The 57,671-nt window shown below is 41.1% G+C and carries 51 protein-coding genes; 31 read left to right on the forward strand and 20 right to left on the reverse strand.

The annotated features are described in order from the left end of the window. Positions 1-17 precede the first annotated feature (17 nt). The 7 genes from A8C56_RS21170 to A8C56_RS25375 all read left to right on the forward strand — a co-directional run bounded on the left by A8C56_RS21170 (position 18) and on the right by A8C56_RS25375 (position 3,064). Positions 18-377: a helix-turn-helix domain-containing protein gene (locus A8C56_RS21170; protein WP_067760467.1), complete on the forward strand. Its 360-nt coding sequence runs from the start codon at positions 18-20 to the stop codon at positions 375-377. Positions 378-436: 59 nt separating this feature from the next. Further along, the gene (locus A8C56_RS21175) at positions 437-1,369 is read left to right on the forward strand and encodes a toprim domain-containing protein (protein ID WP_067760469.1); all 933 of its coding nucleotides are present in this window, start codon (positions 437-439) and stop codon (positions 1,367-1,369) included. Positions 1,370-1,497: 128 nt separating this feature from the next. Then, on the forward strand, positions 1,498-1,872 hold the full coding sequence (locus tag A8C56_RS21180) for a plasmid mobilization protein (protein WP_067760471.1): 375 nt from the start codon (positions 1,498-1,500) through the stop codon (positions 1,870-1,872). After that, positions 1,869-2,480 (forward strand): relaxase/mobilization nuclease domain-containing protein, encoded by a 612-nt coding sequence (locus tag A8C56_RS21185; RefSeq protein WP_067760473.1) that lies wholly within the window; start codon positions 1,869-1,871, stop codon positions 2,478-2,480. Before A8C56_RS21180 ends, A8C56_RS21185 begins: the two co-directional genes overlap by 4 nt. Further along, entirely contained in the window at positions 2,456-2,677 is a 222-nt protein-coding gene (locus tag A8C56_RS21190; protein WP_067760475.1) for a hypothetical protein, read from the forward strand. The genes A8C56_RS21185 and A8C56_RS21190 overlap by 25 nt, the downstream gene beginning before the upstream one ends. Continuing rightward, entirely contained in the window at positions 2,674-2,907 is a 234-nt protein-coding gene (locus tag A8C56_RS21195) for a hypothetical protein (RefSeq protein ID WP_067760477.1), read from the forward strand. Before A8C56_RS21190 ends, A8C56_RS21195 begins: the two co-directional genes overlap by 4 nt. Before the next feature lie 28 nt (positions 2,908-2,935). Further along, a complete protein-coding gene (locus A8C56_RS25375; protein ID WP_262492442.1) occupies positions 2,936-3,064 on the forward strand; it encodes a hypothetical protein in 129 nt (42 codons plus the stop codon). Between the two features lie 17 nt (positions 3,065-3,081). On the opposite strand, the gene A8C56_RS21200 is transcribed toward A8C56_RS25375, so the two are convergent. The 7 genes from A8C56_RS21200 to A8C56_RS21230 form a co-directional block, all read right to left on the reverse strand. Further along, the gene (locus A8C56_RS21200) at positions 3,082-4,062 is read right to left on the reverse strand and encodes an HNH endonuclease signature motif containing protein (RefSeq protein ID WP_067760479.1); all 981 of its coding nucleotides are present in this window, start codon (positions 4,060-4,062) and stop codon (positions 3,082-3,084) included. 5 nt (positions 4,063-4,067) lie between these two features. After that, positions 4,068-4,562, reverse strand: coding sequence for a helix-turn-helix domain-containing protein (locus A8C56_RS21205; RefSeq protein WP_067760481.1), 495 nt, complete (start codon positions 4,560-4,562; stop codon positions 4,068-4,070). Between the two features lie 282 nt (positions 4,563-4,844). Beyond that, positions 4,845-5,315: a hypothetical protein gene (locus tag A8C56_RS21210; RefSeq protein ID WP_067760483.1), complete on the reverse strand. Its 471-nt coding sequence runs from the start codon at positions 5,313-5,315 to the stop codon at positions 4,845-4,847. Between the two features lie 232 nt (positions 5,316-5,547). Beyond that, positions 5,548-6,741, reverse strand: a complete 1,194-nt coding sequence (locus A8C56_RS21215; protein WP_067760485.1) for a hypothetical protein — start codon at positions 6,739-6,741, stop codon at positions 5,548-5,550. A gap of 111 nt (positions 6,742-6,852) precedes the next feature. Then, positions 6,853-7,467 (reverse strand): hypothetical protein, encoded by a 615-nt coding sequence (locus A8C56_RS21220; RefSeq protein WP_067760487.1) that lies wholly within the window; start codon positions 7,465-7,467, stop codon positions 6,853-6,855. Positions 7,468-7,479: 12 nt separating this feature from the next. Next, positions 7,480-8,364: a HEPN domain-containing protein gene (locus A8C56_RS21225; RefSeq protein WP_067760489.1), complete on the reverse strand. Its 885-nt coding sequence runs from the start codon at positions 8,362-8,364 to the stop codon at positions 7,480-7,482. Next, on the reverse strand, positions 8,361-8,819 hold the full coding sequence (locus A8C56_RS21230) for a hypothetical protein (RefSeq protein WP_084490325.1): 459 nt from the start codon (positions 8,817-8,819) through the stop codon (positions 8,361-8,363). The genes A8C56_RS21225 and A8C56_RS21230 overlap by 4 nt, the downstream gene beginning before the upstream one ends. Before the next feature lie 402 nt (positions 8,820-9,221). Between A8C56_RS21230 and A8C56_RS21235 the strand changes: the two genes are divergently transcribed. From A8C56_RS21235 to A8C56_RS21270, 8 genes are all read left to right on the forward strand, one after another. After that, on the forward strand, positions 9,222-9,548 hold the full coding sequence (locus A8C56_RS21235; protein WP_067760491.1) for a helix-turn-helix transcriptional regulator: 327 nt from the start codon (positions 9,222-9,224) through the stop codon (positions 9,546-9,548). 1 nt (position 9,549) lies between these two features. Continuing rightward, positions 9,550-12,006: a type I restriction-modification system subunit M gene (locus tag A8C56_RS21240; RefSeq protein WP_067760493.1), complete on the forward strand. Its 2,457-nt coding sequence runs from the start codon at positions 9,550-9,552 to the stop codon at positions 12,004-12,006. Next, positions 11,997-13,151 carry a restriction endonuclease subunit S gene (locus A8C56_RS21245; protein ID WP_067760496.1) on the forward strand — a complete coding sequence of 385 codons (1,155 nt, stop codon included), beginning with the start codon at positions 11,997-11,999 and terminating at the stop codon, positions 13,149-13,151. Before A8C56_RS21240 ends, A8C56_RS21245 begins: the two co-directional genes overlap by 10 nt. Next, positions 13,148-16,183 carry a type I restriction endonuclease subunit R gene (locus A8C56_RS21250; protein WP_067760498.1) on the forward strand — a complete coding sequence of 1,012 codons (3,036 nt, stop codon included), beginning with the start codon at positions 13,148-13,150 and terminating at the stop codon, positions 16,181-16,183. Before A8C56_RS21245 ends, A8C56_RS21250 begins: the two co-directional genes overlap by 4 nt. A gap of 1 nt (position 16,184) precedes the next feature. Then, the gene (locus A8C56_RS21255; RefSeq protein WP_067760500.1) at positions 16,185-16,898 is read left to right on the forward strand and encodes a M48 family metallopeptidase; all 714 of its coding nucleotides are present in this window, start codon (positions 16,185-16,187) and stop codon (positions 16,896-16,898) included. Between the two features lie 54 nt (positions 16,899-16,952). Further along, complete coding sequence (locus A8C56_RS21260) at positions 16,953-18,440, forward strand: RNA-binding domain-containing protein (RefSeq protein WP_067760502.1); 1,488 nt, start codon at positions 16,953-16,955, stop codon at positions 18,438-18,440. A gap of 260 nt (positions 18,441-18,700) precedes the next feature. After that, on the forward strand, positions 18,701-19,483 hold the full coding sequence (locus A8C56_RS21265) for a hypothetical protein (RefSeq protein ID WP_157098056.1): 783 nt from the start codon (positions 18,701-18,703) through the stop codon (positions 19,481-19,483). A gap of 1 nt (position 19,484) precedes the next feature. Next, positions 19,485-22,499 carry a TOTE conflict system archaeo-eukaryotic primase domain-containing protein gene (locus tag A8C56_RS21270; RefSeq protein ID WP_394330806.1) on the forward strand — a complete coding sequence of 1,005 codons (3,015 nt, stop codon included), beginning with the start codon at positions 19,485-19,487 and terminating at the stop codon, positions 22,497-22,499. A 217-nt stretch (positions 22,500-22,716) separates the two neighbouring features. On the opposite strand, the gene rhuM is transcribed toward A8C56_RS21270, so the two are convergent. Both rhuM and A8C56_RS21280 read right to left on the reverse strand, forming a co-directional pair. Further along, positions 22,717-23,691, reverse strand: a complete 975-nt coding sequence (rhuM, locus tag A8C56_RS21275; RefSeq protein WP_067760506.1) for a virulence protein RhuM/Fic/DOC family protein — start codon at positions 23,689-23,691, stop codon at positions 22,717-22,719. Positions 23,692-23,740: 49 nt separating this feature from the next. Beyond that, complete coding sequence (locus A8C56_RS21280; protein ID WP_067760508.1) at positions 23,741-24,970, reverse strand: tyrosine-type recombinase/integrase; 1,230 nt, start codon at positions 24,968-24,970, stop codon at positions 23,741-23,743. A gap of 404 nt (positions 24,971-25,374) precedes the next feature. On the opposite strand from A8C56_RS21280, the gene A8C56_RS21285 reads away from it, so the two are divergent. Beyond that, the gene (locus A8C56_RS21285) at positions 25,375-26,637 is read left to right on the forward strand and encodes a site-specific integrase (protein ID WP_157098057.1); all 1,263 of its coding nucleotides are present in this window, start codon (positions 25,375-25,377) and stop codon (positions 26,635-26,637) included. Between the two features lie 53 nt (positions 26,638-26,690). On the opposite strand, the gene A8C56_RS21290 is transcribed toward A8C56_RS21285, so the two are convergent. Both A8C56_RS21290 and A8C56_RS21295 read right to left on the reverse strand, forming a co-directional pair. Continuing rightward, positions 26,691-27,617 (reverse strand): alpha/beta hydrolase, encoded by a 927-nt coding sequence (locus A8C56_RS21290; RefSeq protein ID WP_067760512.1) that lies wholly within the window; start codon positions 27,615-27,617, stop codon positions 26,691-26,693. Positions 27,618-27,710: 93 nt separating this feature from the next. Next, on the reverse strand, positions 27,711-28,574 hold the full coding sequence (locus A8C56_RS21295; RefSeq protein WP_067762393.1) for a helix-turn-helix domain-containing protein: 864 nt from the start codon (positions 28,572-28,574) through the stop codon (positions 27,711-27,713). A 252-nt stretch (positions 28,575-28,826) separates the two neighbouring features. Here A8C56_RS21295 and A8C56_RS21300 point away from each other — a divergent pair, with 252 nt between their 5' ends. Further along, entirely contained in the window at positions 28,827-29,126 is a 300-nt protein-coding gene (locus tag A8C56_RS21300) for a hypothetical protein (protein WP_067760514.1), read from the forward strand. 50 nt (positions 29,127-29,176) lie between these two features. Here the strand turns inward: A8C56_RS21300 and A8C56_RS21305 are convergent, their stop codons facing one another. From A8C56_RS21305 to A8C56_RS21315, 3 genes are read right to left on the reverse strand one after another with little or no spacing between them, the layout of a single operon-like run. Beyond that, a complete protein-coding gene (locus A8C56_RS21305) occupies positions 29,177-29,620 on the reverse strand; it encodes a hypothetical protein (RefSeq protein WP_067760516.1) in 444 nt (147 codons plus the stop codon). A 7-nt stretch (positions 29,621-29,627) separates the two neighbouring features. Continuing rightward, entirely contained in the window at positions 29,628-29,828 is a 201-nt protein-coding gene (locus A8C56_RS21310; protein ID WP_157098058.1) for a hypothetical protein, read from the reverse strand. Between the two features lie 29 nt (positions 29,829-29,857). Further along, complete coding sequence (locus tag A8C56_RS21315) at positions 29,858-30,412, reverse strand: hypothetical protein (protein ID WP_067760520.1); 555 nt, start codon at positions 30,410-30,412, stop codon at positions 29,858-29,860. 136 nt (positions 30,413-30,548) lie between these two features. Between A8C56_RS21315 and A8C56_RS21320 the strand changes: the two genes are divergently transcribed. The 4 genes from A8C56_RS21320 to A8C56_RS21335 all read left to right on the forward strand — a co-directional run bounded on the left by A8C56_RS21320 (position 30,549) and on the right by A8C56_RS21335 (position 34,884). Continuing rightward, positions 30,549-31,118 (forward strand): dihydrofolate reductase family protein, encoded by a 570-nt coding sequence (locus tag A8C56_RS21320; protein ID WP_067762395.1) that lies wholly within the window; start codon positions 30,549-30,551, stop codon positions 31,116-31,118. A gap of 37 nt (positions 31,119-31,155) precedes the next feature. Next, positions 31,156-31,617 carry a VOC family protein gene (locus A8C56_RS21325; protein WP_067760522.1) on the forward strand — a complete coding sequence of 154 codons (462 nt, stop codon included), beginning with the start codon at positions 31,156-31,158 and terminating at the stop codon, positions 31,615-31,617. A gap of 421 nt (positions 31,618-32,038) precedes the next feature. Next, positions 32,039-32,215, forward strand: coding sequence for a DeoR family transcriptional regulator (locus A8C56_RS25565; protein WP_394330821.1), 177 nt, complete (start codon positions 32,039-32,041; stop codon positions 32,213-32,215). Then, positions 32,212-34,884, forward strand: a complete 2,673-nt coding sequence (locus A8C56_RS21335; protein WP_084490328.1) for an outer membrane beta-barrel family protein — start codon at positions 32,212-32,214, stop codon at positions 34,882-34,884. The genes A8C56_RS25565 and A8C56_RS21335 overlap by 4 nt, the downstream gene beginning before the upstream one ends. Positions 34,885-35,203: 319 nt before the next feature. Here A8C56_RS21335 and A8C56_RS21340 read toward each other — a convergent pair whose 3' ends face one another. From A8C56_RS21340 to A8C56_RS25190, 5 genes are all read right to left on the reverse strand, one after another. Beyond that, the gene (locus A8C56_RS21340; protein WP_084490329.1) at positions 35,204-35,542 is read right to left on the reverse strand and encodes an NTF2 fold immunity protein; all 339 of its coding nucleotides are present in this window, start codon (positions 35,540-35,542) and stop codon (positions 35,204-35,206) included. Between the two features lie 3 nt (positions 35,543-35,545). Then, a complete protein-coding gene (locus A8C56_RS21345) occupies positions 35,546-38,776 on the reverse strand; it encodes a DUF6443 domain-containing protein (protein ID WP_169818818.1) in 3,231 nt (1,076 codons plus the stop codon). 16 nt (positions 38,777-38,792) lie between these two features. After that, the gene (locus A8C56_RS21350) at positions 38,793-39,131 is read right to left on the reverse strand and encodes a hypothetical protein (RefSeq protein WP_067760530.1); all 339 of its coding nucleotides are present in this window, start codon (positions 39,129-39,131) and stop codon (positions 38,793-38,795) included. 289 nt (positions 39,132-39,420) lie between these two features. Further along, entirely contained in the window at positions 39,421-40,323 is a 903-nt protein-coding gene (locus A8C56_RS21355) for a hypothetical protein (RefSeq protein WP_067760532.1), read from the reverse strand. A 181-nt stretch (positions 40,324-40,504) separates the two neighbouring features. Beyond that, positions 40,505-40,777, reverse strand: a complete 273-nt coding sequence (locus A8C56_RS25190; protein WP_245645629.1) for a Fic family protein — start codon at positions 40,775-40,777, stop codon at positions 40,505-40,507. Positions 40,778-40,990: 213 nt separating this feature from the next. Between A8C56_RS25190 and A8C56_RS24775 the strand changes: the two genes are divergently transcribed. From A8C56_RS24775 to A8C56_RS21370, 3 genes are read left to right on the forward strand one after another with little or no spacing between them, the layout of a single operon-like run. Further along, positions 40,991-41,176, forward strand: a complete 186-nt coding sequence (locus tag A8C56_RS24775) for a cupin domain-containing protein (protein WP_067760534.1) — start codon at positions 40,991-40,993, stop codon at positions 41,174-41,176. Further along, positions 41,170-41,325 (forward strand): cupin domain-containing protein, encoded by a 156-nt coding sequence (locus A8C56_RS24780; RefSeq protein ID WP_179946952.1) that lies wholly within the window; start codon positions 41,170-41,172, stop codon positions 41,323-41,325. Before A8C56_RS24775 ends, A8C56_RS24780 begins: the two co-directional genes overlap by 7 nt. 10 nt (positions 41,326-41,335) lie before the next feature. After that, positions 41,336-41,554 (forward strand): hypothetical protein, encoded by a 219-nt coding sequence (locus A8C56_RS21370; RefSeq protein WP_067760536.1) that lies wholly within the window; start codon positions 41,336-41,338, stop codon positions 41,552-41,554. Between the two features lie 956 nt (positions 41,555-42,510). Here the strand turns inward: A8C56_RS21370 and A8C56_RS24730 are convergent. Further along, positions 42,511-42,678 carry a hypothetical protein gene (locus A8C56_RS24730; protein WP_169818819.1) on the reverse strand — a complete coding sequence of 56 codons (168 nt, stop codon included), beginning with the start codon at positions 42,676-42,678 and terminating at the stop codon, positions 42,511-42,513. 150 nt (positions 42,679-42,828) lie between these two features. On the opposite strand from A8C56_RS24730, the gene A8C56_RS21385 reads away from it, so the two are divergent. From A8C56_RS21385 to A8C56_RS21415, 7 genes are all read left to right on the forward strand, one after another. Beyond that, positions 42,829-43,383, forward strand: coding sequence for an RNA polymerase sigma factor (locus tag A8C56_RS21385; protein WP_067760542.1), 555 nt, complete (start codon positions 42,829-42,831; stop codon positions 43,381-43,383). A 56-nt stretch (positions 43,384-43,439) separates the two neighbouring features. Next, positions 43,440-44,486, forward strand: coding sequence for a FecR family protein (locus A8C56_RS21390; protein ID WP_067760544.1), 1,047 nt, complete (start codon positions 43,440-43,442; stop codon positions 44,484-44,486). A 25-nt stretch (positions 44,487-44,511) separates the two neighbouring features. Then, positions 44,512-47,877 carry a SusC/RagA family TonB-linked outer membrane protein gene (locus tag A8C56_RS21395; RefSeq protein ID WP_084490333.1) on the forward strand — a complete coding sequence of 1,122 codons (3,366 nt, stop codon included), beginning with the start codon at positions 44,512-44,514 and terminating at the stop codon, positions 47,875-47,877. 20 nt (positions 47,878-47,897) lie between these two features. Next, complete coding sequence (locus A8C56_RS21400; RefSeq protein WP_067760548.1) at positions 47,898-49,688, forward strand: RagB/SusD family nutrient uptake outer membrane protein; 1,791 nt, start codon at positions 47,898-47,900, stop codon at positions 49,686-49,688. A 26-nt stretch (positions 49,689-49,714) separates the two neighbouring features. Continuing rightward, a complete protein-coding gene (locus A8C56_RS21405; protein WP_084490334.1) occupies positions 49,715-52,861 on the forward strand; it encodes a glycosyl hydrolase in 3,147 nt (1,048 codons plus the stop codon). Positions 52,862-53,202: 341 nt separating this feature from the next. Next, positions 53,203-54,891, forward strand: coding sequence for a chloride channel protein (locus A8C56_RS21410; RefSeq protein WP_245645919.1), 1,689 nt, complete (start codon positions 53,203-53,205; stop codon positions 54,889-54,891). Between the two features lie 635 nt (positions 54,892-55,526). Then, entirely contained in the window at positions 55,527-56,765 is a 1,239-nt protein-coding gene (locus A8C56_RS21415; protein ID WP_067762401.1) for a DEAD/DEAH box helicase, read from the forward strand. Positions 56,766-57,671: the final 906 nt, after the last annotated feature.

Raw genomic sequence — 57,671 nt, forward strand, 5'->3', positions numbered from 1 at the left:
ATTAAAAACAATTAGTGATGAGCGCAAATAATCCTTTTGAACAAATTAATGAACGGCTGGATCAGATTCAAAAATCTTTGATCGCATGGTTTTCTAAACAGGAAAATAATAAAAACCAACAAGAGCGTACTTATAGCGCGGACTTCCTCACCCTCCCCGAGGTAGCTATTATCCTTAAAAAGCCTATTGGCACTGTCCGCGGCTATATACACTCCCGCGGGCTGCCAGCAAAAAGATTGGGTAAGCCCTACCTGGTCCGTAAAGACGATTTTGCTGAATGGCTTAGTAAATGGCAGGCTGCCGAAACCGAGATCACTTTACCACCGGGCGGTTATTCCCGTATGCTGGAGCACCGAAAAAAGTACAGCAAGCCTTAGCCTATCCACTAAAACGTGCGTACAAAGTTTTCATCAAATCATCAAAAAAAAACAAAGTCATGACTCCTCAAAAAATCAATTGTGACCAGGCGAAGAAATTAGATATTGTTAGCTACCTGGAACTGCTGGGGTGCAAACCGGCGAAAGTGCAGGGTAATGATTACTGGTATTATTCTCCGTTTCACAAAGAGCGCACACCTTCCTTTAAAGTAAACCTGAAGTTAAATGTATGGTACGATCATAGTTTAGGGAAAGGAGGTAACCTGGTAGATTTCGGCATTCATTATCACCAGTGCGCAGTAGCAGATTTCCTGGAAAAATTGAACCAACACCACAACCATTTTTCTTTTCATCAGCAGCATCAACCGCCTGTTAAATCTACGTTGGTCCAAGATGAAAAAACCGAATCGAAAATGCAGGTGCTCGCAATTAAAGAGCTGCAAAGCCCCGGATTAAAAGATTATTTTCAGAAAAGAGCTATATCAATTTCATACGCCGAAAAATATTGCAAAGAGGCTCTTGTAAGAAACGGGCAGCAACAATTTTCAATGATCGGGTTTAGGAATAATTCCGGCGGGTTTGAACTTAGAAGTATTGGTAATATTAAAAGCACCATTGCCCCAAAAGATATCAGCTTTTTTCAGCATGAAAAGCCCACATTAGCTGTTGTGGAGGGGCTGTTTGATTTTCTTTCCCTGTTGGAAAAGCAACAAGAACTTTTGCCCGAACTGACAAATTTTCTGGTACTCAATTCCCTTTCCTTTTTTGAAAGATCATTACCACTTATGAAAGAACACGAACGCGTTTACCTGCTGCTGGATAATGATGTTTCGGGGAAGAACTGCACTGCATCTGCTATGAAACAATCCCAAAAGTTCAAAGACCTGTCTTGCAAATATGTTCATCATAAAGACCTTAACGAATGGCTGGTGAAAGAAAAAACCCACGCACAGGAGCAAAGCATCCACAGGGGCTTTGGGCTTCGACGGTGAGGGAGCCAGCTATGTTCTCGTAGGCTCGTAACCTCACCTACTTCGAACATGCTGGCCCATTCATGGCCTTTGGGGGCCATTCATGGGGGGCGCAAAGCGCGGTTATCAAACAATAAATTGAATGAAATATGAACACAATAAAGCAAAAGAATAAGGGCGGCAGGCCGAGAAAATCAGTTAAACGGAGCTGTCGTTTGCGGGTAGCCTGTACTTCATTGGAGCTAAAAATAATTGAGCTAAAAGCGAGACAAGTGCAGCTTACCATTTCCGAATTTTTACGCGAGGCCGCATTGAATAGCCAAATTGTCACCCGAGAAAAAACGCTACCCGCGGCTGTTTTAGACTTTACCGGTACACTTAATCACCTTGCAGCTAACATCAATTCGCTGGCATATAAAAATAATTCCGCACAAACTTTTAATGCTTTTGAACGGGCAGAATTAAAGCAACTGGCGGCGCAGGTAAAAGAGTTGGCCCAGGCTATTAAAAACAGTTTGCAATGATTGGAAAGGCGATTACAGGAAAAGGATTTGCCGGGTGTATCCGGTACTGCCTGGAGGATAAGAAAATGAAGATGGATAAGGATCATACCCTGATGCAAAACCGGGCAGAGGTTTTACTCTTCAATAAATGTTTTGGCGATAAAAAAGAGCTGGTGCAACAGTTTAACAAAGTGCGAAAATTAAACCCAAAACAATCCAGACCGGTATTTCATTTTACCCTGAGTATGGCACCCGGGGAACAATTAACAAGGCCGCAATTGATCCAGATTGCCAGGGATTGCGCGGAGGATTTTGGTTTTACCGATAACCAGTTCTTAGCCGTGGAGCATAAAGACACCCAGCATCAGCACATTCATATTGTGGCTAACCGGATCGGATACACTGGCAAAACCAATGTATCGGATAGCAATAGTTATAAACGCATGGCGGAGTTCTGTCGGAAAATGGAACAGAAACACCAGTTGCAACGGGTGTTAAGCCCCCGGCGCTTTTTATCAAAAGATCAGCAATTGTTGCCAAGAAATGATCAGCGGAAGGAGCAATTAAAACCCGGTTGCGGGAGATTTTGCAGTCATCAAAAACAATGGAAACTTTCCAGCAAAAAGTAAGAGAACAGGGTTTTGAAATCATAAAAGGCCGTGGTATTTCTTTCGTGGATAGCAAGGGGGTAAAAGTAAAAGGCAGCGACGTGGGGCTTTCCCTGCAAACAATCGAAAAGCAAATCGAAAAAAATAAACGGGCGCAGGAACAAAAACAAACAGAATTTATCAAAGTAAAACAACGACAAAATACATTAACACGATGAAAGAAGAAATTATACAATCTGTATTGGAGGAATTATTGGAAGGGCAAAAAGAATCCCCGGTTAGTCTTGGCCTGCTGACGGCGGCAATTGAAAAGCAGTCGGATAAAATAACCGAAATAGAAGACAAAGTTGCCAAATTAAAAATTGAGGTTCCTGCACCTAATCTCCGGCCGGTTGAAGAATTGCTTGCTGCCCACAATCGAAAAATACAGGCCATTATTGCGGCCTAGCCAAAGGAGGCAGCAAATAAACCGGACGTTGCTTTTCCCCATAGAAAGCCATAAGCTGGAATTTTACAAAGCGATATTGGGGCAGTTCTTAAAGTGGGGCACCATCCTGATTATTGTGCTGGTAATTATTTTCAAAATAGAGCACTACCTGAAATAATATCCTTTTTTTTACTTTCAACAATAATCGTCAAATGTGTCGCCTCCTGCCCATTCAAGTCCTTGCACAAGAGTAAACAGTTTCTCTGCACCGTCTTTTTTGAAAAAATTTCCAAGATTATTGTGAACAAAAATGTCATTTTGATAAGCTACTTCTGCCAAAGAGTAAGGCTTTATTGCGTTGTCATCGCTGCTCTTGCACATAATCCATAAAACATTTTCGTCTTTGGAAATTGCAAAATCTTCGATGAATGATTTTGAATATTGATTTTGCGAAAATACCTTTTCTGCTTTTAGATTTGCTCCATAAGATAAAATTGGATTGCTGGCAATGTCTTGTGGGCAGCAAGGAAATTCAGTCGGCGTTTTCCAATTTTTTTGTTTTGCATTTTGAGTTAAGGAATTTGTAAACTCCGGAAGTTCCTCAATTTGCATTTTTGGTAAACTACGATTATATATCCATTCTCCTAATGTTCCGCCTTGTAATGGTTTGTCACCTTCTGCCCAAGCGAATAGTCTTTCTTTACTTACTTGTGCTTCTTCTTCTGAAACGGCACACATCCATTCATAATTTGGTTCTTGAAATTTGCCACGAAATTTTGAAGGGTTGGCAAGAAATGCTTCAACACTTCCGCAAACAAGTTCAATACGTCTTGCAGTGATTGGGTTAAGCAAAATATTTTCCAATCTTGTTACCCACCTAAGATTTTCCGGTCTGTTATTTTGTTTGTTCGTGTCAATATGATCAACAACGTGTTCTTTCGTTGGCGGTTCTCCGTGAAATGCAGTTGCAACTATTCTGTGAATACGAACTGAAGCAATTTCCAAATAACCTGTCTTAGTGTTTAGTTTGCCAAAAGTCCATTTATTGTCTGTCGGTCGAGTTCGATTATTGTTAGGAGCGTGTCGTAATACAGCACCATTATCCCGAACAGAGTAATGCTCATTTTTATAATGGCATTCAAAAATGCCATTATAAGTTTCGAGTAAATTTTCCATGATGGTTACATTTGATTGGGTACAATATCAATATGGTATCCTAAAACAAATGCAATTCTTGAAAGAATATCAAGTCCAACGGAATATTTGCCTTGTTCAATTCTGCTGAGATTTGCAGCGTCTATATTTGCTAAATTTGCTAAATCTTTTGCTTCTATCCCTTTTTCTTCCCGAATTTGGCGAATTTTTTTTCCTATTCGAGTTCTTTCTCCTTGTCTGTCACCGGAACTCATTCCCATAAATGACACACCATTTAGCATTAAGTCACGCCAAATATTGTTGGCCATTATTTCCTTGTCATCAGAGAAATTTTTGTCAAAAACAGTCTCTACCAAATGTAATTGATACTGACGAGTTTCTTGATTGGTGAAAATCCCAATACGAGTCAATATCGAAAAGACTTCTCCATCTGGTGCAATAACCTCGACCATTTTGTCATCAATGATTGTTGCTTTTGACTTAAATTTTGTCGCCAAAGGTTTTTTAAGTTCTTTATTCATAACATTTAATGCCGTATTTAAAGTGTTGCCGCCACTTTTAAAGTGATGAAGCAAAGATAAAAATAAATTTCTTAATTGGCAAATTTGCCAATTAAGAAATTGCTATTCGTTCTTCTTTTCCCATCGAACCTGTCGTGCTCTTTATGGCTGGGTCGTCTTATGTTGACCGCTAATGTTGAAGGCGTGCTGCTGTGCTGGTATTTATCATACCCAGCCTGGAACTGAAGCCTAATGGAATCACGTTTGACCAAGCCGATGCTAATAGTGATAAAAGTTGAGGATTTATTTGTCAGCCAGCAGAGCAACATCCTCCCTGTTGGCGGCTAGGTTTTTGTCGTTTAGTTTCTGTAATTCATTTTTGATAATCCAAAGTTCATGTCCAACTGTGTCGGTTATGTCCTTGTATCTAATTAGGTCGCCAAGTATTTTTGAATTGTCAGACTTTACCGCTTTAATTACTGCAAACTTGTAAAAATGGTCTTCGGGCCTACCAAGTTGAACGTTGTCAAAATAAATAGTGTCCTTTATAACTCTAAATGTTCCTTTGATTTCTGAAACCCCAAAGCAGCCAATTCTTTCTTTGAAAGTAAAGCGGTCGTCAATAGTACGATTACCAGAAGCCGCTTTTTCTGTCTGAGTTTTTCTTTGATTAAAAAATAGAGTTGTCGCAACAGAGCAATTGTAAGTCCTAAATAAACTGCGCCTAATAATAGAAATGCAGGAAAGGCAAATAGTCCAAGTTTGCCTTCCCAATAGTAGCTCGTGTTAACTAACAGAAAGAAAACAATTGTCGTTATGATTAGTCCTCTATTTTTCACTGTCGTGTAAAATGTCGGTTTAAGCTGACCGATAACAGGGTATTTGCGATGGGTCGGTAATAGTATTCCGTCAACTGAGTTTTGCATTAAAGTTAAATAGAAATTTTGAAGTTGTGCATTTGACATCGAGCCGCACTATTGCAAATACCCTGTTAGCGGTAGTGCTTTTATTTTGAAATATATGTTACAATATTTTTTTCTAAATCTTTTAAAACTGTATTCAACAATTCATTAGGTTCGGTGTAGGGTTTGTAAATAAGTTTGGTTGAAATTTTAGTTTTAAATTCATTCAGTTTCTTCCATTCATCTGCGATTTTGTCAAAATTCGGTGTGTCCAAGGAAACAACTGGGGCTGTTGAAAAGAAATATGCCATTCCAACAGGATTTTGGGAATCTGAGTTGTCAAGTGCTTGCAGAAGTTCTTCGGCTGTACCTGATTCAGCTCTTTGAACTCCTGTTGCTTGGTCATAAGTTGGACTGCCGAGTTTATGTTTAAAAACTGCAATTACGAAGTCGGCATTTTTAATAAGGTCCGAATTAATTACATCTTGTGCATATCCATTTTGTGAAGCTAAATCTTCCCATCCACTAACCATTATTCTAAGTCCACAATGTTTCTCGTGATTGTCAATTCTAAACCTTCTTTCTAGTGTATCCAATAGTAATTGCCTTTCCTGTTGTGTGTCGCCTGGGGATGCAATTACAACGCTAACTCCTGATTCTGATTTGAGCTTACGTTTTTTTAATATTGTCGATGTTCCAACTTTTACAGTTTCAAAAATGTCTTTATTCCATTTTGAACTTGAAGACAAGATGTTCATCAGGATTTTAATATCCTCAAAAATTCCTTCGGTTTCATCGTTTGAAATTAACTCTGAAACTCGCTTCAAACAATTTGGACAAAGACCTGCTTGCCTCATACCTGCATCAATTCCTCTTTTGTCCCCAAGAAAGTCATATATACAACCTGTTGTTTTTTCGTGGCGGAATCCACTAGTGTCAGTATCTAAAGCTAAATAGTCTGTAATGAAATAAATTAGCCCATTTGACTTTGGCAAGTCAGTTAGTAATTCCCAATAGGCAAAAGAAAATATTGATAAATTTTTATGTTCGTGAATAAAATAATTATCACTATACTGAATATCTGTGAAGCAAAAAACTCTTTCGTGTTCCTTAAATTCAGAAGAATATTTCTTATGAATTTCATTGAAGGACTTCGGCTTACTTAAAATGCTATCAGTAATTTCAAATGGTTTTTCAAAAATTGAAAATTCAAGGTGTTTACAGTTTGACAATAGAAATTCCTTAAGTTTTTTTCGGTCTATGTCGAAATTTTTATCAAGTAGTATAAGTATTTTCATATTCAGTAAGGTTGTCTTGGTAGCATTACCGCTAACTCTTAAATATACGAAATTTTTATTCGCAAATTATGCCTGTGTAAATAAGCTTCATTGACGAAAGAAAGTTGGGTATTATCTGAAAAAGGTCAAGCCCCTCACCAAAGCCGATTTCACCCCATTTTCATGCCTGCACATTCTATACGCTAATTTTACCAATACCGATAATGCTTCATAAAACATCATCAAATTTCCTTTATTTACTTCTTTATCGCCCTTATAAGTAATCACGGAGTCCAGCATATCCAGTAATTCTATTTGAGCATAAGACCGGCGGAAGGTTTTGCAGAATTGGGTAATGACTTGCCCCGGATCCTTCTTTTCATCAGCAGTCAATAAAACCGGGATGTTCATTTTAGCAATCATTTGCCGCGCCTCTTTGGGTAGTCGTTTTTGCTGCTTATATTTCCTATCGGCATTTTTCCGTTCATTCAATATATGACAGGCTTCAATAAGCCGGAGCAGGTGCTGAATAAAATCCATCAGGTCCTCCCGTGCGTTCTCTTCACTATACGCACTATTATCATTACATAAAGCACACTGCTGCCAGCATTGAAGTTCCTCTTTCATCTCATCCAGGTGATAGTGATAAAATACTTCCCATAGGATACGCAACGGCCGCTTACCGGCCAGGCTCAAAAAATGCCAGGACTTGTAAAAACGCTTTCTGCTGGGGGTGTTCGTTTCCATAAATCGGGTGTTTTATTGGGAAGTATTTTGTAATTCGGGCTGCAACGGCGCATTCATGAAGCATTTTCCGGCAGCGGATAACACTTCATGAATGCGCCGGATTTTTCCGGTAAGGGTTAACAATTCTTCATCCGTAATTTTATAATCTTCCCTATACCGGGTGTCTATATACGCTTTTTGCAAAAGGTTAAACAGGCGCTTGTCTTGCTCTGTTTGCCGGGGAAAGATTTCCGGCAGTTGATGCGCCACCAGGCTGCCATAGTGCAGCAGCCGGTCAATACTATGGGTATTGGCATGGTAGCCGGTTCCCGCTTTCAGCAGTGTTCGCAACGCCTGTTCTGCAGACTGATGCAGCATAAATGCCGCCATCTTGTGCTGCTTGCGCACACGGTACAGTTCTGAACCTGCCAAAAATTCTTTGGCCTTGGATAGCCCTTCTTCCCATTGCCTGGTAGCCTCTTTGTTGTTGGCAGCTACTTTAGTTCCCGGGTAATGCTCCCGGCAAATATTTCCTGCATCATACAGCACCGGGGCGTGCTGCCATATAAACCCGGCAAAGGAAAGACCAGCCTGCAGCCACTCCATAAAAGTGGAGGTTGCCAATACAAGTGTGGTAACCGGCATGAGGCTGCTGCAATGGTTTTCTATTTTGTCCTGCCATTCGTGCAACTCTTTATTGGCAAGGTTGGGCAGCAATATTAAAAGTGTACAGTCTGATATATGTTGACAGTATGGGGCGGATTCATTAAATATGCTTTCATATTTTTTGCGATGTAGTGTAGCGCCCAGCATAAAAATCATATCCGGGTTAGCCGTTTTTACAATTACTTCCGTAAGCTGTTGCTGGTGAAAACTAAATGCCTCCCGGCACTGATCGTAAATGGTAAAGGGCTTCATACTACCTCCTTTTTTGACAGTTGACGCCTGGTTTTGCGGAACCATTTTTTAAACCACCAGGTTTGGTGTTTATCACGCCATTTGGCATACCTGTCTACCAGTTTCTCGTTGCCCTCACCCGGAAAGAGCATGCCAACAGCATCCATTTCCTTAAAAATTTGGCGAATTTCAGCTTCCATATAATGCTCCTGCCCGTAACCGAGTGCAATAAAATAATTGATGAGGTGTTCCTTGGCCGTATCCCGCCCCTCCCGGTTCCAACTGCCGCAGGCCAGGTTATCCATAAAATCGATTACCACTTCTTTAGGCGGTATGTCCATCAGGCGGCATAGCAGCAAAAATTGATAGGGAAGAATGTAACTAAAATTAGCATGGCGTTCATAGGCCCCGGTTTGCCATTTTAATTCCGGCTTGGGTTTGCGTTGGGGTTGTTTGCGAGTGGATGTCTTTTGCATGGCGGAAAGCTTTTAAAGGTGAAGAATGTGCAAACAGACCAACCGGCGGCGCATAAAAAAGACGTGGGTTGGTCCTTACCGTCTTGGGGGCTACGACACCCTTACTCCAATAAGAACGCCCACGCCATAACGTGAACGATTTACCTTATTTCCCGGAGTTTGAATTGTCGTAGTTTCAAGACAGGAATTAAAGCAAACACGCTTAATATTTTAGGAAAGCGGCTGCAAAATAAAATTGAATTATGTCATTGCAATATTTTTTTATTTAATTTAAAACTGCTCCTAAAGATATATAAATCTTTCTTGTGAACCAAATTTTATTTCATGTAAAGCAGGTTTACACTAAAATTAATGATTTAGGTAAACAATAAATTTGTCTACAAGAGCAAATTATCATTATTAATGAGCAATTTAAAGTCAAAACGGAAGGCGGATAAAATTATTATCAACAGGTTGGCGGCCGTGCTAAAAGAAGAAGGAGTAAGTAACAAAGCACTGGCGGCAGAGTTAGGGTATGAAGAAACAACTATTTCAAAATGGGCTACAAATACCATACAACCCCCTCTTGCCACCTTCTTTCGCATCGCACTCACCATTAACCGGGATCTGAAAGATTTTTTTATTTCATCTAAGGACATTGAGGGTGAGGAAAAGAAAAAACTGCTCAAGGAACTGGCGGTAATTGCAGAAAAAGGAAAACGGACAGGCAAAAATAAAATACAAGATTAGAATGGCGATCAAAAAATCAGAATTATATTCTACTATTTGGGCAAGTTGCGACAAGCTACGTGGCGGCATGGATGCCAGCCAATATAAGGACTATGTACTGGTACTTCTTTTTATTAAATATGTATCCGATAAATATGCCGGTAAAAAGAACGCGGTAATCACCATACCTCCCGGAGCGTCTTTTGAAGATATGGTAAAGCTGAAAGGCCGGAAAGATATTGGTGATAAAATCAATAAGAAGATCATCAAACCTATTGCGGAAGAAAATGGTTTGTCGGGCATTATTGACGTTACCGACTTTAACGATGAAGAGAAGTTAGGTAAGAGTGATGAGATGGTTGATAAACTGTCGGGGCTTATTTCCATATTCCAAAATCCAAATTTAGATTTCAGCAAGAACAGGGCAGACGGAGATGATATATTGGGAGATGCTTATGAATACCTGATGAGACACTTCGCCACAGAGTCGGGAAAGAGCAAAGGTCAGTTCTACACTCCTGCTGAAGTAAGCAGGATACTGGCAAAAATATTGGGTATTAATGAAAACAATTCCACACGTCAAACCTCTGCTTATGATCCAACATGTGGAAGCGGCAGTCTGTTATTGAAAATTGCAGATGAAGCTGGGAAGGATATCTCTCTCTTCGGCCAGGAAAAAGATGTGGCAACGGCGGGTATTGCAAAAATGAATATGATCCTGCACAACAATCCTACCGCAGACATTCGCAAAGGTCAAAGTACATTATCCCATCCTTTGTTTACATCAGGCAATAATTTAAAACAATTTGATTACGCAGTATCGAACCCACCATTTTCAAGTAAGAATTGGATGGATGGGTTTAACCCGTCTGATGACATTTACCAACGATTTACCGGTTATGGAATACCTCCCACAAAAAACGGCGATTATGCTTTCTTACTTCATATCATCAAATCGCTAAAGAGCAACGGAAAAGGTGCTGTTATTTTGCCACATGGTGTATTATTTCGTGGAGGTTCAGAAGCGATGATTCGGAAAGCTCTTGTAGAGAAAGGATATATTAAAGGAATTATCGGCCTGCCGGCAAATCTTTTTTATGGCACAGGCATCCCTGCCTGCATTATTATGATGGATAAGGAAAATGCAGAGGGGCGAAAAGGTATATTCATGATTGATGCCAGCAAAGGTTTTGTAAAAGATGGTAATAAAAACAGGTTGCGGGAGCAGGACATCCATAAGATAGTTGATGTATTTAATAAGCAAACGCCTGTTTATGGATATTCCAGGATGATCCCTCTTGCCGAAATAAGGAAGAACGAGTTTAACCTGAATATACCCCGTTATATAGACAGCCAGGAAACCGAGGACATACAGGATATAGAAGCGCATTTGTTAGGGGGTATACCCAATTTTGATATTGATGCTTTACAGCTATACTGGGATGTTTATCCTTCTTTGAGAAAAGAATTGTTTAAAACAAGTAAGCGTAGCAACAAGTATAGTGAACTGAAAGTTGAAGCCAAACATATTCGGGTTACAATTTTCGGGCATCCGGAATTTACCGGCTATGCAAATGGTATCAATAATCTTTTCAATAGGTGGAAGCAAAAAAGCATTCCATCACTCACAGCTATAAAAATTGGAGACAAACCAAAGAAAATAATTCACGAGTTATCCGAGGATCTTCTTGCAACATTTTCAGGAAAAAAACTACTTGACAACTACGACATCTACCAACACCTTATGACTTATTGGGCGGATGTGATGCAGGACGATGTTTACATACTGGTGACAGATGGGTGGAAAGCCGGTAACGGTGTTGAAAACGATAAGAAGAAAAAAACATGGGAAGGCCGGTTGATGCCAAAGAACATTATCATAAATGAGTATTTCTCCAATGACAAAAAGGCCATAGAGGAACTTGAATTGCAAAGAGATGAAGTGGCCCGAAAAATAGAGGAAATGGATGAAGAACATACAGGAGAGGATGGCGCTTTATCAGAAGTATTAAATGATAAGGGGAAGCCAACCAAGGCTCTCATTCAAAAAAGGATTAAAACACTTGAAAAAGAGGAGAATACTTTATTAGTTGCTGATGAGCCGGAACCCGTATATGGGGAGCCTGAAGAAGATGAGCTAAATATTTTAATAAACTACCTTTCATTATTGGAGCAAGAGTCTGCATTGAATAAGTCAATAAAAACGGCAGAAACTGCATTGGACAAGAGGGCTCTAATCCAATATCCCAAACTAAAAGAAGCGGACATAAAGCATCTGGTTATTGAACAAAAATGGATGAACACCGTTCAATTGGAGGTACAAAATGAAATGGATAGAATAAGCCATCGGCTGGCTGAACGTATTAAAGAACTCGCTGAACGATATGAAACCACATTGCCGCAATTATCTTATGAAACAGATGAACTAACACATAAAGTAAATGCTCACCTAAAGAAAATGGGGTTTGTATGGAAATAGGAAAGGGTTATAAGGCAACGGAAATTGGTATTATTCCCAATGATTGGAATATTAAAGAAATTGGCTCTATTGCTATAATAAAAACAGGCGCAAAAAACACCCAAGATAAAATAGATAATGGCGTGTATCCATTTTTTGTCAGGTCTCAAATTGTAGAAAGAATCAATTCTTATTCATTCGATGGCGAGGCTGTTTTGACAGCGGGTGACGGAGTGGGTACCGGAAAGGTCTTTCATTATATCAATGGAAAATTTGACTATCATCAAAGAGTTTACTGTATAAGGGGTTTTGACAATACTGTAAATGGTTATTATTTTTTCATTTATTTCAGCAATAACTTCTACAGTAGAATTATGCAAATGACAGCAAAGTCATCTGTTGATTCCGTGCGTATGGAGATGATTGCAAAAATGAAAATACCGCTTCCTTCACTTGAAGAACAAAGTGCTATTGCTATTTCTCTCCGTAATGCAGATTCACTTATTAGGAGTTTGGAAAAACTCATTACCAAGAAGCGCAATGTCAGACAGGGAATCCTACATCAACTGATGCAACCGAAGAAAGAATGGGAGGTGAAAAATTTGAGCGAAATTGCAATAGTGCGTGATGGTACACATCAAACACCTAAATATGTTGAATCAGGCATCCCTTTTTACAGTGTTGAAAATGTTACAAATAATGATTTTACAAATACAAAATTCATATCGCCAGTTGAACATGCGTTACTAACAAGGAGTTTTCGAATAGAGAAAGGAGATATTTTAATGACCAGAATTGGTTCCATTGGAGATTTTAAACTAATCGACTGGGATGTTAACGCAAGCTTTTATGTAAGTCTGGCGTTGCTCAAAGTAAAAAGAGGTGTATCAGCATCATTTTTATGCCACTATTCAAAGACAGATGAATTTAAAAAAGAAATCGAGTGGAATTCCTTACAGTTTGCTATACCCAAAAAAATTAATTTAGGCCAAATATCTATGATTAAAGTACAACTGCCACCTTTAGGAGAACAAATAAGAATCACCAACATTCTTACAGACATAGATACGGAAATAGCTGCATTGGATGCAAAACTTGAAAAGTATAGGCAAATAAAGCAGGGAATAATGCAACAACTCTTAACCGGTAAAATCAGATTAATATGACATCAATAGGCCAAATAGAGCGGAAGACACAGAACCGGATTGCTAAACTGTTTAATGAGCAGTTAGGATACCATTATTTGGGTAATTGGGATGAAAGAGGCGGCAGTAATATAGAGGAAGGTGTTCTAAGAAAGTATCTGACAGAAACCAAAAAGTATTCATCTGAACTAATTGAAAAGGTAATCTTTGAACTAAGTAAAGCTGCGGGTAATCAAAGCGAAAGCTTATACGATATAAATAAGGCGGTGTACCTGATGCTAAGGTATGGAGTAAAGGTAAGGCCGGAAGCCGGGGCAAATACTGAAACTGTAGATGTAATAAACTGGAAGCAATGGAATAAAAATGATTTTGCAATTGCTGAAGAAGTAACTGTAAAAGGAGAGCATCATAAACGGCCAGACATAGTATTATACATTAACGGTATTGCAATCGGCGTCATTGAGCTAAAGCGAAGCACTATATCCATATCCGAAGGAATCCGCCAGAACTTGGATAATCAGAAGGGTACATTTATCAGGAACTTTTTTGCAACTGTCCAGCTTGTAATGGCTGGCAATGATATTGAGGGATTAAAATACGGTTGTATTGAAACGAAAGAAAAATATTACCTGGGCTGGAAAGAAGAGAGTGATATTGAAAATCCGTTAGACCGTGGTATTTTACAAATGTGCAATAAGCAAAGGTTGGTTGAGTTGTTGCACGATTTTGTTGTTTATGACAGAGGAATTAAAAAGTTATGCAGGCCTAACCAGTATTTTGGTGTAAAAGCAGCCCAGGAGCATATCAGAAGACGTGAAGGTGGAATTATCTGGCATACTCAGGGAAGTGGGAAAAGTCTCACAATGGTATGGCTCACCAAATGGATAAAGGAAAATGTAACCAACTCCCGTGTATTAGTAATTACAGACCGGGAGGAATTGGACGAGCAGATTGAAAAAGTTTATACAGGTGTTGGAGAAACCATTGTGCGTACAAAAAGCGGCAAAGATTTAATTGATAAACTAAATACTGTCAATCCGTGGTTGCTATGCTCATTAATTCACAAGTTTGGAAAAAAGGATGAAGGAAATATTGATGAATATGTTGAAGAATTAGAAAGAAACCTGCCGGCAGACTTTAAAGCAAAGGGGGATATTTATGTATTTGTAGATGAATGTCACCGGACTCAAAGCGGTAAGCTTCATGGGGCGATGAAAAAAATCTTGCCGAATGCACTATTTATTGGTTTTACTGGTACCCCATTGCTGAAAAAGGATAAAGAAAGCAGCATGGAAGTTTTCGGCACATACATTCATACATACAAGTTTGACGAAGCTGTAAAGGACAAAGTGGTACTTGATTTGCGATATGAGGCCAGAAATGTTGATCAACAGATAACATCACAGGAAGGAATAGACCGATGGTTTAATGCCAAGACAAGAGGGCTTACCAATTATGCACTCACTGAACTAAAAAAGCGGTGGGGCACGCTGCAAAAAGTTCTAAGTTCAAGAACCCGCATCTCTCGGATCATGGCCGATATCCTAATGGATATGGAAGAAAGAGAGCGGTTACAAAATGGTCGCGGAAATGCGATGCTTGTTGCCGGAAGTATTTACCAGGCCTGCCGTTACTATGAGTTATTTCAGGAAGCCGGATTTACCAAGTGTGCAATTATTACCTCTTATAATCCTTCCATCTCCGACATAAAAGGAGAATCAGTAGTTGAAGAGCCAGACACAGAGAATGTATTTAAGTATGACACGTATGTAAAAATGCTCAATGGTAAAACACCTGAGCAGTTTGAAATGGAGGTAAAAAGGAAATTTATTGAGGAGCCTGCCCAAATGAAATTGCTGATAGTGGTGGATAAACTTTTGACAGGTTTTGATGCTCCTCCAGCCACATACTTATATATTGATAGCTCTATGCAAGACCACGGCTTATTTCAGGCTATATGTAGGGTAAACAGGCTTGATGGAGATGATAAAGAATATGGGTACGTTGTCGACTATAAAGATTTATTCAAGCGACTGGAGAAAGCTGTGTCGGATTACACTTCCGATGCTTTCGATGCTTTTGAGAAAGAGGATGTAGAAGGTCTGTTAGCAGATAGGTTACAAAAAGGAAAAGAAAGATTAGACGAGTGCCTTGAATCAATAAAGGCATTGATAGAGCCTATCGGCAATGCAAAAGACCAGTTACAGTGCATCCGGTATTTTTGTGGCAACCCGGAGAACCCGGAAGATTTAAAGAACACCGAGCAAAGAAGAATTTCCCTTTATAAGCAGACTGTTGCGTTAATTAGAGCTTTTGCCAATATCGCCAATGAAATGGAAGAAGCCGGATATACTATAAAACAGACAGAACAAATAAAGGAGGATATGAAATTTTTTGAGAACCTGAGACAAGAAATAAAACTTGCCAGCCGGGATTATATTGATCTAAAACAGTATGAGCCTGCAATGAGGCATTTAATTGACACTTATATAAGTGCTACTGATAGCACTGTTGTATCTGCTTTTGATGACATCACATTATTGCAGTTGATCGCTGAAAAGGGAATGGATGTAGCAGCTAATAGCCTGCCATCCGGTATCAGAAAGAACAAAAATGCAATGGCTGAAACCATTGAGAACAATATCCGCAGGTTGATTATTGATGAAATGCCTACAAATCCAAAGTACTATGAGAAAATGTCCGTTCTACTTGATGAACTAATAAGACAAAGAAAGGAAGAGGCACAGGAATATAAAAAATATTTGGCAGCTTTAGCCAAGTTAATTAAAAATGTAACAAAGCCGGAGGACTCGAAGGATTATCCAAAAGCGATGAACACCCCGGGTAAACGAGCTTTATTCGACAACCTGAATCGGGATGCAAACCTTGCTTTGCAGGTAGATGCAGCCATAATTTCGGTTAAAAAAGATGATTGGCGGGGAAATAAACAGAAGGAAAAGGAAATTAGAATTGCTATTGGTGAATATATTGAAGACGAAGAAGAGGTGAACAGGGTATATGAAATTGTCAGAGCCCAAACGCAGGATTATTAGGATGCAAAGAATAGTCGTTGGTAATATCAGCATTGATGTGGAGAAGAAAGACATCAAAAATCTGCATCTGGGAGTGTATCCGCCTAACGGGCGGGTAAGGATTGCAGCGCCCTTACGGGTAAATGACGATGCAATCCGGTTGTTTGCCGTATCAAAACTGGGTTGGATTAAAAAGCAGCAACGCCTTTTTGAAGGTCAGGAACGAGAAGCGGCGAGAGAATATATTTCCGGCGAGAGCCACTACTTTAATGGCAGGCGGTATTTACTAAACATTCTACCGACAGCCGGGAAGCATACTGTAGAGTTACGGCATAAGCATATTGACCTATATATTAAGAAAGGTACTCCGATTAAAAACAGGGCAGCGGTGATGGCAAAATTTTATAGGGAGTATCTGCAAAATCAAATAACTGACTTAATAGCAAAGTGGGAAAAGAGGATGAAGGTAAAGGTGTCCGGGTATGGGATAAAGAAAATGAAAACTAAGTGGGGTACTTGCAATATTGAAGCTAAGCGAATATGGGTAAACCTTGAGTTGGCAAAGAAACCGCAGGCTTGTTTAGAATATATTGTTGTTCATGAAATGGTTCACTTATTAGAGAGACATCACAACGATATATTCATTGCTTACATGGATAAATTTTTGCCGCAATGGAGAATGTTGAAAACCGAACTAAACAAATCCCCAATCAGTCATTCTGATTGGGAGTATTGATTAGAAAGAACGTTGAAAATAAAAACTGGTTACGCGATTAAAAATATCTAATAAATGAGCCTTCCCGTAAATATCGAACAAATCCTGAACGGCCAAACGGTTGAATGGGAACGTGTTGAATGTAAGCAGGGCTGGAACCCAGAAGATATAGTACACACGATTGGCGCCTTCGCAAATGATATCAATAATTGGGGCGGGGGCTATATTTTTATTGGAGTAGCAGAAAAAGATGGCATACCCCAATTACCACCCGTAGGTTTGCAAGCGAGAAGCCTGGACGGTATTCAAAAAGAGCTGTTGAATCTAAGCCATAAAATACAGCCTTATTATGCCCCTATTTATCAACCCTATATGCTTGACGGCAAACATATTTTAGCCATATGGGTTCCTGGTGGTGATAACCGGCCTTATAAGGTGCCTACAACATTGGGAGCTAAAGGGCAACACAGATATTATGTAAGGAGAGGCTCAAGCTCTGTAATGGCTAACCAGCAGGAAGAGCGTTTGTTGCTTGAAATGGCAAAACGCATTCCTTTTGATGACCGGGTCAATCATCATTCGAAAATCGAAGACTTGCATTTTGGACTAATCAGGTCGTTTCTTGAGGAAATAAAGAGCGATTTAGCAAAGGAAGCCGCCCACATGCCGTTAAGTGAATTGGCTCAGCAAATGCGCATTGCCGGTGGACTACCTGAGGCCTTGTTGCCATTGAATGTGGGGCTTCTGTTTTTTTCTGACAAGCCGGATAAATATTTCCCGGGCGCCAAAACTGATCTTGTTATTCATCAGGATAATTCGGGCACTGTTTTTACCGAAAAAATACTTACCGGGCCTGTTCAGCAGCAGTTGAGAAATGTGCTGTCATTCATTCAAACCAATGTCATCAAAGAAAAAGTCATCAAAGTATCTGCAAGGGTTGAGGTGGAAAGAGTATACAACTTTCCTTTGGCTGCTGTAGAGGAAGTTGTAGCTAACGCCTTTTATCACAGGAGCTATGAACAGGACAGCCCTATAGAAATAAATTGTTTTCCTGATCGTATTGAGGTGTTAAGTTTTCCCGGCCCCTTGCCGCCGGTTACAAAGGCTATTCTTAAAAAAGAAAAGAGAATTGTAGCGAGGAAATATCGTAATCGCAGGGTAGGTGATTTTTTAAAAGAATTGAGACTTACGGAAGGTAGGGCAACAGGGTTCCCTACTATTTATAATAGCATGCAGCAAAATGGTTCGCCGGAGCCGGTATTTGATACAGATGAGGAGTACACTTATTTTCTGGCCGTATTACCCATACACGCTGCATTTATGGCAAGTGCTGAAGAGCTTACAGAAAAGGATATTCAGATTTTGTCGTATTGTGTGAAGCCTAAAAAACGGACAGCTATTTTGAAAAAAATAAAGTTAAGTAATCATGCCAAGAATTACCAAAGGTATATAGTGCCGCTGATTGAAAAAGGGTGGCTTGCTTATACACTTCCAGATACTCCTACCAGTCCCAAACAGGAGTATGTAACTACAGAAAAAGGGAAGCAGGCATTAAAACAATAGCTTATGCACAAACGAGTGTATAAGAAGTGTATAAGATAATAGACAACATATAGTAGTAGGAAATAGATTGTTTATGAACTTATACACAAACGAGTGTACAAGCAGTGTACAGGTTCAATGAATTGGATGAGTAGATATGGGATCCACCAATATTGACGGGGCTAAATGACATCAATGCATCTCAACAAATAACATGATAATAAAATAAAAGGTAATTTCTAATTAGTTATGTGCTTATAATGCCAGAAAAAAGAAAGGTAATGATTAACTATTTCATGAAATATGGCGTTTTGGAGACTGCACGATTACTTGAGGTAGATCGAGACACTATAAAAAAGTGGGCATACATTTTTTCCAATTACCTAAGCTCAGAAGCTAATCCCGAAAAAGGTAAGCCCCGCCGATTTACAATAAATGATGTTAGAGTTTTTGCTTACGTTTTAATGTATTGGGAAGATGATCCGGATATTGAATACATCAAAATAGGATTAAATTCAAACAGTCAATTTGAAGATGAATCAATAGATAATCTTATAACTTCTATCACGCCCTTATTCAGAGCGATGCCGGAAGATATAGACGAGACATGGAGCGGAGTTGTTTTTGGTGGTGAATTTGAGCTGGGAGATATCTTTTCAACTGCCGATTCATTCAAACTGGCAGGGGACAAACTGGTAGAAATTGCACATAAAAGCCATGAAGAACAAGAACTATTTCAACCCGCTATATACAATTACCGGCATGCCACAGAATTGTATATCAAATCCATTACCGGAGAGGAAATTAATCATAATCTACACGATCTGTTGATAAAACTCAAAGTTGTTTTAAAAAACGAATTTAACGCAAGCCCTCCGGAATGGTTTGAAAATATTATTGAAGCCTTTCATTACTCAGACCCCAATGGAGAAGCATTTAGATATGGAATTACTGTACCGAAAGAGGAATTGTATGCAGATATGCATCAGATTAAGGTTTTAATGAATTGGCTTTCGGCTTCTTTTAAAAAAATAAAAGTTGAACGGTTAAAAACGAATTACTGATTTGCCAGAAATTAGTATCGATAGAAAATTACAGTTATTCCGTTCCCTTTTCAAGGGTCGCGAGGATGTATTTGCAACCCGTTGGGAAATTCCATCCGGCTCAGGCAAGGAAGCTAAAAGCGGCTATATGCCCGCCTATTTATATGATCCCTACCGATACAGGGCACATAAAATGAAAGGCGGTACTTTTCAAAACTATGCAGATAAAAAATATTTGCCGCTCACAGACGACCAGCTCGTAAAACATTTAAATGGTGAACAATTAGTAGGCTTATACCCATTATTACCCGATAACACTTCATGGTTCATTGCCGCGGATTTTGATGAACAAAATTGGTTATCCGACAGCCAGAAATTTATTGAATGCTGTGCAGCAAAAAAAATACCGGCTTACCTCGAACGCTCTCGCTCAGGAAAGGGCGGACATGTATGGATATTTTTCAAAGAACCTTATCCAGCCATCAAAAGCAGGAAGATATTCCTGTCGCTCCTCAATGAATCCGGAACGGTTTCTGTTTTTGATAAAAACTCAAGCTTTGACCGGTTATTTCCAAACCAGGACAGGCTTTCAGGAAAAGGATTGGGCAACCTGATCGCATTACCACTACATAAGACCGCTTTAGATCAGGGAAACAGTTGCTTTATTGATCCGCAAACCTTGCTGCCATTCCCTGATCAATGGGATTTTCTGTCCGGAATTCAAAAAGTGGGTACCGGGGCGCTGGATGATATCTATCATTCAATATCCGCTGAAAAATCAGTTGCTGCAACAGTTGATCAAAAAGAAACCACTGACCATTTAACAATATTCTTAAACGATAGGCTACAATTAAACCGATCGGCAATACCTGTTCCCCTCATCAATTTTCTTAAAGAAGAATTGAATTTTTCGAATTCAGCATTCCTCATCAAAAAGAAGATTGGAAAGAACACTTATGGCACGGAACGGTATTTTCGACTTATAGAAGAGACAGAACGAGCTGTTATTATACCCAAAGGGTTTGCCGGCAGGTTGTTGCGATTTTGCAGAAATGCCAATATCCATTTTAGTTTTGAGGACCATAGAACGAAGAAGGCTTCTGCTCTCTTTACTTTTCAAGCGGGCTTAAGATATTACCAGGTTCCGGCGATGGAAGCTGCGGCCAAAAAAGATATGGGCGTAATTGTGGCCCCACCTGGAGCCGGTAAAACGATCATCGGCTTAAAGATTATTGCAGAAAAGCAACAACCGGCTTTAATTGTTGTGCACCGGAAACAGTTGATGGATCAATGGATGGACCGGATTGAAGCATTCCTTGGAATACCTAAACAGAAAATCGGGAAAATTGGCCAGGGGAAATCAACGATTGGGGAACATATTACAGTTGCTACCATTCAAAGTCTGGTAAAAGAATTAACGAAAACAGAAGGCGCTGAAATAAAAGATTCGTTCGGAACGATACTGATAGATGAATGCCATCATATTCCTGCAGAAAGCTATCGAAACACCATCCAACAATTCAATAGTTATTACTTATATGGCTTTACAGCAACACCTTTTAGAAAATACAATGATGGAAGACTGATTTTTATTCACCTGGGAGAAATCATTGCAGAAATAACGGCACAACAAACCGGCAGACACAAACAGGCCACCGTTATAGTACGAAATACGGACTTGGATGTGCCTTTCAATTCAAAGACAGACCGGTTTGAAACATTGTCAAAAATCCTGGTACATGATTCCGGCCGGAACAAACTGATTTTGCAGGACATTACCAATGAATTGAATTGCGGAAAAAAAGTGGTTATTCTTACGGAACGTAAAGAGCACATCGATTCTTTACAGCAATACCTGAAGCAATCTTATGAAGTCGTCACATTAAGCGGTGACGATACGGAGAGTAGTCGAACAGCCAAATGGAAATTACTAAATACATGTAGTTATCAGGCGTTGATAACTACCGCGCAATTCTTTGGTGAGGGAACAGACCTGCAAAATGCCAACTGCCTATTCCTAGTGTATCCTTTTTCTTTTGAGGGAAAACTCATACAATATATAGGGAGGGTGCAACGATCTGAGCTTACACCTGTAATATACGATTACCGCGACATTAAAATTGACTACCTGAACAGAATGTTCCTGAAGCGTAATACTTATTACAGGAAACTAATACGCCAGGCAAACTTGTTCGATGATCCGGTTGAAGAGGAAGTCCCCATTGCAGAAAAAAGCACGCTGGTGATGCTTGACAAGGAAATTAGCGTGCCTATTGAGTTACTGGAGTTCAGATATGGAAGCATTGCTTTTACTTATTCAATCGATGCAGCTATAAAACTGGAATTTGAAATTCAGCATGATGATATGCGGCCCGAGTTTGAAGTGCTGAAGCCTTATTTTACAAAGGCACTGAAATCTAAGCATATTAAAGTGGCTGTTTACGCGGAAATAGAAAAAGGACAACTGGTCTCTCAATTAGCATCCTCTGATGATATAAAAAAGATAGACAGGCAAATTATTGACGGTGTCAGATTCCAATTCATCACTAGACCTCTGCTTGGAAGGATAAATCCGGATAACAAAAATGAATCCGATCAACAGCTCCAAACGAAACATCCTTTATATGAATCGGGCAAAGAACTGCTGGAAGATGCATTAAAGTATGCCCAATTTAAACATCATAGACACCTGCGTTATCTGGCCGATAACCATGTAGGACATTTGGTGAAAATCCGATTTGTATTGCAGCCATTTTCTTTTGTATTTCTTCTGGAAGGCCCAGAGCAATTTCATATCATCCTGGAAACGCTGGATACAGAAGAGGCCAGCTACCTCTGGCATATTCCAAAAAGAGTCTCCGAATTGCCGAAAAGTTTAGTAGCAATTGACAGAGATCTGGATATTATCCGGAAACAAGGCCGGCAAGGATTTTTAACCGCCCCGCCGGAAAACTTTAACCGGATATTGCATGATTATTCAGATGACCAGAAAGGATTTATTCTCTGGAAACATGCGCTGGAAGAGCGGTTGGTTTGAAACAAATAGGCTATCCGAATTTGCAATGTGCAAACTTTGCACATTGCTCTCACTACACTTCCGTCTTAAAATAATTGCTGTAAAATGGAGATTGGTTAAATTTTGCGACAAGCTGTTGCACAATTATACCTGATTGATTTTCAGTTTTTTTTGAGAAACGTCTATTTGGACAACAACCTGTTGACCAATTAATCCAACAGCCTGTTGGACTACTTTCTTAATTTCTGAGATTAATTAAATTAACAACAACCTTTACCATCATTTCCATTTCTTCCGGTTTACTTTCAGCAATCATCAGTGTAAGCGCCACCAGGGCATTATCTGCAATCCGGCGGGAGCCGTCTTCCTTATAAAGCAATTTGTTTTTTTCCAGGAACCATACAAATAAAAATGCGGCAATTCTTTTGTTACCGTCACTAAAGGAGTGGTTTTTTATTACAAAGTACAACAGGTGAGCGGCCTTTTCCTCCACACTCCGGTACAGGTCTTCTCCTCCAAATGTCTGATAAATGGCTGCCAGTGATCCCTGGAAAGATTCGTCTTTTTCATTGCCAAATAAAGAACTGCCGCCAAACTTTTCCCGCAGCTCGTTAATAGCAGCCATAGCTTCTTCATAACTGATCCGGAAGAACTCGTCTTTAGTTGTTTCCCTAATTTCCAAAACCTGGTGATCGTACTGATCCAACACATCCAGCGCGTAGGTATAATCGGTAATTACTTTAAGCAATCCGCTGGCCTGGTCTGAATTAAGGGGGTGGTTTTCGAGCACATTGCCCAAAAGTTTAACGGTTTGCTTTAACTGCTCCAGCTGCTGGCTTTGTTCCTCCAGCCGCTTTTCGTTAACGGTATAGCCTTTAACCAGGTATTCTTTCAGTATGGTATTGGCCCAGATACGGAATTGTGTACCTTTTGGGGATTTTACCCTGTAACCGACTGAAATAATAACATCCAGGCTGAAAAAAGCAACAGGTCTATCCGAATTTGCAATGTGCAAATTTTGCACATTGCTTTCCCTGCTTAATTCCTTTTCCTTAAAAACATTGTTGATATGTTTGGTAATAACAGATCGCTCACGATCAAATAATTGAGCAATCTGTTCCCGCCGAAGCCAAATTGTTTCTTTTTCTAATCTGACGTCAATGGAGGTTTGTCCATCCTGTGCCTGATAAATGACTATTTCTCCTGTTTCCATAGTTGAATTTAAAGTATTTGAGTAAAAGAATATGTTTTAAGCCGGAGCATTATCCAAAATCGACCAATGCTTTCATCATTTTCTTTTTGGCCTCCAGATCAAAGCCGCCAAGATAAAATTGCGTTGTTTTTATGTCGCTATGCCCCAGGCTTTCTGAAATAAATTCCACGCTTGCCCCACTTCTTAAAAGCATGGTTGAAAAGGAATGACGCGCTACATAAGTAGTCAGGGATAATCCAAATCCTAACTCTGTGCCGATTCTTTTCATCCATTTGTTGGTAACCTTGATGAACTGTAGCACTTTATCCATCCTGATTTGGGCATCATCCGTAGCATCAACAATATTAAACACCAACTCTTGCGGCTTTCCGGGCTTATTACCCCACTGACCGATAATATTATTAATGATCTTATTTCTGATAACGGTGATTCTTTTAGGCCGCTGCCGGTTGAGTCGTTTTGTTTTTTCATGGTACACCACAATAATGTCGTCCTGCAAGTTTTCCCACCTAAGATTGGCAATATCCCGCATATTTAGTCCATTTGCGAGGTATGATAGTTTCCAGAACGCAAGTGACCGGTTAACAAAATAGTCATCCGACGCAGCTTGGTATTCAAATATTTTTTTTAACTGCTCTTTACTTAATGACCGTTTAGTTCCCAGCGTAGTAGGGATCTGGTATTTATTACGTCCAAAGGGGTAAAATTTTGGATTAAAGTAGCCGTCTGCAATGGCTTTATTAACAACAGCCCTGACGTTGCGCAGGTAAATGCCTACCGTTGTAAGGCTATTATTCCGGGCAAGCATATCATTTTCAAAATCCTGAAGATATTTTATAGTAACATTTTCCAGTCGCATGTTGGGCCGAAATATCTCTAACGCATTGATGGTTGTCTGATAGTTGGTGGCGGTTCCAACCCGGTCTTCCTTTTTGAGCTGGGCGATGAGTTCATCAAACGCATTTTTCAATGTCTGGTACTTTATGGGCTTTTCAAAAAACTCTTCCTGGAATTCCCGGAAAGAGAAAGGCACAATTTTTTTAACCAGCTCCATTGCTTTGGTTTCTATAGCTACGATTTCATTGCGAGTGGTTTTATATTTTCCCCGCGGATTTGGATCATTTATTAGCTCCCATTCTTTTTTATTGGCGGTGTACCCCGTTCCGTAATATCTTCGTTCTCCCTTATAGGTAATTTTAAGTTTTAAAGGGTAGCGATCATCTTGCATAGTACGTCTGTAATCCGGGATGATTTGAGTAAAAATATGCTGTTTATTCATAGCTAAAATTTGAGACATCATTTGAGACATGTATTGTCAAAAACAAGTGTTTTCAACTTTAAGCTAAAATAAAGATTAATCCTTTGAAACGCAGTACAGCAAAGGGTTTCAGGCAGTAACTGAATGTGAATAACACTAACTGAAAGGATAATTTTAGCGGCTGTTAATCAGAGGGTCGCTGGTTCAAGTCCAGCAGGGGGAGCTGAAGACGAATTAAAAAAACGTCAACGAACGCTGAAACCCGCTATAGTAGCGGGTTTCGTCATTTTGGCACCTTGTGTCATTTCCGCTGAAATCCGCCCATTTCCGTTGGTTTATTTGCCATTTTCTTTGCCGTTTTGTTTGCCATTTGCACGGGTTTTGATACTCCCTGTCTGAAAAATGCAGGAATAAGCCCGGCAATTGTGAACCAAAGAGAAGACATCATGGCAGTATCCATCGGCATCTTAATAAATTATCGTAACCGGAAAAACAAGAAAGGGCTTTACCCTATCCATATCCGTGTTACAATTGATAATAATCCCCAGTATTACCTGGTGGATCTTCCCGTAAAGGTGAGCATGAAAGATTGGACGGGCAATGATCTTTTCTGGGTGGCCGAAACTAACCCCTATAATCTTGAAATTAATGAAGCCATTAATCAAATGCGCACTAAGATTATTGATTTACACCGGAGTTTGTATTCCCAGAAAAGAAAGTTCTCCTTTTACCATATTGATAAAGTCCTCGGTTTTAAAGGAAACGGGGAGATTTTCAACGATTATTTCAAAAACTATATGAGAAAGCCGCCGCCAACGGTGGTTATTACCGATGTTACCTGGGAGAAATATGATGCCTTTATGAAGCACCTGGATAAGTTTAACCCTGCCCTGCGCTTTGATGAGATCGACTGGGAGATGGTAGCCCGTATCCGTAATTATCTTGCAGAGCAGCGTGGGAGAAAAGGCGATTTACTCGCCCCGGCAACCATAAAATCTTACTTTGACAAGTTTAAAGTGGTACTGGAATATGCGGCCAAGCGAGACGGGATGCTGGATGTTAAACAAGTGGAATCCTTTTTTGAGGACGTAAAAATCTCCGTACCGGATAAAGAAGAGGGACTGCACCTGGAAATTACCGAAATCCAGGCTTTCAAGAAAGTGGTAACGGATAAACAATACCCCGTCCAAAAGCGGGATCAGAAGTTATTCCTTTTCCAGATTTATACCGGCTATTATTACAACGACCTGAAAACTTTAAAACGAAAACACGTACGGAGAGATTTTGAACATGGGTATTACATCATCGGCGAACGCGATAAAAACGGGAACGCTACGATCATCCCGCTATGGAAGTTCCCGGATGGCGTTGCCACGCTGGAAGAATTTATGGATCCCAATACAGAAAGCGAGTACTGGTTCCGCAGGAATATTTTTGTAGACCCGCAGGTGTATAACCGGAATGTAAAGGTGATTGCCAAGGCTGCCGGAATTAAAAGGGAGATTTCTAATAAAATTGCCCGTCATACCAATATACAAATGTGGATCCGCCTGGGCGCAAAACGGCCGGTAGTTTCCAAAATGGCCGGACATGAAAAAGAAGCTACTACCGAAAATTACTATAAAGTAAATATTGCTGAAGTGATTGCCGGAACCGAAAATGTAAGCTTTACTGCACTAGGGATATAAAAAATGCCAAACGATAATGCTTTCGTTTGGCATTTCCTGTTTTCTGAAAACAGCTATGCAAGATGTGCTTTAAAGAATGGAATAATCTGTTCCAATGCTTTAGATGTATATTCTGGCGTATCATACAGATTATAGTGGCTTGCTCCCTGAACAACCTGGATACTCTTTTGTTTTGATGCTGCTTTATCAAACAACTCAAAACCGTCCCTGTACGAACCAAAAGCACCCACTTTATCGCCAACTACCACGTGCAGTGGTTGTGTAAGTAATAATTCTGCCAGATGGAAGGCGTCAAAAGCCATTGCTTTATCCAAACTATCCACACGCAGATGGTTGGGAGAGTTCTGGTGTTGTCCTCTTGGTGTCTGGTAGTAATCAACGGCTTCTATGATATCGATATCATTTAATCCTGCTGCTTTTCTATCTTCCTGTGAATTGGGTCTGTAAACGGTAACCGCTGGTTCAGCACCTCTTGCCTGTGCGGTACGTTGTTTGGCAATTCCCTCCAAAGTTTTTATAGCTGCATCAGCAGTAAAATCTCCCTCACGAAGCAAACGCCCGTAATTGGCACCAACAACGGTTACTACGGCTTTAAACCGTCTTTCGGTCATTGCCGCATTAGCAGCATACCCGCCACCGCCACAAACACCCAAAACACCAATTTTTTCTTCGTCTATATAATCTAAAGTTGTCAGAAAGTCTGCTGCACAACGGAAATCTTCTACGCGGGTTGCCGGGTCTTCTAAAAACCGCACTTCGCCACCGCTTTCGCCCTGATTGGACGCATCAAACGCCAACGTAACAAATCCCGCTTCTGCTAATGCCTTACCGTAAATATTTCCGGCTGTCTGCTCTTTACAACTGCTTATAGGGTGCGCACAAACAATCGCCGGGTATCTTTTAGTTTCGTCAAAGTCTTTCGGGAATTGCAAAATACCTGCCACATCCCAATTCCTGTTTTTGAATTTTACTGCTTTCATCACTATTTATCTTTAAAAGTTATTTGAACAATGCAAAGATATTTTGGCTTAAAAGCACTACCCTTAAAGTAATTACGGGAAGACTTTAACTATTTACTGATTACGGAAAACGCTTGGAGAAATACCGGTTTCCTTTTTGAAAAAAGTAGCGAAGTAGGATGGATATTCAAATCCCAGACTAAAGGCAATTTCGCTAATAGATAAAGAAGTTGTTCTTAGTTTGTTTTTTGCTACCTGGATAAGCAATTGATGAATATGTTCCTGTGGCGAACGCCCTGTATAGTGCTTAATAAGGTCGCCGAAATAATTGGAAGACAAATTCGCCCTATCTGAAAAGTAAGAAACCGAGGGCATTTTCAGAGCACGCTGCGCATCGTCATAATACGCTTCGAGATTCTTGTAAAAATCCGCTACAGTAGTATTGTATAGTTCTTCCCTCGTATCAAATTGCCTGCTATAAAATTTTTGGATATAGGACAGGATCAACGAAGCATAGGAAATTACAATGTCTTTAGAAAAGTGCTCACTCGCGTCAAATTCTTTTAGTGCCTTTTTAAAAAGGTCAGTAATTGTTTTCTCTTCCTCTTTAGTTATAAAGAGCGCCTCGTGATTATTGTAATAAGTAAAACTGTATTCTTTGGCTATTTTTCTGAACAGCCCCGCATCAATAAGAATATGATACCCTGAAATCTGATGTTCTATGTCCCATTGAAGAAAATCTCCGGGCTGGTCGAGATACACAAAAGCATCTGCCTGGTCGAATATTGTCTGACCAAAATTCTTGTCTTTGTCAAAGTTCAGCTTAATTGCCAGGAGATAAAAATCGAGCTCAATAGGAGCAGATTTTCTTCTCATATCCTGTTGCTTGTGGTATTCCACCAAATGAATATGATTATTTTTAAAGCCGCTTATATTGGTATATTCAAGAAATTCTTTTATGTTATACTTTTTCTTCAATGCTTTATCAATTACAAAGCACAAATTTAAAAATTAACAGGGAGGCGAGCTTTAAGTTTTTACTGAAATGTTTTCGCTTTTTACAGCTTAATACTAATAAATATCCTATTAAAATGCAAGCGATGATTACGAAACAAAGAATGATAGCTTTGCTGCGTTGGGTATATAATGGCTAAAAGTCCCAGATAACAATATCTCACCTGTTTGATTTTTGATAGGGAATAGTTTGCGGGTTTAAATGCAAACCTGAAGATGAACCCGGCAAAGCCTTATACATTGGTAATGATCCCTGCGGAAGAATGGCAGGCCCTAAAGGATCAGCTGCAGCAAATCCGGGAAGAACTACGCCATCAAAGGGAACAATACAAAGAACCGGGAATTACTGCCGATTATATCCTTGCTTCGGTATTTATGAAAGCGGTAGACATCAAAAAAAGCAAATTGTACGAACTGATTGCTGAAAACAAAATTAAGACCGTGAAAAAAAGCAGGCATTTATATGTACTTGCCACGGAAGTAAAAAGGTATTTTACTGATCCGGATATCCGGTAATTATTCTGAACAAACCCCTTTCTTAGCAGTATAATGGTTGAAGGTTTCTGTCACAATGATAAGGAATACGACAACAGTTTTCCGGAGTTGTGCCGCGCCACCAGCTGGTTGGGTGCAACAAATTTTAATTCCTCAAGGTCTGATGCATAATCATAAATCTTTTCGGGATCCTGGGTTTCTTGTCCTCTTTCATCATAGCCTTTCGGTTCCAGTTCCTGCAGGGTTAATTCCGTTACTATCTTTCGGGAGTCGATATTAATTAACAGCAAACGCCCAAATCTTGTTAAAGCAACAATTATCTTATCTGTAATAAAAAAGGTTTGATAATTTAATGAATCCGGTTCTTCCGCCGGCAGCGGATCTACATTGTCAAAGATCTCGGACTGGGAAATTTCTCCTGCATGGTTTACCAACGGAAAGGAATACCATTCAATACCTTCATCATAATGTGGGGCAGTAACAAACAGGCTCTCATCAGGAGAAAAGCCGCCCATGATCCGGTCATTGCAGGCTTTTAGTTTTCTCTATTGTTATATTTCCTTCGGATTGTTTAATAAGAAACAGTATACAATCATCCTGCCCCGCGGCGGCTTCCAGCAATATCATTTCAGGAGCTGGTGTACGATGGAACGTATAATTGTTTTCCTGCTTACTGGTAAGATCAACGGTCGAAATAATTTCAAAATTTGAAAGATCCATCATTGTCAGCCGGTCTTTTTCCGGTCCGGGGGTTATAAAAAACACATGGGTTTCTGTAAAAAACAGATCTCCTCCCAGGAAAGCATCCCAGGCTTCGTGCTTCTGCCGGAAGAGTACAGTTCCGTCATTGTGGCCAACCGTACGGCGTTTATTTCCGCAATTCCGATTAATAAGCCATCTGGGCTAATGGTAATACGTGGCGGAACATATTTACCCCAATGCAACAAAAAGTTGCGTTTCCAAAGAAATGTAGTATAGGCCAGGTTGCCATAGTAAGAAATGTACCGGTTCAGCGTCGCTGCAAAAGATTCTCCATTGGGGATAGTTGTTTTAGTGCCCCGGATGTAAGTGGGAAAGCGTGTTACATAATCTACCGGCACGGAAGTTAAAATAGCATCATCATAACCATATACCCTGCTGCCACTGCCCTCGTTTTTTACCTGCCGCACTTCGGCTCCTGTTAGTATAGTCAACCGGTGGTTGGTCCAGTTCCGGGAGAAATTAAGCTGGCCGCGCAGCGCCTGTGCAGTTAACATGTTTTCAGATGCATCCAGGATAGCGCCTTTAGGAACGGGATAGGTAACCATACCGGAGACTTTTTTGAAGAAGTAATTCTTCTTAAACTTCAACAATGGCTAAAGACACCTTCAAGTTGTCACAATTGCACCTTAGCGGGGCATTTTATCCATCCTAATTTTGGGTAACACAATTAAAAAAAATGAAATGAGAAAGATCAGAATTTTCGAACATATCTCGCTTGATGGCGTGATAGAGCACGACGGGGATTACACCTATGGTGCCTGGACAACTCCCTATCGAAGTCCTGCTGGGGCCGCAACTCTCCTTGAGGCATATGGGGCCAGCTTTGACCTGCTGCTTGGCCGCCATACCTACGATATATTTAGTGGCTTTTGGCCCAATGCAGGAGATTTTCCCATGGCAAATGCTATAAACGCTGCAACAAAGTTCATCGTAACCCACAGGCCAGAAAGCCTGGAATGGGGTCCGATGCAGCATTTGGGCGGGGATGTGGTAGCGGCAGTTCGCGATCTCAAGTCAACAGAAGGGCCCGACCTGATCGTTGTGGGAAGCTCAACGCTAACATCTGTATTACTTGACAAGGACCTGGCTGACGAGGTGGTGCTGATCACTTATCCCGTTTTGCTTGGCCGGGGTAAACGTTTATTATCCGACAGTATTGATGCCCGGGAGCTTGCTTTTATTGATTCAAAGAGCACGCCCGCGGGTTTGCTCATCAACACCTATAAACATCTTGGTTCGCTGAAAAAATAATTCATAAAAAAGGCCTGCCTTTTCAAAAACAAATACAATGGCAAAAAAAATAACCCCCTGTCTATGGGTAGAAAAAGACGCTAAAAAAGTGGCTCAATATTATTTATCCATTTTTAAAAATGGTAAACTGAAATCCTACCAGGCATATAAAAACGCATCAAACGGTGGTTTTGATTTTGCCACGATGGAGCTATTGGGATTTGAGTTTCAAATACTGGCCGCCGGGCCGCATTTCAAATTCAATGAAGCGGTTTCGTTCAGCATTGCCTGTAAAGACCAGGCAGAAGTTGATTACTATTGGAAAGCCCTTACCGCTAAAGGGGGTAGTGAAGGCCCTTGCGGCTGGGTAAAAGGCAAATATGGCCTTTCGTGGCAGGTTAACCCGGTGCAGTTAACCAGGCTTATTACGCATAAAGATAAAGCCAAGCGGACTTTCGCGTTGAACGCAATGATGAAAATGAAAAAAATTATTATCGCCGACCTGGAGGAAGCCAAATGATATAGTAACTAAAGATCAAACCCTGACGGGGATCAGACATGAACACATATTTTTGATTTATATCAATCCAGTTTTTCTCACAATGATGGTGGCAGCGGTCATTTTACTGTTGTTTCTGTGGCGATTGATTCGCTTTGGTTCTAAGCATTTCGGCCTCTTTTACTTATAATATGACATTCTAGTTGGGAAGATTGAGTCGGTATAAAGGAAAAGTTGAATACCCGTATTATCTAATCATTGTAACATTTTTTTATGAAATGCGACTATTATCATTAGGGCATACAATTAGCAATACAAGGCGACAAGTTAGTTCGATTATAATAGGAAACCCCTAAAAAGTTTTTTAAAGTTAACTTTTCGTCAATGAGGTATGCAAAAATTTAATTTTATGATTAGACATTTGTTTAAAGAGGAGCGAAGGATGATAATATTAGATGAGCTAAAAACAAAGAAAAGGGTTGTTAATAAAGAGCTTGCTGATTTTCTTCAAGTTTCATGTAACACAATAAGGCAGGATATTAAAGATTTAGCGAGGGTCAATAGACTTACTATTGTGCATGGAGGCGCGCTACCCATTGAACCAAATAGTGTACGATGAAATTGTTACAAAAACTCCTCATAGTGCCATTCTTTCTTTCACTTTCTATTTCAGTAGAGGCACAGGAACAAAGAATAACCGTTAGAGTTGAAAACGTTCTCATAGACTCTGTATTTAAAAAAATTATGGATTCAAGTAGGTATACAATATTACACGATCATTTACTGAATAAAGATTCAATACATATTACCTACAATGCTATAAATAGTCCTGTTTTTAAAGTGCTAAACGATATTTTGGCAAAAACAGATCTTTCCTATAGACTTATAGGAAACGACTCGATCCAAATTGAAAACAAACTTACCCTCTCTGACAGATTAACCAATGATACTTCCCTTAGAAAATTGTATGGCAATATAATAGATGATCATAATATAGCACTCCCATATGCGACTGTCACATGTTATCAAGGCAAGACCCTATTTTCTAGAATCAAAGCCAACCAACAAGGCGAATTTCTATTAAACCGCCCTCTTCAAGTTGATAGTAATTATATATTTGAGATATCTTCAGTTGGATATAAAACGAAATATATTTACCTGACGTACCCAGAAGGGTTTCCATTGACTAATATAGTTTTATCAACAGATAATCCGGCAATGCAAAATGTCACTGTCGTGGGAAAGAGACCTTTAATTGAGCGGAAAGTTGATCGAATTGTATTTAATGTAGAAAATTCAATAACTGCATTGGGTGGTGATGCAATTGATGCACTCCGTGTCACGCCTAACATACAACTACAGAATGATGTAATAGGGTTAGTGGGAAAGAGTTCTGTTAGAGTAATGATTAATGACAAAATAATACCTTTATCAGGCAATGAATTATTGAACTACCTGAGGTCAATCCCAGCATCTAATATTCAGAAAATAGAAGTCATAAGTTCGCCACCCTCTAAATATGATGCGGAAGGAGATAGCGGGCTGATTAATATCCAACTGAAGCAGGCTACAACAGATTCATGGAGTACAAGCATTAGAAGTTCTTATACTCAAGCTTTCTACCCTTCATTTGACGGGGGAGTAAATTATTCATATCAAAAAAATAAAATATCGATTCTTACAGATATTTCAGCTGGCGCTCAAAGAAAAACCTATTCGAATGACATTCACTATACTTATCCCTCGGAATTGTGGTATAATGAAGTGAATAATACGAATTCGGTGAAGAACTATGGAGCCTTAGTGAAATTACAGTATGATATCTCTAAATTGCAAACCATAGGGTTTCAGTATTCTGGTAATTTTAACCGTCAAAATAACGTTGAAATAAATAGATCGCGTAGCTATTTCAACGGCAACCAATTGAAGGATTATTCAACTGACGGCGTAACATCTATGAAACCGACCAGCACGGCTTTAAATCTCAACTACGAAAAGAAAATAGATTCATCAGGTAAAAAGTTGTCAATTGATCTCGACTACTTTAATTCGAGACTACCAAGAGATAATGAGTTCACTTCAAATCTTAGGGATATTAGCGATGGGACTGCAGAGTATAATTTTGCTAACAATAGAAGCGGCCAAAATATCCAAAATTATTCTGCAAAATTGGATATGTTTATGCCATATAAATGGGGAATAATGGAGTATGGGCTGAAAGCCACCGCAACCAAGACCAAAAATGATGTAATTGTCGACTTTTATAACAATCCCAATCATCTAGTTCCATACCTTTCTCAACATGATATTTTTCAATACAAGGAAAAGGTTCAAGCCATTTATCTTTCGGCCTTGAAAAAGGTTGGCTCAAACTTGGAAATAAAAGCAGGGTTACGCGGTGAATTCACTCAAACATTAGGAAATTCTATTACCTCCGATAGTAGCATAAAGAAGGACTATTTCAAGCTCTTCCCAACAGCATACTTGCTATATAGGCCTACTCCTAAAAGTACAATTATTCTGAATTTCAGTCGTAGAATCGGACGACCTGATTTCGCGTACCTAAATCCTGCAAGATGGTATTTTAATCCTCGATCATATGCTGAAGGTAATCCATTCTTGCAGCCATCGTTTACTTATAATTTGTCACTTAACTACAGCTACAGAAATATTATAAATGTGGAAGGATATTATTTAAGAAAGACTAATGGTTATAGTCAAATTGTATTCCATGACACGATTTCTGATTACCAAATTTTTAGACGACTAAATTTTTATAATTATAGTGGATGGGGAATGAATGTGAATCTGGCATTAAAAATCTCATCGTGGTGGGAGAGTTATACGGAGGGAAATGCCAGTTGGTCGAGAGCTCAGAATTTTATACCTATTGTTGAAAAGGAATATAAGGGATATGCAAGAAGTATCTCAACCACACAAACGTTGACAATAAACCCATCAAAGACTCTCATTTCAACAATATATTTTCGGTATCGATTTCCGTCAAGGGAAAACATTTATAATACAAGTAATAGTTCTACTTTAGATGTCGGATTTAAATATCTATTATCAAAAGGGAAATTTATTTTGGGACTCAATTTTAGTGATATTCTAAAAAAGGATTATTCGACAATAACTACATTCTCTGAAGGGATAGCTCAATCGTTCACTCAGTACTATGATACCCGAAGAGTCAGGCTTTCAATTAGTTACAAATTCGGAAATAAAAATCTATCAATCAAAACCCACAAGGGAGGAAATGAAGAGGAGAAGAATAGATCAAAGTAGTTTCAACTTATAGTTGAATTGTAAAAATAATTAAAATTAAATTGTAATAGTTAGTACTTAATCAGACAATCAAGGATTAAAAGAAAAATACTCAACTTATAGCTGTCTGAAAAAGGGGGTACTTACAATAGAGCACGATTAAACAGTTAAAAATTAATATGAGTCTTTTTGTTTACTGTTGAGCTGATTATAGCAAGCATGTTCAAAACGATAATGATTGGACACTTAGGAATAAGATTTTTGTGGACTGGGTGGTGGCAATATCAGAAAGTGAGTTGGCAGGAAAGTAAATTAACCGGCTCTTAAAGAGGAGGTTTATTTACTTAGAATGAGTAATCCTAACTATCTTATGATCTGATCTTCTTAACTCAATATATACTGTGCCGCCATCTGAACCTTTTGGTAAAGAGCCTTCTACTATCCATATAGAATCTCCTATCAACTGCGCTTTTAAAGGTAGCTCTCCTTTTATTATTGCTCCATACTTTTTGATTGCAATATCTTCTGCAATACTTATCACTTTTGCTTTCTCTAAAACATTTAACGAATCAGAGTTCACAAGTTTTTGATTTTTGTCCGGGTGATTTCCACAATTTAAATTTATAATGCCACATGCAAACAATACCATATAAACACAGTAAACTGATTTCTTTTTCATGTTTTAACCTTTAATTTTAGATACGCCTATTAATGTTGGCAAAATAATATTGCGCTTTATCCAGTCCCAAGTATTATAGGTGGGTTCATTTTTGGGCAATGTAGCCGGGTTAACTGAATTTTGTCGATCCGGATCTCGGGGGTCACTCGGTATTGCTGTACTTATTACTGAGATGGCCCCAGTTGACTTCTTAAATTTTTGTAGTGTCCCATTAGGTGTAGCGACATAGCTATCTACTCCCTGGAGTTGTGCATTATCTATATCTGTTGTCGAAAATACATTGTTTTCATATTGGGAATCGTAGGATCCATGAGTATGGGCTCGTGCCACAATGGTTGCATCTCCTTCATTTGATCGCCCTAGACCTTCTGGTTTTGATGATGCTTCAGATCCCTCACTAGGTTTTAGATATGTATAAAAAACTTGTTTCCCTGCCTTTATTTCAACGATGTATGTTGCAAATTCTTTTCCTTTTATAATTGAATTATCGTTGTAAAGCTTTGCAAAATCAAGCGCAGCAGCATTTGCCGTTCTAAATCTGTCACCTGGATTAATAACCATTTTGCCATCTGGGTCTATAAATCGCATTGGATTATCAAAAGCGTAATTGTATGGTGAATGTCTCCGCATAGAATCTGCCAACGGATCCACCACATGCCACCTGCCAATCACCGGATCATAGAACCTTGCCCCATAATCATACTGCCCTCCGTCTGTACCACCCAATTCCTGCTGCTGCTCCTTGCCATTATATAAATACTTGTTTGGAAGGTATGGCTGTTTTGAAAAGCTCATCCCATACGGATAATAATCCGTTTGCTGTAATACAGTACCCGCTTTGTTAAGCACGATCCGGGTATTGCCCAGATGATCTTTCAGGAAATACTCGTAATTGTAGGCTGTTCCGCTTTTTCTTGCAACACCTTCTGCGGTATGTAAAAGATCTACAGCCGGGCTGGGAGTTGTGGAGTTAGTAATGTATTCAATACCATCAATATACCACCTTGTTTCTGTTGCAGAAGTCTTTTTTAACTTGTTTCCATCAGCATCATACACATAACTTACAGCAGCACTCCCGGTTACCGTCTTTGGTAAATTTAATGCATTATAAACAATCGTCAAAGGATTTGTGCCCGTCATGGTGGCTACACTACCGTTGCCATTGTAGGTGTATCCTCTTGCATACCCCCCTGAGACACTTTGCAGCTGGTTACCCTTGGCCCCGTAATTGTAGGTAATGGCCGTAGCGCTGTTCTTGGGACGGGTAAGGGCTGTAATATTGCCCATCTTGTCATAGGTAATCCCCTGTTCATTATAGCCTTCATCACTGGCGCCGCTGGTAATGCGGTTGGCCCGGTCATAAACATAGGTATAGGTGCGTTGGGTTTGGGTGCCGGCACCGCTCTTCCACAGCTGCTGACCGATATTGCCGTTGTACTGCTTATTCGCCGCTGCGGCTGTACTGTCATACTTTAGCTCCATCGTAAACAAAGGAGCCGATTGCTTTTTGACCCATCCACGTGCATTAAAGAAGGTCCCGATTGTCTGATTTCCTACCTTTTTTTGAGAAAGCTGCCCTACCTGGTTATAGGCATAGGTAATGGTATCCGGAGCCTGGGTATTGATCTTTTCTATAGCCCGGATAATTCTACCCGCGTGATCATACTGATTGGTGGTGGCAATGGTAACAACAGGAGTGGTGGTATTGCCATTTGCAAAATGCTTCCGGGTGCTGATGGTAACTTCCCCCACAAAATTCAGGGTATTAGTAACTACATCTGCTCCATTTAAGAGATGTTGTTTGACTATTTTGGTCACCCGTTCTTTGGCGTCATAATAGGTAGCAGCATACAAATACTTTGCGCTATCCAGCACATTGGTTACGGTGATCGTCGGAAGCCCCCTTACATTGCTCCTTTCCAGCGTGCTGGTATCATTGGGCACATTAAATAAAGCAGCATAAGGATTTGCATTGACCGTACTGTTCAAAAAACTGTAATCATCATAGAAACTCATGGTAAACAGGGTAGTTAAAGCAGTAGGGATAGCGGTATTGGTATAGCCCCAGGATTTGGTATTGTCCCGTATCTCGAACAACTTGTTTTGATTGCCGGCCAGCGTTTCCAGGCTGGGCCTGGTGGACGCGTTACTGGTTTCCCCTGTCATGATCAGCCTGCCCAATGTATCATATTTCATAAATCCCCATACATTACGGGCTCTTTGCAGGGAGTCCTGGGTAAAGATGGGATAATCGGCTTTATTATAGACCGTGTACTCCCAGCCCTTACCCGGGATCTTTTTCTCAATTACCCTTCTCCGCCCATCATAATGATACGCATAGATATAATTTAAAAAATTGGCATCTTTTTCCGTAAAGCTGGTAATTGTTTCCAGCGCCGGTGGTACTACATAGGCCAGCTGGTTCAGGTCATCATAAATATATTGCGTAACCATATAAGTAGGCGCATTGAGTGTATCGCCCCCATCCTGTACTTTCCTGCATACTACTAACCCTTCTTTGTCCTTATATTCAATCACCCGGTTGCGGTTCTCATCCCAGGTCACATTTTTATACAACTGCCCGGCACCATAATAGCCCGGGCTGCCGGCGCCGATATTGACACCACCCGATTGCGTTATATTCCACAGTCTCACCTCATTGGCAATATTGATCTCGTAATTGTTTCTTATCGTATGGCCGGCTCCCAGCTTCCAGCTATCGCCCGGGGCGGCCGTTTCCAGCACCCGGTCCAGCGGGGAAGCTTCAAATACTGTCTGGCTGAACGGGTTGGAGGCTATTTTGGGTATGGAGCCACTGCCGGCACTGCTGTAAAAAGAAGCCTGGGCTGTCACAGCTGTTGGTTGATAAGCCCCCGTTTGGCTGTTGTGCTCATAGGGCAAGTAATTTTTATCCTGCCTCCCAAGAGCATCATACACAATTGGAATAATAACATCCTTTTTGCTAGGAGAATTCCGTACAGCTATATTTTGTAATGGTCTTCCCAGCCCGTCAAAATATTGGATCTCGGCCCGCATGCTATCCACCGGAAGTGCTGCCAGATCAGCCGCTGTTTTTACTCCTTCTTTTACGATTGTTCGCGTATAAATGAAATTCTGGCTGGCGGAAGGGGTGACCTGGGCTCTTGTAACTGCAAATGAGAAGGCAAACAGCACAGAAAATACTATATATCTATATATCCTTGAACAGGATCCGGTTTGATTTGAAAATGGCATAGTGTTGGTTTTAAAGTTATTGGTAACAGTTGACCACCTGGCTTGCATAATTATAAGAGATCTTCTTTAAAATATTTCCCTTTTCATCCTTTACAAAAAACAATCGTTCAAATCCATCGTACTCATAAAAAGTTATCGTTCCAGTTGGCACTGTCTTCGATGAAACGCCAATAAACGGCATATAGGTATAAGTGGTAGTAACAGCATTTGCAATATTTCTTAACGGAGAGAGGATGATTTGTAACGTATTCTCATCAAAATCAGTATAATTAGGAATAGGGGTCCCACTGCCCGCGCCTGCCTGGCAAAAAGCTTTACTGTTAAGTAGAAACAATAGTATAATTAAACTATTCATAAGCGGTTTTTAAGATTATGACATTAAGGTCTTGAGATGTTTTATATTATTAAATAGAAATAAATACGGCAAGTCCTAAAATCTAATCAAACGATTACTCCAAATTTACCTATGCTGATATATGTTAAGCTAACTGGCTGCACTTCATAACATCGAGATTTATACTATCACATCCAGAATTGCTTTATTTTGAATTACTATCCTATTAATAAACATAATCCGACGGCTGATATCCTTTATATTGAGATTCGTAATAAATCTCTTAAGTAGTCTCTCATGTGATATTTATTTATTGCCATTTGTAGTGGTAATCAAACGCTTTAATTATGTTGCCGGTTTGATCTTTAATACACTTTAAGTGCTGAAAGTTGTCGTACTCGTAATATGTCACTATCCCTTTGGCATCCGTTGAACTGGTAATCCCCGCCAATGGTTCGTAGGTATATGTCGTCATTTGAGCATCTGCGGGGTATATTCTTATATCATCATAACCACTGCCTCCTGTCAATGTAATTGAAGGTCCTGAGTATGCTTGTTCTGCTTTATATTTCCATTGGTTATTGCTTAAATACCAATAACTAATCACGTAATTACGTAAATTTGGCCTGGACCAGGTAACAGTGTAGGACGAAACATATTTGTTTCCAGTGTGGGCTCCACCACTTACAACGTTTGCTCCAGAAAGGCCTTCGAAGCCTTCGAAATAAAATTCCGTATTATCCGCGTTGTCAATAGAAGCCATAAGCATTTCCCCTGCATTATCCCATTTGATGGTTTTCCTATAACCATTGGGTTTCTGTTGTTCTATCAAATTGGCGTAAACATCGTAATTGGTATAATTAACCGTTGTATAACTAGCCATGTTAAGATTTTGATTATCAACAGACACAGGAAGGAGCAAATTGCCAGAATTAAACTTTGCATAGTTCTGCTTAATTCTTCTTGTCTGGGTACCACTGATAGTCTCTTTCAATTCAATCAAAGGACTAATCATATTAGCTGCAACCATTGCCTGATAAGTGCCAGTTGGATCTAATGTTTGCGAAATCATATTCTTTGGATAGCTATATTGAAAGAGTTGATCTCTTCCTTTACTATCAGTCTTCCTTTCAGATATAGTCAGGTAATCATAGGGGTCATAAGTATAAGAGGTTTCGACGTTGATTGCTGGATTTCCTGCGACGTAATCCACAACCTTAGTGTGACTCAGTTCTGACCGACCGGCATACGGAAAATATTGTGATGATAGTATAAAAATACAATCTTTGTTTTACAGAATGACTGACAGGGATTAAACATTTTTCTAGTAAAATGTCGGGTTTTAATCGTTTTACAGGTTTTTGCCTGTAATATTTAGCAGAAAGATCAATGCATTAAAATGCTGCCAGTTCGTAATTTGTACTGCGGCCACCACCCTGCTCCTGCTGTAAAATGCCTTTTTCTATTAAGTCCTTTATATCCCGTAAAGCGGTATCGGGAGAGCATTTTGCTATTTTCGCCCATTTGTAAGATTTTAATTTTCCATCAAACCCATCCAGGAGCTTGATCAACACCAGGCGCTGTCTTTCGTTTAAGCGGGTATGCTCGTGTACTTTCCAAAACGTAGCTTTCTGCAGAATTTTTTGTATTGTTTTTTCCGTAGTCAACAACGCGTTTTTGAGACAATGAAGAAACCAGCTTAACCATTCCGTAATGTTTCCGTTGCTGTGTTGAACTTTTTGTAATACCGCATAATATTGTTTTCTTTCGATCATTATCTGGCTTGGCATACTATAGAATCGTTCAGCGCTATTTTCTGCACGGGCCAGAAATAGATCTGTAATGGCTCTTGCTATCCTTCCGTTGCCATCATCAAATGGGTGAATGATGATAAACCAAAAATGGGCAATTGCTGCTTTGCATTAGGCAGTGTCACCTTTGAGCCGGGCGCAAGAACCCACTGGCATACCCACCCTAAAGGGCAGGTGCTTATTGTAACTGAAGGGGTTGGGTGGTACCAGGAAGAAGGTAAACCCGCACAAGCCATAAAAAAGACGACGTGGTGAATATTCCGGAAGGTGTGGTTCATTGGCATGGTGCATCTGCAACCTGTAAGATGGTACATATAGCTATAACCAACTTTAAGGAAGAAGATAATGTAACCTGGTTAAACCCGGTTACCGATGAAGAATACAAAAAAGTAAAGGAACATTAAAAGAACGATAATGAACAAAAACAAATTTACAAAATGGATCTTGCTTTTTGTTCTGGCCTTTATTACAATGAATATGAATGCTCAAAATACCGGTAACGATGGCCCGGCATTAAATACGAGGCAACAGCATATCGTTGCGATTTCATCGTTAACCGCAGCTGGTAATCTGGACAACTTAAAGTCCTGTCTGAACACCGGCCTTGATACCGGGCTTACAATAACGAGATAAAAGAAGTTTTGGTACAGCTCTATGCTTATTGAGGCTTTCCTAAAAGCCTGAATGCAATGGGCTCTTTTATGAATGTTCTGGAGGAAAGAAAAACAAAAGGGATGACAGACAGCATAGGAGAAACAATTGTAGTTGAAAATAATGTTTTGGATAAGTATGAACAGGGCAGAAAAGTATTGGAAACGCTGAACAAAACTCCACAATCAAAACCGGCTCCTGATTTTGGAGCATTTGCACCCCCGCATCGATGCCTTTTTCAAAGGGCATCTATTTGCGGACATTTTCGCAAGTGATGTGCTCAGCTTTCAGCAGAGAGAGAGCTGGTAACTATAGCTGCGCTGGTCGCTTTCCCTGGAGTAGAGCCGCAGTTACAAGCCCACATCTCTATGGGAAAAATACCAGAGTTGCCGAAGATCAGTTGATACAGGTTGCAGACCTGATAGAAAAAAACGTTTCCAGAACACAGGCGAATGTGTTAAGAACAATTCTTTCAAAACCTCTACAGCTCTCCCGATGTATCAGCAGGAAAACCCGACACAGGTACGAATTATAGAAATTTATGCAAATAAGAATGCCTTTCAGCAGTACAAAACTGCTGCTTTGAAAATGGTAAAATAACTGAAGCTGGCAGATATGAATAGTATTGACAAAGAAATAATGTCTGAAATCTTTAAAAAGCCCGGGATGTAAGTGGGCTAAAGTGTATCTGCAGATTATAACCAGGTACATATAGCCGAATCCTAAAACCACTTTTGTCCGGGTGAAGTTTTGTTTACGCAGCGCACCGGACGGAACCCAAAGCATTTTTTAAAAGGATTAATAAAAATGAGTTAGCAGCGGAACCCTGTAAGTCCGGTGGTTTCTTTAATGGACATACCTATGCTAAGCATAAGGTGCGTCGCTTTTAATATTCTGTATTTTTAATCCGCTGTATCTGCTTGAGTTGAAAAGTCTCCTCACTCCTTTCTTAGCTTAAATTCATTTTTACCAACCATAAATGTTGGGCTGGTTGGTAAGAAGATCTGTCCGGGTTGGTTGTTGCGCCGGAAGTCCGGAGACGCTTCCTTTTCCAGGTGCAGATACTGATGCCTGTCATTACCCGTACGGCCCGGTGTTTTGTACATGACGCAGCAGGACAGTCTGGATTATATTATAACATAATTTTGAAATTAACGATGTGATTTGAGAAGCTGGTTGAGAACGGTCATTTCAGTTTTCAAGAAAATTTTATATAATTTCCATAGCGAATAATCAGGGTTAATAATTTTAAAGGGTTGGAAATTTCCTGGACAGATATTGAAGTTGGGGATAAGGAAGCTTATTCCAAAGCTTACCGGCAGCTGTATGCGCGTTTTTACAATTATGGCGTAAAATTGGTGAGGGATGCCGAACTGGTTGAGGATGTAATTCAGGAAGTTCTGATGTTATTATGGGTAAACAGAAAAGAATTAGGGGTAATAAAAAACCCTGATGGATATTATTATGTGCTTTTCAGAAGGGCCCTGAGCAAACGGATGGCGTCGTTGGCAAAAGCTAAAGCCATAGGTGGTATTGAGTCCGACCCTGAATTTTCTGTTGATGCGGTTATTATTAAAAGGGAAACCGATACTGCGCTCAGAGAAAAGCTAACGGCAGCTATCAATACCCTTTCATCCAGGCAGCGGGAAGCGCTGTTTTTACGTTTTTATGAAGGATTTTCTTATGAGGAAACGGCCTCTATTCTGGGCATTTCAGTAAAAGCAACCTACAAGCTTATGGCAAGAAGCCTTCTTACCTTGCGCGACAAAATCTCGGTTCCCCTTGTCTGCATTTTTTTCTTACTAAAATAATTTTTATTAAGGGTGGGGTAATTTTTTGCTTTTTTTACTCATTTATATTCAGAGGCATGAAAAAAGCAGGAAATTACAGGCAATACGTACTTAAGGATTTTTTATGTGATGAATATTTCCAGGATTGGATCTTAAAACCCAATAAAGAAAATAATGCCTTTTGGGAAGAATGGCTGCGGGCAAACCCGGGCAAGAAAAAGGAGGTTGAATTAGCAAAGAGCATTTTATTAAATATTGATTTTAAGTATAGCAAGCCGGATCAGTTAAAGATACAAACCTCTTTAGACCAGGCATTAATCACAATTGAAGCCCTGGAACAAAAGCCAGTCAACCCAGGCCGTTTTTTAAAATTTGCCAGAAGCTGGAAGGTTGCTGCTGTCCTGATTCCATTAGCAGTGATCAGTTCACTGATTTTTTGGCGGATAACCCCCCGGGGTTTTTATGATATTAAAACCGGGTATGGGAAGATTTCACGACTGACGTTACCAGACAGTTCAATTGTAATATTAAATGCTAATTCCTCAGTAAGATATGGCAAAAAATGGCACAAAGGGTCCCCCAGGGAATTGTGGTTGAACGGAGAGGCTTTTTTTGAGGTGAAACACCTTGACAGCGATCATAAAATAGAGAATTTCGAACGGTTTATTGTTCATACAGAAAACACAATTGTTGAAGTATTGGGTACGTCGTTTGATATCCGGGAAAGAAGAGGAAAAACTGAAATTTCCTTACAAAAAGGATCTATTAAGGTAAGGTTTACAAAGACCGAAAGGCAACCGGTATTTATGAAGCCGGGAGATATGCTGCTGGTGGATTCGGTGAATGTGATCCATCGTTCTTCCAATATCGAGAATGCCTTAAATGCATCCTCCTGGAAAGAAAAAGAGCTGATACTTTCCAATCCAACCCTGTCTGAAATTTTCAGATACCTGGAAGATGCCTATGGTAAGTCATTTATTTTGGAAGATCCGCGGTTGGCCAATAAAAGACTGAACGGCCCTATATTGATAGAATCATTGGATGACGCGCTTTTTGTAATGTCTACTGCTTTAAATATATCATTCACTAACGAGGGTGATAGCATAAGAGTAAACTTTAAATAGTTTTTCACTCATAATAAAAGTCCATATGTTAAAAAAACGCTTGCTTATTGCATCCCTGTGCCTGTTGGGGTGTATGTTCAACTGTCCGGCTGTGCAGGCACAGGCCGGAGGTAAAAAGGTTTCCATTGAGGAAGCTTTAAGCCAGGTAAAAAAAATATATGGTACACAATTCGTGTACGATCCTGACCTGTTAAAAGGCAAAACAACCTCCTATTCGCTGGATAATTTAAAGTCAAAGAATGTGGAAGATGTGTTGAAAGGAATCTTATACCCTAATAACCTGGTCTTTTTGTATGTAAAAAGGAATTACTATACCATCGTTCCAAAAGAACGGCTGGGTGAGTTTCCTTCTGTAAAGGCCCCCGTTACTGAAAAAGAAAGAGAGCGGGAACCGGCGCCCGGAGCAGAGGTTCGGATGCTTTCCGGTGTCGTGCTCTCAGATGCTGGCAACCCCGTTGCCGGAGCCAGTATTACGGCCCGGAACACGGGGAAAGGAACCGCCACCAACTCAAAAGGGGAATTCACTATAAGTGTAAGCAGCCGTAATGATGTAGTAACCATTTCCAGTGTCGGGTTCAAAACGCAGGAGGTACCCATTGGCAGTCAGCCTGTAATAAAAGTAAGTTTATCTGCAGCAACCGCACAGATGGATGAGGTGGTAGTAATCGGATATGGTACTGCAAAACGTAAGGATTTTACCGGTGCGGTAGCCTCCGTAAAGGTGGAAGACGGGCCGGTGAGCATGCTACCCAGTTCCAGTCCTCTAGACGTATTGAGAGGAAATGTTTCGGGCTTAAATATAGGGGTCGCCAATTCTGCGGGTAGCCAGCCGTCGATGCTGATAAGGGGCCAGAACTCACTAAGTGGCGATCTTAATCCGCTAATTGTACTGGACGGCGTCATTTACCTTGGTAGCCTTAATGATATTAACCCCAATGATATTGCCACAGTGGATGTTCTGAAAGATGCCGTTTCCGCTTCGGTATATGGATCAAGGTCTGCAAATGGTGTTATCGCTATTACAACCAAAAAGGGCAAAAGAGGGAAGCCTTCTATTAACCTGAACGCCTCCTACGGGGTTCAGCGCTGGCAGAACCGGCCGGTAATGATGAATGGAGAGCAATGGATCCGATCAGTAAACGACCGGAACAGTTATACGGCAGGCTCTACAAACTGGATGAAGACTGGGGAGCTTGAAAATTACAATAACGGCAGGGAAACGAACTGGCTGGATGCCATTACCCGCACGGGAACTTTTGAAAATTACCAGGCAGCTGTTTCCGGGGCTTCAGAAAATGTAAATTATTACCTGTCGTCCTCCTATAACAATAACCGGGGCATTATAATCGGTGATCAGTACGACCGGATCTCTGTTTTAAGCAAAGTGAATGCAAAGATTACCAAATGGCTGGAGCTGGGTCTGGATGGAGCCTATAATGTATTAGACTATTCAGGGATACCTGCAAATGTACTTTCTGCGGAGCAAATGTCTCCTTATGGCGTCATGTACAGGGATGACCAGGGCCACCTGGAAAAATATCCGTACACCCAGTCGGCTGTAAACCCATTATGGGGGGTGCAGGATGGTACAACCGGCAACTTGGACAGGCGCCAGAATTTCAGATTAAATACCTATGCTTTGGTTTCTGTACCCTGGGTAAAAGGGTTAAGCTACCGGTTAAATTATTCAGCGAACCTGGACAAGAATGAATCCGGTGCCTTTTATTATGAAAATTATTATGTAGCAGAAGGAGAAGGAATAGAACGATATAGTACTGCTGTGCTTAACGGGCTCCTTTCCAAGGCCAATGGTAACTTGCAGAATACGACCAACTTCAACTATGTTATTGACAATATCCTGAATTATAAGAACACGTTTGGCCGGCATAATATTGATCTGACCGCAGTGGCAACAAGAGATTTTACAAGAAACGAAAGCGCCAATATCATTGGCTCTGATTTTGCAGCAAACGGCAACTCCTTATTAGGTATCTGGGGCCTGTCCAAAGCTACGGTGCAACAAAACGCACAGGATGTAAAGCAAAGGGCTAATATCGGGTATCTTGCCCGGCTGAACTATGAATACGCCAATAAATACATGCTGAATGCGTCGATCAGAAGAGACGGGGCTTCGGTTTTCGGGTCGAATACAAAGTGGGGGAATTTTGGCGCCGTGGGTGTTGCCTGGCGCATTTCCGGTGAAGAATTTATGAAGAATCTTTCCTTAGTGAACGATCTTAAGATAAAGCTTTCCTGGGGGCAGAACGGGAACCAGGGCATAGGTCCTTATGGTACCCTGGCTACCGTAGTCAATGGTCTGTCCGGCGGTTACCGGTATGAATTTTCCAATACCGGGAGCAGCATACTATATGGCCTGGCACAATCAGCGCTCGGTAATAACGATCTGGGTTGGGAAAAAACAGCCGCCTGGAATTTTGGCATTGAAGCGGCCTTGTTACAAAGGAGGATATTTGTTGACCTGAACCTGTATACCTCAAAGACCACTGATGAGTTGTTTGTCCGGGAAATTCCTATTATGACGGGCTTTAAATCCATTAATGCATCAATGGGTGAGGTAGACAACAAAGGCCTGGAGCTTTCAGTGACTTCCGTAAATGTTCAAAGAAAAGACTTTAACTGGTCTACCACCTTAAACTACTGGATCAACAGGAATAAGCTGGTGCACCTGTATGGTACAGACAGTGACGGGGACGGAAAGGAAGATGATGATATTGCCAACAGCCTTTTCATTGGTAAATCGTTGGGCGCCATTTATGGGTACGAACAAATCGGGATCGTTCAGACCGCTGACAAGGATTATATAGCATTGAACGGTGCTGCCCCCGGCGATCCTAAATACAATGATATTGACGGTGTTCCCGGTATTTCCGTTAATGACCGCAAAATTCTGGGGTACACCAAAGAGAATTTCAGAATGAGCCTGGGCAACACGGTTTCCTATAAAAACTTTGAGTTGTACGCATTGGTTTCCGGTATTTTCGGCGGTAATGATTTTTATCTTAAAAGCAATACGGGGGCATACCTGTCAAGGACCAACCGGTTTAATGATAACTCCATATATGTTCCCTACTGGACACCGGAAAACCCCGGTAACGTTTATCCTTCAGCCACCTATTCCGCAGACTCCAGATTTCTGGGACTGCAGTCAAGAGGTTTTGTACGGCTTCAGGATGTAGTGCTTTCCTATACATTTCGTCAGCCATGGATGCAGCACCTGCATTTGTCCAACCTGCGGTTGTTTGTTTCCGGAAAAAATCTGGCAACATTCACCCACTGGGAAGGGGGTGATCCTGAATTGGGGAATACTGTGAAAGATAATACCATTCCTGTTCCCACAACGTACTCCTTTGGTTTTACTGCAAGATTTTAAATTCATTTAAACTGATTACCATGAAACGGTCTTTAAATATTTTAACGGCATTCTTTATTTGTTTTTTATGGCACTCCTGTAAACCGGATAAGGAGTTTCTTACGGAGAAGCCTGAAACTTTTTATACGGTTGATAATGCTTTTTCAAGTTCGGCACAGGTAGACCAGGTGCTGATCAGTATTTACTCAAATATCAGGGAGGCCTGGACCAACCCGAATGAGCAGGGATGGATGTTTATTTTTAAGGGAAACGGGACCGATGAATTTGATGTAGCAAGCATCAGAAGAGGCGGCACATTTAATAACTATGCAAATATCAATCCGGACAATGGCAGCTTTTATGCTATCTACAGTTTCTGGTACGATCTCATCAGCAAGGCTAATCTGGCCATTTATGCGGCTAACCTGCCACAGGTGAAGTGGAATTCTGATGATGAAAAGAACTATGCCCTGGCACAAGCCCGCTTTTTCAGGGCGTTTGCTTACAGAAACCTGGGCGAAGAATTTGGCGGGGTACCCATTGTTACCGAAGTTTCCACTACTCCCAAATATGATTTCACCCGCTCCACCCGGGTTGAAACATACGATTTTGCTATTACGGAAATGGAGGCAATATTAAATGACCTGCCGGCCACTACGGTGGCTGGAGGGCGTCTGGTAAAGGGCGCTGCCCAGCACAATCTTTGTGAACTTTATCTTGCAAAAGGAATAGAACTGGAGGCCGCATCAAAAACAGCAGAAGCCCAAAATGCATACAGCAAATCCATTCAGTATGGAAATGATGTAATAGACGGCGGGGTTTATTCATTAATGCAAAGCCGGTTTGGGAAACGGGCTGGTGAGGGCACTATCAGCATCCCGGTCTACAAAGGGGGCGTTTATGGTACGGCGAACATTGTAGACACCGTTCAGCAGGCAACCAATGTTTTTTGGGACCTGTTTCAGGAGGGCAATGTCAATTACCAGGACGGAAATAAGGAATGCATCTGGGCGGCCCAGATTGATTATGCGGCTTATAAGGCGGGGGACGGAGAATCGAAGCTTCCGTACTCAAGAACCTATGGGCCTGTATTCAGAGATGGAGCAACGAGTAACTTAACCGGAACGAATGAAGACGTTGGTGGTCGCGGAATTTCACAAATAATGCCCACCTTTTATACAAGAGACGAAATATACAGTTCCCAATGGGGTACCGACATGCGCAACAGCGATGCGGTTTTTCGCCGCAGGTTTAAGGGAAACGTTGCCGCTTCACCCTATTACAGGAAAGATGTTCCATGGGCCGCATTGTACAATGGCAGTTCAGACAATACCACCAATATGAACAACAGCAGCCTTTGCTATCCGGTTTCCTGCAAAATAGCTACTGATAAATATACAGGTATTGCCGACGGGGAGAATATGAGCAACCTTTTTCGCGATGATTATATTATCCGTCTTCCTGAAACGATCCTGCTAAGGGCTGAAGCGAAGCAGCGAAGTGGCGATAAAGCCGGTGCCGCCAGTGATATTAATCTGCTCAGAACCCGTGCCCAATGCGCTTATAAAGTTACCGCCGCAGACATGGACGATAATTTTAATTTAATTCTTGATGAGCGGGCACGGGAATTAATATATGAGGAATGCAGATGGAATACATTGCTGAGAATGGGCAAAAACATTGCTGTTGATCGGATTAAAAAATATGCCTATTGGCCGGAAGCACAGGCCACTTTGACCTTTAATTTTAACCTTTGGCCCATTCCGCAAAAGGTTATAGAAACCAATAAAGATGCGGTAATAGAACAAAACCCTGATTGGATCAATAAATAACCCGGAAGCAATACAAATCTTATAAAATGGTTTCAATAAAAAAGATCCGCCGGATCCTCTTCGTAAATATTATTCTTATTGCCGGAACGCAATTCCTGAACGGGCAGACTGCCGGTTATGATTTGCATACCAGTAAAAGCACTTCCATTGAGCAGATCAGAGAGGGGTTTATTACGCCGCCGGCCGAAGCCAGATTGCGCTGCTACTGGTGGTGGCTGAATAGTATGGCCACTAAAGCATCCATCACAAGAGATCTGGAGGAAATGAAAAAAATGGGCTATGGAGGCGCCTCGCTTGTAGATGCCGGCAGTTCTAATTATCAACAGGCACTAAAGACGGCGGCTGGGCCTGTTTTTATGACGCCTGCCTGGATGGATTTATACCGGCATGCGGTGAAAGAAGCCGATCGGGTCGGTATCGAACTAAGCGTTAACATACAAAGCGGATGGAATCCCGGCGGTCCTTTTGTAACACCCGAATACGCACTAAAAAAAATAGTAACGGCAGATACGGTTATAAAAGGCGGAAAAATGATAACGATATCACTGCCTCATCCGCCGGTAAAGCTCCTGTACCGCGATGTACTGGTACAGGCCATTCCGAAACCACCCCGGCTCCTCCCTTTAAAAGACCGTGCAGTTGCCTGCTGGTCATTAAAAACATTTAATCAGTCCATGGGCGGCGCCGGCATCTATCCGTTATACAAATTCAAAGCAGGTTTTGATACGGCAGTTGAGGTAAACAGGATTGAACAGAAGAAGATCATTGACATTACCCGGTTTTTTGATGGCAAACAACTGAAATGGAATGCCCCGGCAGGTGACTGGATCATCATACGTTATGGGTGGACCAATACCGGGGTAACCACCTCTACTACGAGCGATGGATGGGGCGGCCTTTCCCTGGATCATATGAGCGCTGCCGCTTTCAATTTATTTGATCAGCAGGTGATCCACCCTTTGATCAATGCCGCAAAATCGGCTGGTAACAGTGTCCGGTATCTTCAAACAGATAGTTGGGAAATGGGGGTTATTAACTGGACACAGAATTTTCCACAGGATTTTGCACGGTTGCGGGGATATGACATCCGGCCTTTTATGCCGGTGCTGGCAGGCTATGTGGTGGAAAGCCAGCAGGTAACCAATCGTTTCCTGTACGATTTCAGGAAAACCGTAGGGGATTGTATCCTGCAAAATCATTACCAGTTGCTTTATAATACGGCACATAAAAACGGAATGGGGATCCACCCGGAGTCAGGCGGCCCCCATTCAGCCCCGATCGATGCCTTGCAGCTAATGGGAATTAATGATTTTCCACAGGGTGAATTTTGGGCGATGTCTAACACGCACCGGGTATCGGATGCCGCCCGGCTGGTTGTAAAACAGAGTGCCTGCGTGGCACATACCAACGGTAAACGGTTTGTAGCTGCGGAAGGGCCTACCAGCATCGGCCCGCAGTGGGAACGCTCCCCGCGGGAGCTGAAGAGTAATATTGACCGCGTTTTTTGCTCAGGCGTAAACCGCATTGTATGGCATACGTTTACATCTTCACCACAGGAATACGGGCTACCCGGTAATGAATATTTTGCAGGCACACACATGAACCCCAACGTTACCTGGTGGAAAGAGGCCGGAGCCTTTGTGAACTATCTGAATCGCTGCAGTTATTTGTTGCAGCAGGGATTATTTACGGCGGATGTTTTGTATTATTATGGAGATGACGTGCCCAATTTTGTATTTCTGAAGGACGAATTTCCTCAGTTGCATTTCGGATATGACTGGGACAAATGTTCCCGCGATGTGGTGCTGAAAAGGCTTTCTGTACAAAATGGAAAGCTCGTATTGCCGGATGGTATGCAATACCGGTTATTGGTATTGCCTCCGGACAAGGAGATCAGTCTTGATGTTTTGAAAAAAATAGAGCGGCTGATAAAAGAAGGGCTTACGGTTTATGGTCCCCGCCCCATAGAAGCAACAGGATTAACAGGGTACCCTCATAGCGACAGGGAATTGAAATTGATCGCAGATCGTTTGTGGGGCAGCATTGATGGGACAGCTATTACGGAAAAGAGCACCGGCAAAGGTAAAGTAATATGGGGCAGGGATATTAATGATGTGCTGGCGGCTATGAAAGTGATGCCCGACTTTGCTTTTGTAAGCAATAATCCGCAGGCTTCCTTCGATTATATTCACAGAAGCACCAATGATGCCGATATTTATTTTCTGTCAAACCGCTTTGAATACCGGCAGTATAATGACTTTGAGTACCGGTACCTGCCCACAATCCCGGATCGCTATGAACAGATCGATGCAAAATTCCGGGTTACGGGCAGCCAGCCGCAGTTATGGAACCCCATGACCGGATCGGTTACTGATATTGCAGACTACCGGGAAGAAAACGGATATACCATTATTCCCCTGCATTTTGAACCAGGCGGATCTAAATTTATTGTTTTTAAAAAAAGATCAGAAACCCCTGCGCATATTATAAGCGTTGAACGGAACGGCGAAAAGCTCAGTAACAGCGTACCGGAACAAACGCCATCCCTTCCCCCTGTAACTTTTGTAAAAGAGGCCGGTCATGTAAAAGCCCGCTTTTTTGAACAGGGCCATTATACGGTAAACTGGACCGATGGCAGGCAGGACCGGTTATTCAGCGATGGAGCAAAAATACAAAAGATCTCCGGAAACTGGCAGTTAAGCCTGGACCCACATTGGGGAACAGACCGGAAGCTGGTTCTTGATACCCTCAGGTCCTGGACGGATTTTGACGATCCGAAAGTGAAATACTATTCAGGAAAAGGAACCTACACTACCCGTTTTTTTATTGAGAGATCCGCAACAGAAAAAAAGCGGATCTTCCTTGATCTTGGAAATGTACAGGATCTTGCCGTGGTTCGTATAAACGGAAGTACAGCAAAAACCCTGTGGTATTTTCCTTTCCGGTATGATATTACGGACGAGATAAAACAGGGAGAGAATATATTATCGGTAGACGTGGTCAACCTTTGGGCCAACCGGTTGATCGGTGATCGCGGGCTTCCTGCGGAACAACGGCTTACCCGCACCAATATAGTAAAATTTGAAACGGACGGAGCTGAAAAATTACTGCGGGTATCCGGCCTGCTGGGACCGGTGCAATTAGTGCTGGTGCCTGAAGTGGTCATTAATTGACGCAATGCCACCGGAATGAGGCTGCCAGGCTGGCCTGCCTAAACCAGGCGTGTGAAGGTATTTCCGTCTGGTAACAGGCCTATACCGGCCTGAATAATAGTGCTGTTTCGTATAACATCTGCTATATTTCATAAAAAATGCGGAGTTTTGTATACAGTTAGCACAATTTAACAGCAGGGTTAGTGAAGATTCATAATAAAAAAAAGTATCTCAGTTTTCTAAAATTTAAACGGAATTTTCAAAAGTACGGGCTCGAAAAAGTACGTAGTTATGAGCTTGTTCTGTACTGGTTAAAAAACAGGTTAAACCGCAATCAGTTTTTAATTCTGTCAGGTATTTTGGTGGGGTGTACTGCAGGCATGGCCGGGGTATTATTGAAAGCGCTGGTTCATTATATACACCACCTCATCGTAACCAAAGTGCATTTTGAATATCAGATCTTTTTTTATATTGTTTTCCCCTTTTTGGGCATTGTGCTTACTACGGTTATTGTTCTTGCGGTATTTAAAGGGCAGGACCGGAAGGGGATCGGGGCAATCCTGTATGAGATTGCCCAAAATTCCAGTATTGTTTCAGGGGTGAAAATGTATTCCCAGATCATTCAAAGCGCCATAACAGTAGGATTGGGCGGCTCTGCGGGTTTGGAAAGCCCGATAGCCGTTACGGGAGCGGCAATAGGGTCTAATTACGCACAAACCTATAAACTGGGTTATAAAGAGCGCACTTTATTATTGGCGGCAGGTGCCACAGCCGGCATCGCATCGGCATTTAACGCCCCCATTGCCGGCATCATGTTTGCCTTTGAAATACTGCTTACCGGTGTGGTCTTTTCTGATTTTATACCATTAGTGGTTGCAGCTGTTTGCGGTAGCTTACTCTCCAGGGTATTGCTTCAGGAAGATGTGCTTTTCCGGTTCTATGCACGGGAATCTTTTAACTATCATAATATCCCCTACTACCTTATATTAGGCTTAATAGCGGGTTTATATGCCCGGTATTTTGTAATTATTTCGCAAAAGGTTGAGCATTTTATTAATGCGCTTAAGGCTTCCCGCCTGAGAAAGGCAATGTTGGGCGGCGCCGCCCTGTCTTTGTTATGCGTATTATTACCTCCTTTATTCGGAGAGGGGTATGAAGTTGTAAAAGCTTTTGTAGATGGCAATGCCCAGGGGATTCTTCACAACAGCTTTTTCAGATATTTTGATATCGGGCACTGGGCGCTTATTGTTTTTTTGGTAATGATCTGCCTGTTAAAGGCGTTTGCCACGCCAATAACTATTTACAGTGGTGGCAATGGCGGCAATTTTGCACCCTCTCTGTTTGCAGGCGGTACCCTCGGGTTTTTATTTGCCATTATCTGTAAGCAGATCGGTTTTTCAGATGTGCCGGTCTCTAATCTTGTTCTGGTGGGCATGGCAGGCGTTATGAGTGGTGTTATGTATGCCCCGTTAACGGCTATTTTCCTGATCGCAGAATCCAGCCTGGGATTTGATTTATTTATTCCGTTGATGATTGTCTCTGTCATGTCCTATCTGATTGCCAGATGGTTTTCCATCATACCACCTGATTTCAGAACACTGGCAGATGAAGGAAAAATATTTACCCATGAACACGATAAGAACCTTTTGTCTATCCTGCATACCCGGGATCTTATTGATATGCAGTCGCAGACAATAAACATCCACGGGTCAATTGCTGACCTGCAGGAGATGATCAGGAACGGGAAGAAAAACATTTTTGCGGTTATTGATAATAACCGGCATCTGAAAGGCGTGTTAACACTGGATGATATCCGTCCCTTGCTTTTTAAGAAGGACCTGGGCGGAGCAAGCGCGGTACAGCAATTAATGAAAGCACCCGCAGCTACTATTCATCCGGAAGACCCGCTTCCTGAAGTAATTCAGATCTTTGATGATACCGGGGTCTGGCATTTGCCGGTATTGGATGCAAACGATGGATTTATCGGGTTTATTTCCAAATCGGCCATCCTGACCAATTACCGGCAGCTTTTAAAGGAATATTCCGTTTAACAGCTCCGGAACACGGAACATCCAACGCTAAAAAACAATATAAAGAAGCCTTCAATTGAGGTAATATGACAATAATTATTGCCAACAGGCGCAATCTTGGAAATTGAAGATATTTTAGATATATACCGGGCCAACAGGTGAGTTCCGCTAACAAACCGGAAGCCCTTTATAAAGCATTGATGCGCTCACAATCTTGTTCTCCGCCCGGGACAATAATAAACCCGTAGGTCTTGGTAATGTCATTTGGATAGATGTCTGGTAGTATATTATCTTCACCCGCTTGTTCATCCGGACCACAAGGGCAAAGGCATTGCTTTCACATGCAAATGCTGACAGCTGATGGTAAGACGGGTTTTGAGCGGGCAGGCCGAACGGAACCGATGTGGATTAATAAAGAAGGAGAACACCTGTGTCCCCATCTTTAAAAACCGCACCATTACAGAAACAGTAACCACCGGATTGTCTTTGTTTCGGATAAATTGCTTATCTTTACATTCTTGTATGTTATCCTAACACTGGATTTGTCTTCTTCCTCCATTCAAATATAGTGATCGATTAACGTAAGGCCGGTATCGTATTTGCATTTGTTTGTGAGTAGCCTTACCGTATTTTATCATTTTTTAATTGTATTTAATTTGTCATTTAACAGTTTACAGCTTATTGCGCCCTTATTAAAAGCGCTGAGCGAGGCAGGCTATACGCTGCCCACTCCGGTACAGGAAAAATCCATCCCGGTAATTTTACAGAAAAAAGATGTTCTGGCCTGTGCACAAACAGGTACCGGCAAAACGGCTTCCTTTGCCCTGCCGCTGCTGCAACTGCTGCACCAGCAGGAGCCGGAGGGTTTTAATTCCAGCTGCCGGGCATTGATCCTGGTGCCAACCAGAGAGCTGGCATTACAGGTGGCAGATAGTTTTACCGTTTACGGCAAATACCTGTCATTAAAACACCTGGCCATTTTTGGAGGAGTATCTCAATTCAACCAGGTAAAAGCATTGCGACAAAAGGTGGATGTTCTTATTGCTACACCGGGTCGCCTGCTTGATCTGCTCCATCAGCGGCATCTTTCATTACAGCAGATCAAATTCCTGGTACTGGATGAAGCAGACCGTATGCTGGATATGGGCTTTATCAATGATGTAAAGAAAATCCTTTCAAAATTACCGCTACAGCGGCAGACCATTTTATTCTCTGCAACAATGCCGCCGGAAATTCAGCAACTGGCAGATACGCTGCTAAAGCAGCCCGTAAAAATCGCTATTACACCCCCTGCAACAACCGTTGACCGCATACAGCAATCTTTGTATTATACAGAAAAACAGCATAAGCCCTCTTTATTGCTGCACCTGTTAAAAGATGAGGATATTAAAACCGCGCTGGTCTTTGCAAGAACAAAGCACGGGGCCGATAAAATCGCAAAAAATCTTACAAGGGCTGGTATAAAAGCGGCGGCTATACATGGCAACAAATCGCAGTCTGCAAGGCAATCCTCCCTTCTGAATTTTAAAACGGGAACAATAAGGGTATTAGTGGCTACAGATATTGCCGCCAGGGGCATCGATATAGACCAGATGGGCCATGTGATCAATTATGAATTGCCGAATATTCCGGAAACGTATGTACACCGTATAGGCCGTACCGGCCGGGCAGGAGCCGATGGAATGGCCATTTCTTTTTGTGATTACGAAGAGAAGCTGTATTTACGTGATATTCAGAAACTGATCAGGAAAACAATACCGGTTGTAAAAGATCACCCCTTTGATGTGCCGCTGATGCATGGTAACGAGCAGTTACCGGCACAACCCGCAGCCTGGGGTAGCAGGCAGAACGGATTCAAAAAACGGAAAGGAAAAGTATTCTTACAAACCGTCTGAGCAGGCATAATAAAAAAGCACTCCGGTATAAGAACCCGGAGTGCTTTTTTGTTTAAAAACAGGAACTATTTTGCTTTTAATATCCTTTATATGGAAGTGACATTTTAATCAGACTAAAAAGTTTTCCACAAAAACGCAACCTTTGTTATTGGGCTGTAAGGAATCTTACTTCATATTATGTCCCGCTGTTCCGAACCTTCGGAACGCAGCCTTCCGCCAATAGCGGAAGCGCAGATGGGCAATTATCAGCGCTATTAGCAATTTCTGCGGGAGCATTTACCGCACGGGCCTTTTCTTTTGGTGCTTCCCGGAAATAGGAAGGTGTTGAGAATAAATAGATCCTCTCTGCTTTGGAAGACTTTTAATGCTCCGGTTATTTAGTAGCAATGCTTAGATCTATAATAAATTTCATTTTCGTATTAGACTTTTAAATGGCACCAGGTGAAGGTATGTCGGGCTGAGCTAGCCGAAGGATAAGATTATAATCGAATCATGCCGCCTGAACGGAACGGGGTTCGTCAGGCTGTTCATGACAGGTATCTTATTGTATTGAAAGCCAATAATATACAAGATCATCGTCTCAGCCGAGTTCGGAGAACGAGCGGAGAGATCCCTGTAACAGATGAGATCCCTCTGCGCATCCGCTGAAAGCGGGTTTGGTCGGGATGACGATTAAAAAACTTGTCATCCCAATAGACTTAAATGCAACGTTTTTATTATTGCCTTGTTAATGACAAGTGCTGTAATTTGTTTGAATTGAATATACAGAGAAGCGTCATCCGGATGATCGGACCCGACCGAACGGAGCCTGGCGGCCCCGGAAGCTTTCGGAAGAGCGAAGCAATTTCTACAAAATTAGATACCTCTCGGTTTCGCGGTGCTTTACTCAGGATGGCGATTGGAAGG

It is taken from the genome of Niabella ginsenosidivorans, assembly GCF_001654455.1.
Taxonomy (GTDB): domain Bacteria; phylum Bacteroidota; class Bacteroidia; order Chitinophagales; family Chitinophagaceae; genus Niabella; species Niabella ginsenosidivorans.

Coding starts and splice junctions, on each gene's coding strand:
- A8C56_RS21400 (WP_067760548.1), top strand. CDS start 47,898: ATGAAACGGTCTTTAAATATTTTAACGGCATTCTTTATTTGTTTTTTA.
- A8C56_RS21395 (WP_084490333.1), top strand. CDS start 44,512: ATGTTAAAAAAACGCTTGCTTATTGCATCCCTGTGCCTGTTGGGGTGT.
- A8C56_RS21300 (WP_067760514.1), top strand. CDS start 28,827: ATGAACCCGGCAAAGCCTTATACATTGGTAATGATCCCTGCGGAAGAA.
- A8C56_RS21320 (WP_067762395.1), top strand. CDS start 30,549: ATGAGAAAGATCAGAATTTTCGAACATATCTCGCTTGATGGCGTGATA.
- A8C56_RS21205 (WP_067760481.1), bottom strand. CDS start 4,562: ATGAATAAAGAACTTAAAAAACCTTTGGCGACAAAATTTAAGTCAAAA.
- A8C56_RS21325 (WP_067760522.1), top strand. CDS start 31,156: ATGGCAAAAAAAATAACCCCCTGTCTATGGGTAGAAAAAGACGCTAAA.
- A8C56_RS21265 (WP_157098056.1), top strand. CDS start 18,701: ATGATTAACTATTTCATGAAATATGGCGTTTTGGAGACTGCACGATTA.
- A8C56_RS21370 (WP_067760536.1), top strand. CDS start 41,336: ATGAACAAAAACAAATTTACAAAATGGATCTTGCTTTTTGTTCTGGCC.
- A8C56_RS21215 (WP_067760485.1), bottom strand. CDS start 6,741: ATGAAAATACTTATACTACTTGATAAAAATTTCGACATAGACCGAAAA.
- A8C56_RS21250 (WP_067760498.1), top strand. CDS start 13,148: ATGACATCAATAGGCCAAATAGAGCGGAAGACACAGAACCGGATTGCT.
- A8C56_RS21260 (WP_067760502.1), top strand. CDS start 16,953: ATGAGCCTTCCCGTAAATATCGAACAAATCCTGAACGGCCAAACGGTT.
- A8C56_RS21185 (WP_067760473.1), top strand. CDS start 1,869: ATGATTGGAAAGGCGATTACAGGAAAAGGATTTGCCGGGTGTATCCGG.
- A8C56_RS21225 (WP_067760489.1), bottom strand. CDS start 8,364: ATGAAGCCCTTTACCATTTACGATCAGTGCCGGGAGGCATTTAGTTTT.
- A8C56_RS21195 (WP_067760477.1), top strand. CDS start 2,674: ATGAAAGAAGAAATTATACAATCTGTATTGGAGGAATTATTGGAAGGG.
- A8C56_RS21280 (WP_067760508.1), bottom strand. CDS start 24,970: ATGAATAAACAGCATATTTTTACTCAAATCATCCCGGATTACAGACGT.
- A8C56_RS21345 (WP_169818818.1), bottom strand. CDS start 38,776: ATGCCATTTTCAAATCAAACCGGATCCTGTTCAAGGATATATAGATAT.
- A8C56_RS21405 (WP_084490334.1), top strand. CDS start 49,715: ATGGTTTCAATAAAAAAGATCCGCCGGATCCTCTTCGTAAATATTATT.
- A8C56_RS25565 (WP_394330821.1), top strand. CDS start 32,039: ATGATAATATTAGATGAGCTAAAAACAAAGAAAAGGGTTGTTAATAAA.
- A8C56_RS24730 (WP_169818819.1), bottom strand. CDS start 42,678: ATGTACAAAACACCGGGCCGTACGGGTAATGACAGGCATCAGTATCTG.
- A8C56_RS21310 (WP_157098058.1), bottom strand. CDS start 29,828: ATGATGGATCTTTCAAATTTTGAAATTATTTCGACCGTTGATCTTACC.
- A8C56_RS21190 (WP_067760475.1), top strand. CDS start 2,456: ATGGAAACTTTCCAGCAAAAAGTAAGAGAACAGGGTTTTGAAATCATA.
- A8C56_RS21305 (WP_067760516.1), bottom strand. CDS start 29,620: ATGGGCGGCTTTTCTCCTGATGAGAGCCTGTTTGTTACTGCCCCACAT.
- A8C56_RS21240 (WP_067760493.1), top strand. CDS start 9,550: ATGGCGATCAAAAAATCAGAATTATATTCTACTATTTGGGCAAGTTGC.
- A8C56_RS21245 (WP_067760496.1), top strand. CDS start 11,997: ATGGAAATAGGAAAGGGTTATAAGGCAACGGAAATTGGTATTATTCCC.
- A8C56_RS21180 (WP_067760471.1), top strand. CDS start 1,498: ATGAACACAATAAAGCAAAAGAATAAGGGCGGCAGGCCGAGAAAATCA.
- A8C56_RS21315 (WP_067760520.1), bottom strand. CDS start 30,412: ATGGTTACCTATCCCGTTCCTAAAGGCGCTATCCTGGATGCATCTGAA.
- A8C56_RS21340 (WP_084490329.1), bottom strand. CDS start 35,542: ATGAAAAAGAAATCAGTTTACTGTGTTTATATGGTATTGTTTGCATGT.
- A8C56_RS21235 (WP_067760491.1), top strand. CDS start 9,222: ATGAGCAATTTAAAGTCAAAACGGAAGGCGGATAAAATTATTATCAAC.
- A8C56_RS21175 (WP_067760469.1), top strand. CDS start 437: ATGACTCCTCAAAAAATCAATTGTGACCAGGCGAAGAAATTAGATATT.
- A8C56_RS21220 (WP_067760487.1), bottom strand. CDS start 7,467: ATGGAAACGAACACCCCCAGCAGAAAGCGTTTTTACAAGTCCTGGCAT.
- A8C56_RS21170 (WP_067760467.1), top strand. CDS start 18: ATGAGCGCAAATAATCCTTTTGAACAAATTAATGAACGGCTGGATCAG.
- A8C56_RS21290 (WP_067760512.1), bottom strand. CDS start 27,617: ATGAAAGCAGTAAAATTCAAAAACAGGAATTGGGATGTGGCAGGTATT.
- A8C56_RS21200 (WP_067760479.1), bottom strand. CDS start 4,062: ATGGAAAATTTACTCGAAACTTATAATGGCATTTTTGAATGCCATTAT.
- A8C56_RS21350 (WP_067760530.1), bottom strand. CDS start 39,131: ATGAATAGTTTAATTATACTATTGTTTCTACTTAACAGTAAAGCTTTT.
- A8C56_RS21255 (WP_067760500.1), top strand. CDS start 16,185: ATGCAAAGAATAGTCGTTGGTAATATCAGCATTGATGTGGAGAAGAAA.
- rhuM (WP_067760506.1), bottom strand. CDS start 23,691: ATGGAAACAGGAGAAATAGTCATTTATCAGGCACAGGATGGACAAACC.
- A8C56_RS21390 (WP_067760544.1), top strand. CDS start 43,440: ATGAAAAAAGCAGGAAATTACAGGCAATACGTACTTAAGGATTTTTTA.
- A8C56_RS21335 (WP_084490328.1), top strand. CDS start 32,212: ATGAAATTGTTACAAAAACTCCTCATAGTGCCATTCTTTCTTTCACTT.
- A8C56_RS21230 (WP_084490325.1), bottom strand. CDS start 8,819: ATGCAAAAGACATCCACTCGCAAACAACCCCAACGCAAACCCAAGCCG.